Raw genomic sequence first — 49,421 nt, 5'->3', positions numbered from 1 at the left:
GTTGTAGTTCCCTAATAAACCTCGCTATGGTACAATACCACACCGAAATCCCCCTGAATCACTTAACGACTTAGGGGGATTTTTTTGTAAAAATCATAAATCAAAATGCCAACACCATCTGTTGAGCTGCATTTTTATCAAATTCCACATTTTTCTGCCCGCAAAGTATCTTCATGGATTCATACTGCTTTTCCGTAATCATGATTGCCCGCACTGAGCCAGCAAGCGGAATACTATTCTGAAGTCTTGCCAAGTGCTTATGCGCGGTCTCATTGCCATTACATATACGAATATAAACGGAATACTGCATCATATAGTAGCCATCATCAAGTAGAAATTTGCGAAACTTTGTTGCTGCCTTGCGCTCAGCTGGAGAAGTGACTGGCAAATCAAACATAACCAGCAAACGCATAAACCTACTCATAGTTATGCAGACTTAACGGGAGCAGTTGGGGCAGCACCAACTGCTCTGCCGCATCCTGATACCAACGCGCTAAGCCTTGCACCACACGTTCCACAGCATTACTCACGCTAACCCGCTCCTTTCCCATCAATACATTCACCGATAGTAACCCAACCAATTCTTGCCGAACGGACTGTGGTAGCTCACCTACTTCCATCCCTCCCTTTTGACTGGCATATAAATCCACCAATGGGCGAAAAGGTTCAATCAAATCATCAGCAAGGTTAAATGCATTAACCTCACTATGATGATGAATCCCCAAGCATGGTTCAAAACCATAAGCTGCTAAATAACGGGCGATAGCTGAACGTAAAATTGCATAGCCATAATCGAGCATACTGTTTACTATATCCATATCGTGACGAACAAATGATGAACCAAATAACGCCTTAAAATATCTGGCAGCCGCTATGGACTCTACATTTCCCTTATCCCCTGACTGAACTCGATCTACCATAGCCGATACACAATCTTGTTTACCAGCCAAGGTCAGGCAACGCCCTTGATTAGCAATCTTCCGCTGCACAATCATCTTCCATAATTGTTTAACCGCAGGTTTTCCCTGTCCAATTTGATACTTTATCATACGCAAACGCCGAGAATATGCCCCAAATGGCAATAAAATCCCCTCCGGCATATAATTTTTCCCACAAATCAACACCGAACTGCCATTTTCTACCAATGAATCAAGGCAGGCCACCGTTATACTGGATTCCCGATTGGCAATCACTATAGTATCTATATCTTCTATCGGAATATGATACACCTCACCAGTATTTACACATAACTGATGATTTCGTTGATATATTTTAGCCCGCGAATCAATTATAACCTGCTGATACATAATACTCACACCTTTGCATGAGGATCTTTCTTCATCCTTCTAAAATCTCTGCGTACCTCTTGGGGTGCCTCCGTTATATTCCCCAATACATCAATTTGCATTTTCTTTATTTCTGTAATATTTCTAATCCCCATAGAACCTTGACCGTATGTGTTATCATGATTAATCACCGTAACTGCACTCGTATTTCGATTCGTTGTTTGATAATACAATAAAGCTACCTGTTTCTTCACCTTTGGTAATACGCTATTTTTGTCAACCGGACTTAAGTCAACTCCTTTTTCTGAACGTACCAACAATAAATCATTTTGATAGAGCGAAAAAATAAATTCATCTGCTTTCATTTCCATCCAATCTGCATAAGGTTTATTTGCCACCACTGCTTTCAACGGTAAAACCGGTTTAACTACATCTGCCGCATAAATAGGGACAAGGTAATATCCTTTCCCCTTGCCTTCTGCACGATAAAACACATCTACACGCAACATCCGTCCATTATCAGCCATCCCCTTTCCTTGATTTATCATAACCTGAGCATCCGTTTTTTTCACTGTCTTTATTGTTCTTACCAAAGGCCCTTGTGAACCATCTGCCCGCGGTTTATAAAAAGGTGCTGCAAATGCTTTTTTCGCATCTCCTTGAAAAGCCTGCAATCTTTTTAAAATAGCCTGATACAATAATACATCTGATGATGGGTTATAATAATCTGCAACTGACATTCCATCATTAGTCAATCTTAATTTAGATAGTTTCGTCTTCTGAACAGAAAAACCTTCATTGACCAGCCTTGGGCTATGTATAGTGTCCTCATGAGCTGTCGCTCGAACTTTATGTTGCGGCATACGAGACACAAATATAGGTTTTACCGTCTGCAACTCATCATCTGTATAATTCGACACACACATAGCTCGCAATTTCTCAGCAGGCTTCACACCAACACGCGCTTCCAGCTCACGACGAAAGCCATGCCAAGGCTCAGGGAATTGTTCAGCCTTGGCATGTCCCCACATTTCTCCTGCTTTACTGTATTCCTGTACCTTATTGACCATCCCCTGTGTCACACAAGCAATCACTGCTGCATCTACGGCATGATGCAAATCTCCATTTTCTCGAATTTTAGAAATCCCTAACCGTTTACGTACATAAGCTGTTATTGCACCATTTACCGCCAACACATGACGTTTTCTCCCTGTCATAAAACTATTAAAAATCAAATGTTCTCGTAGCAAATTATACACAAAACGACTTATATACTTCGTATCATTCAAATGACGTTCTTTCCAATCTTGTTCCTCTGAAGAATAATTTTTCCGTAACAAGTTGCGACGTTTGCGAAAATCACGAATAGTAGATTCTACCCAAGTGGTAAAGGTCATCAATCGTTTATCATCATTTTCCATATACTCCATAGGTGTCCGATTTCCCTTGTGCTGGTTCTCGTCTGTCAAGACCAGCACTTTATTGACATAACTGTCATCAAACGAACGACTATATGGTAAGATATGGTCTACCTCTGCATACTTCCCTTCATGCAATAACCGACCTATATCAAACGGCTTTTGGCTATAAGCACAAACACCCTGCTGTTCCTTATATAGCTTCCATTTTACAATATCGAGCCCATTGGGCTGTAATAGACCATTTTCTATCAATTCCTGCTTTATTCTTTCGTTAGATTTGCTATTGTCATCTATTTGCTTTTGTATTTGCTTTCGCTCTTGAAAATTACGCGCCATTTCCCTTGCTAGTTCAACATGAATTTCCACAGGACTGCCATAACGCTTAATAATCGCATTCAACACCTTTATGGTCTGGGATATAGATCTGCGTACAACAGGATTAGGAATATCCCTTACTTCTTCCATATAACCGGACAGATATTTGCGTCTCTCCCCATCTTCACCTGACAATTTATAACCAGCCGCAATACAAGCATCATAATAGACCATACCCTGTTCTAAATAAGGCATAAGTTTCCGACAAGCTTTTACGGATATATGTCCAAATTTACGAAATGGCCTCAAATTCGCAAGCAAAATACGAATAACCTCTTCAGCTATTCCATGACTTTTCATATATGCCTGCAAATTTTCTTCGTGCTTGAATACCGAAAAGGCATAACCAATAATATCTAGTTCATCCGAAGATAAACGTTGTATGTACCCCTTTTCCACTTTATCCAAAGCCTTGCGTATTTCATGATATGCTACCGTATAATTAAAACTTGCTTTTTTCTCGGTACTTTCAATATCCTGTCCATAAAACAAATCATTAAACAGCTCAGTATCACGCAATTCAAGTTCCTTGCGCAAACGCGCATAATTCAGCGAAGGTGATTTCCAAGCTAATTTTTCCAAACACTGACGCTCCTCTGCGGTCAGACCTCGCCGTCCCCCATTTTCCTTTATTTTCATATGGTTAAGTTTTTGCAGTAAGCTAAACCGCATGAACGAATAGCTAGCCTTAGGTGCACGCTTCTCTTTCGCATCCCTTTCCAAAGTACAAAGCCCTATCATATTTTCAATCAGGTTGCCACCATAAGGACTTCCACCACCAGGCCCTTCATCAAAATTACGCTGTGCCGAAAATATTGCCAAATATCTTTTCTGAAATTCCAGCGTGGCATATGGATTTCCCTGTTTTCGTTGTATCTCAAAAAGTTTATCTATTTCATCCCTCAACATAGCACGGCTGACCGTCATTTGATAGTCAGAAGCCTTATTCCTCTTATGTGCCTGAAATTTTTCATCCTTATATAGCATTTCACCTACGGTACGATAGCGAACCAATAACTCAACATTATCCTTGAGAGCTTCTTTTACTTTACCTTCCTCATCTGTTCCTTCACCAGCTAAACGATTGGATTGGAAACCACGATGCTTAGCAAAAAACAACAGCACTCTTGCCCATTCCTCTGGTGTTAATCTGCGCTGTAATCCTTCATAACGTATTTCATAAACATCAGGCACCGGCTGGGAATACAACTCTAACATAGCCTCCCTTGTCAATACCCCCTCACTCACAAGAAATCCGCGCATACGTTCTAAGCGATGACGACGGCGTCGCAATCTGCGTCGCGCCCCCCGCGCAGTACGACGAGCAGAAGCTAAAGACGCGCCTGTTTTCGGAACTTCTGCTTTCGGAAATATCCGCGAATTCAAGTCCAAAATCCGATATGGCTCATCCTTATCATTTAATGCCAATGCCGCCCATCCCACTGAGGCAATTCCTATATCCAATCCCAATACATAACGTTGTTCCATGAATGCTCTCCCCTATCACTCTTTTTCATAAAAAGATAACGGCTTGCCAAAAGGCAAGCCGTTAGAGCTTTGCGGTGCTAGCTAACAGCTAGACCTTATTGTAATAACCTAATATACCTCGCTATGATACAATAAGCAATTACATACATATTATAAAACGGATGAAATATTCTGTCAATACTTATTATATCCTCTATCTGCTTTTCTTGCCAAACAATATTAATAGCAGTATACTGAAAAAAATCACAATTCAAGGAGCATTATCTTATGGAACGCAGAATACTCTTTACCATCATGCTCACGTCTTTCCTGACTCCCTTTGCCGGCAGTGCGCTCAATCTGGCCTTGCCCTCTCTTGGGGAAGCCTATGGGGCGAGTCCTGCTGCTTTGGGCTGGGTGCTCGGCAGTTTCCTGTTGGCGGCCATCGTGGTGCTTCTGCCCTTCGGCAAGCTGGCTGACCGCTACGGGAAGCGGCGGTTCTTCATCATGGGCAACGGGATCTTTGCGCTGACTTCGCTTTTAGCAGCGTTTGCACCGAATCTGCCGCTGCTCCTTGCGGCCCGGGCGGCACAGGGGATTGGCTCGGCCATGACCTTTGCGACCTCCATGTCCATCCTGACTTTGGTGATTCCCAAGGAGCGCCGCGGCTGGGCTATGGGCTGGAATGTCGCGGTGGTCTACACCGGACTCACGTTAGGGCCGGTTGCCGGCGGCTTCCTCAATTATTATTACGGCTGGCCAAGCATCTTCATCGTACTGGCTATGATTGGCGGCACTGCCTTTCTGGCCGCCCGCCGTTTCCTGCAGGAAGAATGGTATGAGGATACCAGCCCCCATTGGGACAAAAAAGGCGCCGTCCTCTACGGCGGCGCCATTCTCCTGATCATCTATGGCCTGTCCCAGCTCAACAGCCAGCCTCTGGCTCCCGGTCTGCTGTTGGGAGGCCTCGTGCTCTTTTTCCTGTTCTGCCGCTATGAACTCCGGCAGGAAAATCCCCTGCTTCCCATCACGCTCCTGCAGGGCAATCTGCCCTTTTCCCTGTCCTGCCTGGCGGCGCTGCTGAATTACTGCGGCACCTTTGCTGCCAGTTTCCTGCTCTCCCTCTATCTGCAATCCATCTTAGGCATGACTTCCCGCAGCGCAGGACTGATTCTCCTGTCCCAGCCCATCATCATGGCCTTGCTCTCACCACTGATGGGCAAGCTTTCCGATAAATACGCACCGACAAAACTGGCCGCTCTGGGCATGGCGGTCATCAGTGCTGGCCTGGCAGGTTTTGCCCTGACCATCCATAATCTCGCGCTCTGGCTGATGATTCCCATGCTCATCATCACCGGCACAGGCTTTGCACTGTTCGCCGCCCCCAACAACAACGCCATCATGAGTGCCGTGGAGAAGAAACATTACGGCCTGGCCGCCAGCCTGCTGAGCTCCACCCGCTTAGTGGGACAGGTGCTCAGTGTAGCCTTGATGAACCTGATCCTTTCTCTGAGCTGGGACGGGCTGTCCTTGCAGGAAACCCTGCTGCAAAACCTGCAGCTTGCCCTGCTGTTCTTCGCGCTGCTGTCCGGACTGGGCGTAATCCCGGCCAAAGTCCGCCAATGAACAGCCACGCAGCACAACCTCACATATACTTCATGGCCTCAGCCTTGGCCAGCTCATCACAGCGCTCATTCTGGGCCACACCGACATGCCCCTTCACCCAATGGAACCGCACCTGATGTTCTGCAAAGGCCTTGTCCAGCAGCTGCCATAGATCCTGATTCTTGACGGGCGTTCCCGCAGCAGTCATCCAGTTCTTCCGCTTCCAGCCTGCCAGCCAGTTCTTCGTAAAGGCATTTTTCAGATACTGACTGTCGGTATAGAGGTCAATCACCGCGTTTTGCCGGGCAAAGGACAGCGCCTTCAGGGCTGCCGTCAGTTCCATGCGGTTATTGGTTGTCGAAGCCTCGCCCCCATGCAGTTCCGTAAGCTGGCCCTGAATCTGGTCGGCAATCACAGCGGCCCAGCCGCCAGGGCCATCGGGATTGCGCAGGCAGGAACCATCCGTATAGATGATATAGTCCGGCGCATCATCATGATCCACCGCAGGCTCAGCCTGCGTATTTTTTTGCCCGGATGCCGCCTTCTTCCCGCCGCCATAAGGCGGCACATAATCCAGATTCAGCCATTTCGTAGCTTCATTCGCATCCAGGAATCCCTTGAAGCGGGCACCGGGGAAACCTTCCACCTGTGCCTTGCACTCTGCCCAGCTCGTGAATAACCCCGTTTTCCGTCCATTCCGCACGGCATACACTTTCTTGCCAGCCATCTCAGCCCTCCCATCTCGCAAACAGATCCGTCTCGACACCCAATTGGTCGCAGATTTTCCCGACCAGCATATCCACCAGGTCCGCCAGCGTCTGCGGGCGATGATAGAAGCCGGGTGCGGCGGGAACGATCCTTACCCCCAGCTGTGCCAGCTTGAGCAGATTCTCCAGATGGATGGCATGCAGGGGCGTTTCCCGGGGCACCAGCACCAGCTTGCGCCCTTCCTTCATCATGACATCAGCCGCCCGCGTCAGGAGATTATCCGACAGGCTATGGGCAATGCTGGCCACGGTCTTCATCGAGCAGGGCAGCACGACCATCGCATCCACCTTGAAAGAGCCACTGGCAATCGCCGCCCCCACATTGGCATTATCATAGAGCACATCCACCCGCGCAGCCAAATCTTCACGGCTCACACCGCACTCATAGTCCAGCACCTGCCAGCCACTATCCGTCACCACCGCATGCACCTCATGCCCGAGCTGCCGCAGGACCTCAATGAGCCGCAACGCATAAATGCTGCCGCTGGCCCCGGTTATTCCTACCACTATCTTCATAGGCTTTCATCTCACCTCTACATTATTCTTGTATACATTATAACGCAATTATCCCAGTTTTGCCAAAGGCCAAACTGAATTGCTTAGTGGGAAGTTGACAGCCCTAATGGGGAAGCGTATAATGCTTTATGCAGTGTTGAATCATTGAAAGGATTATGGTGATTGTAATGAAAAAGGAATTAATGAAAACCTTAACGCTATGCCTATTGTGTATAATGTGTTTGTGCACAACTTGTTTGGCAGCTGGGAAAAACGAAAATTGGGCAAAATGTTTTAGCCTTGATGACTATACTATTTTTTATGCTGATACCAATTCTATAAAGGCTATAGAATATGATGGACGAAAATATCTAGAAATCAGATTTAAACGTAAAGCGCCGGATATCCAATCTTTTACATGGAAATATATCGAGAGAACTACCGGTGATTGGCATTTGGTTTTCGATATAGAAAGGTGCGTTGGTGTCACTTTAGAAGGATACAATAAATTCTATAATCCCCAACGATGGACTGGTAATATTTCAAATATAAAAAACGGCTGGAATTGTGGGGAAGTTGAAGAACGTATATTAGAATGGGTTTCTAGTAATTATCCATCGCTAATTGATGAAATCATGCAATATAATCATGATAACAAAATCCTGTCACCGATGAGTTCACAAGCTACCATGACTATCTCCAGAAATACCAGCGGCGTTGGTGGTAAGTATAAAATGATTTCTGAAGATGGATTATTAGGCATTACTTTTGATTATAACCCTGATACCAATATTATTCTTTTATATAATAAAGATGAATCTACTCCATATTCAAGTCAAAAATATAAGTCTTGGACAGAAATGATACGTAATAGCCAAAATGATGATATATTTAATGGTACTTACAACCGAAATTCTAAAGGTCAATTTTTGAAAGTTAATGAAAAAAACGTAAATATTTATGATTGGACAACTTATGGACTCTTAACCTTTTTACGTACTAGAGCTTGGAAAAATTTATAATATGCTTCTCCTGTGACGTAAAAAATCGAGCTGCGACAAAATGCGAAAGCATTTTGCTCACAGCTCCTTTTTATACCGAATTATTCATAGCTCCCACCCATATCCCTTAAAATTGCAGCTCTATATAAATGAGATAAAACCAAAACCATTTACTAATTATAATCATCGTTTTTCTAAGGTTTTCTAATAATGATGTCTTATTTAAGGCAGATGCGAAATTTACATCATTGAGTCTTTATCAGACGTATGCTATACTTAATCTGCTGCTTTTCCTCTATGCTTCGGCAGCAGGGGAGGTGTGGACATATGTCGTTAGTTAGTTTCTTTGGGTCTGTAATGGCAAGTATAGTCGCATATTATATTTGCAAGTGGCTTGACAGACACCTGCTTTAAGCAGCCAGCCCCGACTGAGCACGGTCGCCAAACGTGCAAGACCCCCGGAGATGATTAGTTTTCCAGGCCATTCATCTACCGAGGGTCTTTTTGTGTTTCTATGTCGTTAGTTCCTTGAATCTACCTCAATTATAACGCGTCTAACTCATACTGTCAAAAAATTTATTTCTCAAATCATGCCAGCCATTCAGTGCAGCCCGCAAAATATGTACCTGCCGCCGACTTTGCTACTTAGCTGATGCCAGCTTTGCTATCTGCTGTTCCAGCTCAGCCAGTTTCGGTTTCTGCCGCAGCTTCGCCGCATCATAGGTTATGAGCAACGACCCGGTCAGCGTATTGATGACCGCCGTTTCCACGCCGGTAAAGGATCTTATATAGGCTTCCAAATCCTGCGCCCACTCAGGATAAGCCGCCAGCAGCGTGCTGCGCAGGCGTACCCGTCCCGGCACATAAGCATCCACCTGAAAGCTGTCCAGCAAAGCCTGCAACGGTTCCACCGTCTCAGCTTCTTTCGTCCGGCAGCAGTCCGTCAGCTTCCTGGCATCGGCCTGCATCTTCTTATGATGCTGCCAGCCATGCCAGAAAGACAGTGCCGCCCAGGCCACGCCGAAACCGGCATGGAGATTCTTCCCGGCAAAGAGCGTGGCCAGCGTTCCCACGGATGCCAATGTCATTGGCAGTCCCAGCGGTAAATTCTTCCAATCTGCCTGCATATCCATCCCTCTTTCCACATCAGGCTGCCCGACGGTTATTGCGGGCAAAGAAACCGGACTTATTGTTATTCAGAATGCGGCAGCTGTTGAGCACCACAGCCAGAGTCGCGGTATTATGGATGACCGCTGCCCAGAGAGGGCTGATCTTGCCTAAAGCGCCCAAAAGCATAGCCGAGGAATTAACCAAAATGGTAGCCATGAAGTTCTGATGCACCAGATCCATGGTACGTCGGCCCAGCTGCAAAGTTTCAATCAGGCGTTCCGGATCTTCGGAATGGATGGTCACCGCCGAAGATTCAGCGGCGATATCCGTCTGCCGTCCGCCTAAGGACACACCCACATCGGAGAAGGCCAGTGCCGGCGCATCATTGATGCCGTCGCCCACCATCATGACCGTGCCGCGCTGCTTGAGCTTGTTCACATAATGGCTCTTGTCCTCCGGCAGGATTTCCGCATGATAGGAATCGATGTCCATGCTATGGGCCACTTCGGCAGCCACAGCCTTGCTGTCACCCGTGAGCATGACAATCTCGTCCACACCGTGACGGCGCATCTGATTCAACGTCTTCTTCATCTTGGGGCGGATGGGGTCTTCGATGCCGATCACGCCGATGAGCTGCTTGTCGCGGGCCACATAGAGCAGGTTCTTGAAGGCCAGCCCATCGGCCATGCCTTCCGTATCCTCGATGCCATTTTCCCGCAGGAATTTCTGGCTGCCCACGCGGATCAAGCCGCCCTTATAGCCTTCAAAGGCCGGTACTTCTGCCTGCATGCCACGGGCCACGATGGTTTTCGAGGACTTATGCTGCGGGGAAGTCCATGCCTGCTCCTCCACATACTTCTGGATGGCCACCGCCAGCGGATGGACGGAATGCTGCTCAGCCGAAGAGGCCAGCAGGATCATTTCCTTTTCCTCCACGCCTTTGGCCGTCTTGATGAAGGCAATCTGCGGCACGCCAACCGTCAGCGTACCGGTCTTGTCGAGCACCACCGTATCCGTTTCAGCCAGGGCTTCGATATAGTTGCCGCCCTTGACCAGGATGCCGCGTTTGGCTGCAGCCCCGATTGCCGCCGACATGGCCGTAGCCGTGGACAGCTTGAGTCCGCAGGAGAAATCGATGAACAAGAGGTTCAGCACGCGCTGCCAATCACGGGTTGCCCCGTAGACAATGCCCGCACCGATAAAGGATACCGGCACGAGGAAGTTGGCCATCTTATCGGCAAAGTTCTGCACCGGTGCCTTGCGGTTCTGAGCTTCTTCCACCAGATGGACGATATGCGCCAAAGATGTATCCTTGCCGACTTTCTCCACCTTGATGATGAGTTCCCCGGCTTCCACCACGCTGCCGGCATAGACAGGAGAATCCGCATGCTTCATGGCCGGGTTGGACTCACCAGTGATGGAGGCCTGATTGACGGCGGCATCGCCGCTGACCACCCGGCCATCCACGACAATCTTTTCGCCAGTATGGGCGGCAATGGTGTCGCCTACTTTGACGTGTTCCACAGGCACCTTGCGTTCCGTGCCGCCTTCCACCAGCCATACATAGCGCTGGTCGAGGGACAGGAGGCCGGAGATATGGGTACGGGCCTTTTCTGCCGCATAGCTCGTGAGCATTTCAGCGCCATTGGACAGGGCCAGCAGCGTCAGGCTGGACTCAGGCTTGCCGGCCAGCACCGAAGCGATAACCGCCGTAGCGGTCAGGGTATCGGCATTGGGCTGATGGTCTTTGACCACACCGCTCACGCCGTTCTGGATGAACTTGCGGGCAATGCCCAGCACCAGCAGGCTGCGCATGATCTTCGTGCCCACGAACAGCTGCGGCGACGTGCGTTTCAGCACTTCCATGGCCGCAAAACCTGCCAGGGAGATCACCGCATCACGACGGTATTCAGCCAGTCTTTCGGCTGGCGTGATAGCTGCTTCCTGCAGACGCTTGACCGTCTCGATCAGCATCTTCTGGATTTCCTGCAGCTGGAACGGTGTCATCTGGCGTTTGTACCAGATATGGACCTTGCGTTCATCCACCGTCACCGCCACGATATTGCGGTTACGGCGAATCTTGGCGGCCAGTTTTGCCCGTTCTTCACGGTTAAGGGCCGCCTGTAAATGGAAATAACAATTTCCGTACATCATACGGTGCGCCATCCTCTCATAAGTGTCACTGCCCACCAGAGCATCTGGGAACCGGAAGGATACTGCCCGGTCAGGAACATCTTGCGGAAACCTCGCAGGAGAAACAGGAGCGAAGCCAAAGAACTCATATCAAAGAGACCACCCGTATGGTCTTTTATCCAGTTGCTGATTGCCCGCACGGTACCACGAATGCTGCGGGTAATGATACCTGCCTGCGCCTCCGGCATCTTGCTGACAGCGCCCCCCTGCTGAGCCGCCGTCGGAACCTGCGCCGTGAAAAGTTTTTCCGCCATCCATTTTGCCAGGGCATCAATCTTCCCAGCATCCTCAACGGCAAAAGTCAGCAGGATACTGCCACTTTCCGCATTGACTTTGATCGTTTCGATATAATCCAGCTTCGCCAGTTTCTCCTCCAGCAGTTTGGCCAACTCTGCCGAAACAGCAGCAGCCCGATAACGGCGACGGCCCGGCAGATCAGATTCCAGCTTGAAAGGTTCTACCGGCTTCAGGAATTTGCCCAGATTGATATCCGGCATTTCAAAGCCCTGAGAAGACATACTTCTGCCCCCCATAGCTCCCCCGCGGCTCCCCAGCATGCGGCTGCCAGAGCCCATCATACGGCCTGCGCCCATCATCTTGCTGGCACCCATCATGCCAGTAGCAGCGGCACCTACACCAGCGGCACCACCGCCCATCAACATACTGCCCAGCCCCTGTACCAGCGCTGTGCCCATCATAAATCCAGATGCATAAGACATTCGTTATTTCCTCCTTGCATGCGTCATAATATATTCTTCCACCTTGCGCAAATCCGCATTCTGGCGGAGTCTTTCCGGCGTATAAAGGATCAGTATGGAACCCGATGTTACATTGGTCTGTACGCTGTCAATCTCTGCAAAAGCCCCCAACTGGCTCTGAATCTGTGCTTCCAGTTCGGTATTGCCAATCAGGTTGTTGCTGTACAGCCGCACCCGTCCGGGCAGATAGGACGAAATATCCACGGAGCGGATGAATAAATCCAGGGTATTGGTGGGGATTTGGAAATTCCCGATGAAACTCAAATCTTTTCCTCCTCATACTACAAAAGACTGCCGCAATAAAAGAGCGGCAGTCTCTTTTCTCGTCAATAAACGATTATTTAGCCTTCTTAGCTTCCTGAGCAGCGATGAGGTCTTCCAATTCCTCTTTCTGACGCTGCAGTTCAGCTACCGGCAGTTCAGCAGCGGGAGCAACCTGCTGCATAGCAGCCAGCTGAGCTTCACGCTCCTGCATGAAACGATAACCAAAGATACCAGCAACGGCACCTACAGCCAGACCAATCCAAAAATCTGTCTTCTGAAACATCGAATCCATCCTCCTTAAACATAAAGCTTCATAAACGAGTGGGGCTCGCCTATAATTCATTCATAGGGTAACCTGCTTCCCCATTCTGCCATTGGAGAACGAAATGATAATGAAGAAAAATTATCAATTTCAGTCTTTATCATAGCAAAATTGAGAGTCTTTGTCAACGCACAGCACCCCTTCTTTCTTATTATATAAAGGGCATACATAAATTGTCAATCAATTTACAAAAAACAAGATTAATTATCATTTACTTACATACAAATGGATTAAATTGTCTCTCCATCGCGTATATTTTAAGCAATTGAACGCCTATCCATGAACTTTAGTCCGTGTGCACATCATTTTCGACCTTATAGGCCACCGCATACATGGTCGGCAGCACCAGCAAGGTCAGGATCGTAGCCACCAGCAGGCCGCTGGAAATCGCTACGGCCATCGGGCCCCAGAAGGTGCTGGCCATCAGGGGGATCATGCCCAGGATGGCTGCTGCCGCCGTCAGCATGATGGGACGGAAGCGCAGGATAGCCGAATCCACCACGGCATCATAAGGAGTTTCTCCCGCCGCGATATGTTTCTTGATCTGGTCGATGAGGATGACCGAGTTGCGGATGATCATGCCGAACAAAGCCAGGATGCCCAGTTCCGCCACGAAGCCCATGGCCGAATCCGTAAGCAACATGCCCCAGACCACACCAATCAGCCCCAGCGGCGCGGTCAGCAGGGTCAGCAGCATCTGTTTGGCGCTGTCCAGCTGGAACATCAGCAGCGTCATGATGACGAAGATCATGGCCGGCACCGGCGCCAGCAGGAAGCGGGAAGCGTTGTTGCTGTTCTCCAACGCTCCTGCCACTTGGATATCACAGCCGAAGGGCAGGTTTTCCCGCAGTTCCTTTGTCGCCTCATAAGCTTTTTTCGTGGCATCATTGGCCGTGCCTTCATGCACCTCAGCCTGTACCGTGATCGTGGGCAGCAGGTTGCGGCGCTTGATCAGGCCATCTTCGGCCCCATAGGAAATCTTGGCGATCTGCTCCAGCGGCACATAACCGGCACTGCCCAGATAGACCGGCAGGCTGCCAATCTTGCCCAAATCCTCGCGATCGGCAACCGACAGGCGCAGGGTGATATCCAGCGTACGGTCCCCCGTGTAGAACTGGGCCGCCTTGGCACCAGTAACCTCGGTGTAGATCATCTGCTTGACCGCCTGTGCGCTCAGCCCCAGGCTTTTGAGCTTATCCTGATCCAGCTCCAGCTTGACCACCTTGCTCTTCTCATTCCAGTCCAGATGCACATTGTAATTATTGCTGTCAGCGGCTACGATCTCTTCCACCTTATGAGCAAGTTCCTTGGTCTTTTCCGTATTGTAGCCCGTCACCCGCAGCATGACCGGATAATCCGTCGGCGGGCCGGTCTGCAGGTACTGCAGCTTCGCCCGTACATCCGAGAACTCCTCATTGAAAGAAGCCTTCAGCTCTTCGGCCAGCTTCTCCCGCGCCTTGACATCCTTGGTCACGATGACAAAGTTCGCGACATTGTCCGTGCTGGCCTTGGGATCGACAGTCAGGACAAAACGGGGCGCGTAGCGGCCCACATAATAGGAATAGTTATCCAGCAGATCTTCATGCTGCTGCAGGAAGTTGGACATCCGGTCTGCAACGGCCTGCGAAGCCTCCATCGAAGACCCCTCCGGCAATTTGAGCTCCATGAGCACTTCCGGACGCGTAGAGGACGGGAAGAATTCCTGCCGGATATGCGGCATCATCGCCAGCGACAGGACAAAGAGGGCCACCGTGCCCAACAGCACCGTCCGACGGTGTGTCAGGAACAGCTGCAGCACCTTGCGGAATTCCACATAAAAGCGGCTCTGATACGGATTGAGCTCGCCCTGTTCATCCACCTTGGGTTTCACCCGGATCATATAGGTGCCCAGCAGTGGCGCCACCATGACGGACACGACCCAGGACAGCACCAGCGCGATGCCGATGACCGGGAACAGCGCACTGCAGAACTCACTGGCCATCCCTTTGGAAAAAGCAACGGGGATAAAGCCCGCGCAGGTAATCAGGGTACCAGTCAGCATCGGTTTGGCCGTGGCCTTGAAGGCAAAGCAGGCCGCCTCGAAGCGACTAAGGCCCGCTTCGAGCTTCACGCTCATCATTTCCACGGCGATGATGGCATCATCCACCAAAAGCCCCAGCGCGATAATCAGCGAACCTAAAGACACCTTATGCAGGTCAATGCCCAGCACATACATGAAGATAAAGACGCCGCAGAGCACCAGCGGGATACAGCAGGCTACTACCATCCCCGTCCGCCAGCCCAGTGACATGAAGCTGACCGCCAGGACAATCACGATGGCTTCCATCAGGGTCTTGATGAACTCATTGATGGAGGAACGCACCACTTCCGACTGGTTGGCCACCTGCTGGATTTCCAGCCCGGCAGGCAATTCACCCTGAATGGCCGTTATCTGTTTCTTGAGGTTCTCACCCAAAGCGAGGATATTGCCGCCATCCTCCATGGACACGGCAATGCCGATTGCCGGCTCACCGTTGAAGAACATCTTGCTGTCAGCAGGACTGCCCGCCTTGCGGCTGACCTTGGCCACATCCCCCAAGCGGAAATTGCGGCCGCCCGCGCTGATGGGCGTCTCCTCAATGGCCTTCACATCTGCGAACTGACCGCTGAGGCGCAGGTAGACATTGGAGGAATCCGTATCCACCATGGCCGCTGCCGTCATTTCATTCTGTGTCTTGAGTGCATTAGAGATCGCCTGCGGACTGATGCCCAGCTCACTGAGCTTCATGGTATCGAGTTCCACATAGATCTTTTCCTTCTGCTCGCCGATCAGCTCGACCTTCTGCACGCTCGGAACGTTCAAGAGCATGCGCCGCGTCTTCTCAGCATACTGCCGCAATTCCTCGTAGCTGTAACCATCACCAGTGACAGCATAGACCGTGCCGAACACATCATCAAAGCGGTCATTATAGTAAGGGCCGTAGACGCCCTCCGGCAGATCCTTCTTGATATCCTCACAGAAATTGCGCACATCACGCCAGGTCGGACGGATATCGCCCTTGTGCATCTCATCCTGCAGTTCCACATAGATAACCGCCTGTCCGGCCCGGTTCTCACTCTTTATGGCCTTCAGATGTGGCGTATCCTGCAGGCGCTTTTCCAGCTTGTCCGTGACCTGCTCCTGCATCTCCTCTGCCGTAGCCCCCGGCCAGGCAGCCGATATCACCATCTGACGGATGGTGAACTGGGGATCTTCCATACGCCCGAGCTGAAAGTAGGACAGGATGCCGCCAATGGCGGTAATGACGATAAAATACCACACCAGCGTGCGGTTTTTCAGGGAAACTTCCGTAAGATTCCGCATCAGTCCGCCTCCGTCCGCACGCTCTGACCTTCATGGAGTTTATGCACCCCTGCGGTCACAACCAGATCACCAACCCCCAGGCCTGCGACCTGCACTTTATCATCACCCAGCTGTTCAACCGTCACAGCCTTGGCGGTAAGCCTGTTATCATCGCCTACCACCCAAACCTGGGCAGTATCCCCATCCTGGAAGATTGCGGCCAAAGGCAACGTGGTTATTCCATCTGCTTCCTCCGTCTCCGCACCCTTGATGGACACATTGGCGGTCATGCCCAGCTGCATCCCCTCCGGCGGTTCCGGTATCGATACACGCACCTTGTAGGTACGGGTCGCCGCATCAGCCATGGGCGCAATCTCGCGGATCGTTCCATCGACGCGCCCTTTCAAGGCCCAGAAGTCCACCGACACGGGCAGTCCCAGCGAAAGCTCACTCACCTTATTTTCCGGCACGGAGATCTCCACTTCCAGCTCATCAGTCTGCACCAGTGTCAGCACCGTCTGGCCAGCAGCTACGACCTGGCCTTCCTCGGCCGAAATGGCCGAGATCACGCCATTGGCACCAGAGGTCAGATTGGTGTACCCCAGAGAATTATGGCCCTGCTTCTGCTGCGCCAATGCGCTTCTATATGCCGCAAAAGCCGCATCATAATTGGTCTGATACTGATCCAGCGTGGCCTTGGATACCGCACTTTCCTGATACAGCTGCGTATAGCGCTCCAGATTCTTCTCAGCCAGCGAGAGCTGCGCCCGGGCCGAAGCCACCTGCGCATCCCCCTGGTTGGACTGTTGCAGCACATCCCGGGCATCGATGACCATCAGCACATCCCCCGCATGAACGCGGCTGCCCACCTGCACATTGCGCGCCAGGATCTGGCCGCCCACCTGAAAAGACATATTCGTTTCATGGCGCCCCTTCACGGTACCGGAATAGCTGCCACTCTGCGCATCCGCCCCCAGGCTGGCCTGCTGTGTCTTTACCAGCACGGGTTTCTCCTGGGCAGCTTCCTTGCTGCCGCAGCCACTGGCCAGCAAAGTCACAGCCACAAGCACCATGGCCAAAAACTTACAGTTTTTCACGGACTGCGCCCCCCGTCGGCAAATGCTTGGCCAACTCCACCAAATCTGCCTCACAGGCCCGATCTACCAATTTATGGAAGCCCGTAAAGAGCTCCTTGACCTCAGCCTTATCCATGTCCGTCACCAGATAATCCACCCAGCCCTGAATGACATTGCGCAGGTATTCATGCTGCTCACGGCCATAATCCGTAAGGTAGATATGACGGATACGCCGATCGACCGAATCGGCTTCCCGATAAATGAAGCCCTTATCCACCAGCAGATTGATGGTACGGGTGACCACCGCCTTATCCAGATAAAGCATGGCCGCCAGATCATCCTGCTTGGCTCCCTCATGATCGAAAATGCGGATCAGCATGATATATTCCGAAAACGTCAGTCCATATTTCTGGCAGGCCTCCACCACAAACAACTGCGAACGGCGATGCAGAATGGAGAACCAGCGCCCCCAATTTACATATTCATCCATCTCAAAATCCTCCCTGTCTTTTATAATAAGTTGTATTTCAGTAAGTTGATTACATCAAACAATTTTACTGCAAAACTGCATAAAAGTCAATATTCATCACTTTTTTCTGATAATTTACACGCCATTTTTTCTTTTCCTTATTCTGCCTTCCGTGTATAATGATAGAGAAGTCTTTTATAAAGGGGGAATAGCTATGACCTGCCCACGTGTCGGCCATATCGATTTTCTGAATGTCCTGCCTCTTTCCTACAGTTACAACCATGGCGCCGCCCAAGGGCTGTCCATCACCCGCGGCGTGCCCGCCATCCTCAATAACGACCTCATTAACGGGCGGCTGGATATGAGCAACTGCTCGTCCATCGTCTACGCCCGCCACAGCGAAAAACTCGTAATCTTGCCGGATGTCTGCGTCAGCACCGACGGTGCCGTCCAGAGCATCCTGCTGATTTCCAGGAAGCCCATCGAAAGGCTCAAGGATGACAAGATCATCCTCACGGCCAAAAGTGCTACCTCTCATTGCCTGCTGAAAATCATCCTGCGCAGCTACGGTGCCATCCCCAATTACTATGTGCGCCATGTGGCCCCCGAAAGCCCCATCCCCGAAGATGCCACAGCTTCCCTGCTGATTGGTGATGATGCCCTCTGGTGCTACCATCACCGCGAAGAAGGCCTCTATTATTATGATCTGGGGCAGGAATGGCAGGAACTCACCGGCAAGAAGATGGTCTATGCCCTCTGGGTGGTAAACAAGGACTTTGCCGAAAACAGCCCGGAAATGCTGCAGCTCATCTATGACCGGGTGCATCGGGCGTTCCAGAAATATCCGGAAAACCAGGAAACCATCATCCATTCCATCCTGAAGGAGAAGCCCTTCACCTACGAACAGCTCGACAGCTACCTCTACAACACCATAAAATGGGATCTGAGCGAAGAATACCTCGACGGCCTCCGGACTTTCTACCAGATGGCCCATAATATGAACCTGATCGAACATATCCCCGAACTCAACTTCGCCAAAGTACGGCGCAATTAAAAAGTCACGACTACACGCTGAAATGCTGTAGTCGTGACTTTTTTCAGCTAACACGCTGTCTCAGTTCACGCTCGCGGGCCTCTTTCTCCGCCTCTTGCTTCTTTTTGTTCAGCAGTTCCTTGGCCATTTCCTTTTTAGCCACGACAGTTCCATGATTCGGCACTAACACCAAGACCTTGTTATACCACTCAATGGCCTTTTCCAGGCTGCTTTCTTTCGTTGTATAGCCTACGTAGTAGTTATGGTAATAGACATCACCCATCCGCACCATTGCATCCAGATAATTCGGACATAGCTTTATTGCCTCTTCATAACTGCCCCAGCCATCCTTGCTTTCGAGCACACCGTTTTCCCATGTCTCAGCCCGCAGCAGGGCATTCTCTCCCCGATAAAACCAAAACGTGGGATTATCGGGCTCAAGCATCAAAGCTTCCTGAAAATCACGATCTGCTTCGTTAAACATTTCATAAAAGACACTGTTTTTCTGCTCTGCTGCCCGGTGGCCTTTGGCGATGCCACGCAGCAAATACGCCTCGGCATTTTTCGGATCAAGCTCAATCACTTTATCCAGTACAGCCACCGCCATTGGATAATCCTGCTCCTCATCAATGGCTGTTTTAGCACGTTTCAATTGTTCAGCAATATTGAAATCTACCGTGGTACTGCTCAAATAAAAGAGCCCGGAATGGGATTGCTGCAAATCTGCCAGCGCTTGTTCGGAAAGCGCTGCCTCTCCTGCCGGCATTGCCGTCAATAACCCCATAGCCAATGCTATAGCAAACAAATCCTTTTTCACACAGATCAGCCTCCTCTTGCAGTCATGATAATCTATAATTCGCAAAAAGGGACAAAAGTCCTGCCTACCAGTAAAAATAATTCTCAATTTTTAAGCAGGATTTAATCAGCCCTTGTTATAGTATATCATGTTTTCATTTTATTTTCATTTTTCGAGGAGGTCATTTATGAGTACATTAAAATCTTGCCTGGATTGGAAAAACGGCTTGGCCAGCGAGGAAGATCGCGGTCAAAAGTACATGCTGTTTCTGATGTTGCTGACCTTTGTCCAATTCTGCACCAACGCTGCCACCGTTGCCCCGGATAATGCCCTGAGTTTCCTGCTCCTGCCGGCGACCCTGCTGGAGATTGTGCTGTCCCTTGCCATGCTGGTGCTCAGCGTATACATCTTCTACCAAAACAAGGTCTGGCATTTCCTGTTCCGGCTGGTGCCCTGCACGCTTGTGAGCCTGATCCTGCTGGGCATTGTCCAGGCACTTCTCGGGCCTGCCGGCCTGGCGATCTGGGTGATTGCAGCCATCTACGTCAATCGTCATTACTTCAAGCCCATCGGCAAATATCAAGGATACATCTTCTATTACTTTGCCTGTATCGTCACGTCCATGATTGCCGGTGTGTTCATCACGTATACCGCCTTCAGCGCCACTTCCAGCAGTGCCATCGGCCTGTCCATGTTCATGGGAATGCTTGTGGGACTGGGCATGACGGCCCTGTTATGGCGCCTGATGGCCAAGGAGATCGCAAACGGCCGTACCTTCTATGAAGCCCTGCGGATTGCCACGCTGATTCCCGTAGCCTTCATGTTCCTGCTGATTGGACTGCTGACCTTCGTGCCGGTTAAATTCTTCTCCGGAAAACACCTCTTCGGCGAAAAAGGCCATGACTATCTGATGATGCCCAAGACAGAAGACTAAACACCATATCCCATGCAATTCTTTGCACAAAAACGGCCTCCAAACACGGAGGCCATTTTTGTCTGTTCATTTCACATAGCCCATCAAACCTGGCAGCCACAGGGAAAGTTCTGGTATATACGTCACCATCAACAAAGCGATGAACAAGGCTGCGAAGAACGGAAGCAGCCACTTGACAACGGACTCGAGTTCCACGCCGCCCACTTTCACGCCGACAAACAGTGTCGTGCCCACCGGCGGAGTAATGGTACCGATGCACAGATTGAAAATCATGAAAATGCCGAAATGGATGGGGTTGATTCCCAGCGCCATGCACACCGGCAGGAAAATCGGGGTAAAGATCAGGCAAGCCGGTGTCATATCCATAAAGGTTCCTACCACCAGCAGGATGATGTTAATGAAAAGCAGGATCAGGATACGGCTGTCGGTCAGTCCCAGCAATCCTGCCGAAACAGCCTCAGGAATATTCGTGAAGGCCATTACCCAGGACATGATGCTGGAAGTACCAATCAAAAAGATGATGATACCGGTCATCTCCGCACTTTCCTCAAAGATGCGGGGTAGATCCTGTACACGGATGGAATGATAGCAGAACATGGACAGGAGCAGGCTATACACCACAGCCACTACGGAACCTTCGGTGGCCGTAAAGACACCAGAAATGATGCCGCCAATAACCACCACCAACAACAGCAGACAGGGAACCGCATCGGCCATCACCTTCCAGGCTTCCTTGGAGGCAAACACATGCTCAGCCCGATAACCATGCTGACGAGCCAGGACATAAGCCACACTCATGCAGGCAAGCCCCCAGAGAAGCCCCGGAATATACCCGGCCATAAAGAGCGCTGCCACCGAGGTGCCACCGCTGACCAGGGAATAAGTAATCATCACATTACTAGGCGGAATCAACAACCCCGAAGGTGCCGACGAGATGTTGGTCGCCGCTGAAAAACTCGGCTCATAGCCCTCATCCTTCTCAATCGGAGCAATCATCGAGCCCATGGCCGAAGCAGCCGCCGTTCCCGAACCAGATATGGAACCGAACATCATATTGGCTACTACATTGGTCTGGGCCAGCGCCCCCGGAGTCTGCCCCGTAAACAATTTGGCCAGATTGATCAAACGAATCGCGATCCCGCCCCGATTCATGATATTGCCCGCCAATATGAAGAACGGGATGGCCAGCAGTGAAAAAATCGAAATCCCGGAAAATATCCGCTGTGCTCCGGTCAGCACCGCTGCATCAAAGTTCAAAACCGGCAGGATTGCCAGAATGGACGCAATGGCCAATGCCATCGCAATGGGCATTCCCACGATCAGCAGCACCACCAGCGCCACCAGGATAATCGTGCCGGAAAGAATTGCCACGCTCATACATACACCTCATTTCTACCCAAGTTCATCTGCTGCCCTGCATATTTTCTTTCCATAAGTCCATGATGTTGAATACCCCGTAAATACCAATCAGCAATCCTGTCAACGGCACCACCGCATATACCGCCCCCATGGGAATTCCCAACGATGCCGTCTTCTGCGACATAGTCAGCTCCATGATAGTCAGGCCGCCGTAGAGAAGCACTACCAGCGCCACAGCCACCACCATTGTCTCAATAAACAATTCCAGCCACGTCCGTTCCTTCCCTTGGAGCCGGTCCGCAAATACCGATACCCGCAAGTGTTCCCGCTTGCCAAAGACCAGGGCCGATACCAACAGAGCCATCCAGGCAAACGTATAAGTCAACAGCTCCTCCGATACCGTACTGGGACTGTTGAAGATGTACCGGGTGACGATCTGATAAGTGCCAATACAGACAATCGCGGCAAACATGACACTGCATGCCACAGACAGAGTCTTATCCAGTATATTGCGTATTCTCTTGATGCATTTCATACCTTATGCCCCCGTATCCTTTGCATTGATTTCCTGGATGTGCTCGTAAATATCCCGGATATTCGGATTTTTGGCCAACATCTCCTTATGCAGTTCCAGAACCTGAGCGCGGAACGGTGTCATATCCACATCGACAAAAGTCACGCCCATTTCTTCCTGCGCTATCTTTTTGGCATTTTCCACTTCTTTGTCCCAGGCTTCCAGCTCCACATCCGTGGACAACCTGGCCGCCTCCGCAAAAACTTCCTGTTCTTCCGGACTCAACGATTGCAGGAAGCGCAGATTAGCCATAAGTACATCGGGAATCATCTGATGGTTTGTATAGCTGTAATACTTTGCCACCTCACCATGCTTATTATTGGTAATGGCCAGTTCGTTGTTTTCCGCCCCATCGATAACCCCCTGCTGGATTGCAGTGTAGACTTCGCCAAAAGCCATTGGCGTTGCGGCCGCGCCAAAGGCATTCACCATCGCAATGCTGGCCGGAGATTGCTGCACACGTAATTTCATCCCCTGCATATCCTCAGGTTTTTCTATCTTCTCCTTGGCATAGAAACTGCGGATCCCCGCATTATACCAGGTCATGACACGAAAACCTGCCTCATCCGTGGAAGCATATATCTTCTTCATGTAATCCTCATCCCGCATCGTATCAAAATAAGCTTTTTGTGATGCAAACAGATAAGGCATACTGAACACTTCATAAACGCTGGCAATGGTTTCCACATTCGGACACCCCACCACGATAAAATCAATGGCACCAGTCTGCGTCAATTCAATGGCTTTTTTCTGTCCCCCCAACAATTCATTCGGGAAAATCTGCACCTCAAACTTATCCCCCAGCTTTTCCTCCACATGCTTCTTGAAGGCCAACAAGCCGATATGCTCCGGATGTTTCTCCGATTGTGAATGGGCAATCCTTACAATCCGCTTGCCATTCCCAATGGAATTCCCCAGCGGCAGCATAAGGAAGATAAGCAGGCCCACGACCAGCAAAACGGCTAAGTTTCCTTTCCACTTCATGCTTTGATCACACCTTTCCACACAACATATTCGCACATATTTATGCTTGTTATATATTATTTTAATTTGTTTATGCGTGTAAGTAAATGTGTTTATCAACCGCAGCCTTGTGTTTATCCCTTTTATTTTGCGCTAATTGGATAAAATACTTGTGTTTATGATATATAAGAAAGGTGAAACGACAAAAATAGGCTGTTGCACTAAGACATTCCACTACAATATCCAGTACAGGAAAACTTTTTTCCCTATAAATCGGATATTGTGGCAAAATGCTTATGTGCAACAGCCCTTTGTTATGGAATCTTCAGGGGAAAATGAATTTAGGAAACCTTAGGAGATTTTCATGTTTAAAGCACACCGCAGCAGGAAGCTACCAGATAAGCGATGAGGCCGCCGCAGAGCGGTGCCACAACGGGAATCCAGGCATACCCCCAGTCGGAGCTGCCCTTGCCGGCAATCGGCAGGATGGCATGGGCAATGCGCGGGCCCAGGTCACGGGCGGGATTCATGGCATAACCCGTGGGGCCACCCAGGGAAAGGCCAAGTGCCAGGATCAGGATACCGACGATATAGGGGCCGTAACCCGGAACCAGCGTGCCAACCGGTTTGGAGAAGATCATCCAGATGACAAACATCAGGAAGAACGTAGCGATGGTCTCGCAGATGAAATTGGCAGCCGGATTGCGGATAGCCGGGCCCGTAGCGAAGACGCCCAATTTCGTAGCCTGATCTTCCGTTTCAGCCCAATGCGGCAGATATGCCAGCCAGACGATAGCCGCACCGACGATACCGCCTAAGAGCTGCACAATAGAAGTCATGAGGAACTGATTGAAGGTGTAGATGCCGGCCATCATCTTAGCCAGCGTAACAGCCGGATTCAGGTCGCCCTGAGGAGCGCCCAGCGTCGTAGCCGTGAATACACCCAGCGTAACGGCAAATGCCCAGCCGAAGGCTACGCAGATCCACCCGCCGCCCTGGCCTTTTGATTTCGTCAGTGACATATTGGCACAAACGCCGCAACCAAAGACAAGCAGTACCATTGTGCCAAAGAACTCGCCCAGCAAGTTTTCAGAACCTGTTACCATGATAATCCCTCTCTCTAAAAAAAATGATAATAGCATTATATCAATAGTCAGCCTGCGGCTGCCACCTCCCCCCAAGGGGGGAGGCTGGACTATTGCAATCCAAGAATCTTATTCTTCTTCATCCAGCCAGTGCATGGAATGTTTGACGGCTTTGCGCCAGCCCTTATAGAGGCGGTCGGCTTCCGTCTTTTCCATCTGGGATTCGAAGCGGGAATCCAGCTTCCAGCTGCTCTTGAGTTCTTCCTTGTTCGTCCAGACGCCCACGGCCAGACCGGCAAGATAAGCAGCACCCAGAGCAGTGGTTTCCGTGATCTGCGGACGGTCAACAGGCACACCCAGCAGGTCAGACTGGAACTGCATGAGCAGGTTATTGGCTACCGCACCGCCGTCTACCTTGAGAGCAGAGAGCTTTTCACCGGAGTCAGCTTCCATGGCTTCCAGGACATCACGCGTCTGATAAGCCAGCGATTCCAACGTAGCACGTACGATATGTGCCTTGGTCGTGCCACGGGTGATGCCGATGATGGCACCGCGGGCATTCATATCCCAATACGGAGCGCCGAGACCGACGAAAGCCGGTACGACATAAACGCCGCCGTTGTCCTTGACTTTCTTGGCCACCCACTCAGAATCCGGTGCAGAATCCACCATGCGCACGCCATCGCGGAGCCACTGGATAGCGGAGCCGGCTACGAAGATGGAACCTTCGAGCGCGTATTCCACCTTGCCATCGAGGCCCCAGGCAATGGTCGTCACGAGGCCATTCTTGGATTTGTGGATTTCCGTACCCGTGTTCATGAGCATAAAGCAGCCCGTACCATAGGTGTTCTTCGCCATGCCCGGTTCGAAGCAGTTCTGGCCAAAGAGCGCAGCCTGCTGGTCACCAGCAGCGCCAGCAACGGGAATCGGTGCACCGAGGATGGGCGGAACGGTTTCGCCATAGACACAGGAAGACGGTTTTACTTCCGGCAGCATGGATTTCGGCACATCGAGATAGCCCAGCAGCGCGTCATCCCATTTGAGTTCATTGATGTTGTAGAGCATGGTACGGGAAGCATTGGAGTAATCCGTCACATGAGCCTTGCCGCCCGTGAGCTTCCAAATCAGCCAGGTATCGATGGTACCAAAGAGCAGCTCGCCCTTTTCTGCCTTTTCGCGGGCGCCTTCCACCTTGTCGAGGATCCATTTGATTTTCGTAGCGGAGAAATAAGCATCAATCAGAAGACCAGTCTTGTCCTTGACCTCATCCACAAGGCCTTTTTTCTTGAGGTCTTCCGCAATGGGAGCCGTCTGGCGGGACTGCCAGACAATGGCGTTGTACACAGGACGGCCCGTGTTCTTGTCCCAGACGACCGTGGTTTCGCGCTGGTTGGTGATACCGATTGCTGCGATATCGCTGGCTACGAGGCCGGACTGCTCGAGAGCTTCCTTCATGACCGTGGTCATGGAGCTCCAGATTTCATCCGCATCATGTTCCACCCAGCCCGGTTCCGGGAAATACTGGGTGAATTCCTTCTGGGAAACGCCGACAATCTTCGAGTTCTTGTCGAAAATGATCGCGCGATTGCTCGTCGTACCTGCATCCAAAGCCATTACATAATTCTTTGCCATTGTGAAACCCCTCTACTTTCTTGTGGAGTCAATCAAGACTCTGATTAAGATTAAGAAAAATTCATGCTGACCTTTAATAGTCTCCGACAATCTTCTGGGCCAGATCCAGGATCTTGACCGCATCAATGCCGGCATAGAGATCCTTGGGAATAACCGCTGACTTGACGTTAGGATACCTGACCTGCAGCTCCGGCAGTTCAAATGCAGACTGGGGAGCCAGCAGCATGACATCCGCAAACTGGGATGCCTCCTTGACTTCCTGAATGGGATAGAATGTCACCGAGCAGGGATACCCCAGCCTTGCTGCCTCATGTTCCATGCGGCGCACCAGCATATTGGTGGACACACCGGCTGAACAGATCAGTACAATTCTCCGAATCATTGAAAATCCTCCTTCCTACTTACCATAAGCCTTAGCTAATATCTCAACGGGATGACAGGTCTTAGCCTGCGTACCATGTTGGATCTGTAATCTGCAAGTGCCGCAGTCGCAGATGACTTCGTCACTTTGAGAGTCTTTGATGCGGCGGAAGAGCTTTTCGCCTATCTTCATGGAAATGGCGTATTTATCCCCCTTGAAGCCATAGTTGCCGCTCATGCCGCAACAGCCCGCATCGGCCTGTTCCACGGAAACACCGGGAATCTCCGCCAGTATCCTGGCTGCCGGTACACCGAACCCCTGACTCTTGAGGTGGCAGGGAACGTGATACATAAGCTTTTCCCCTACCTGTTTGAAGTCGGTATTGAGCTGCCCCTTATCGGCCAGCATCTCCAGGAATTCAAAGGCATCATAGACGTTTTCGCCGGCCTCGTGCATCTTCTCTTCATTGAAGAGTTCGTGATATTCCTGTTTGAGCATCAGGGAACAGGAAGTGCAGCAGGCGATTACGGGAATGCCCTTTTGCTTCCATTCCAGAATGCGGCTCACATTGTTATCGGCATGTTCATGGGCCTCATCCAGATAGCCTGTGACCACCATCGGCGAACCGCAGCAGTTGAACTTCTCATCCACGAGAACCTCATAGCCGTTGGCATTCATGACCTTGACAAAGGCCACGCCCACCTGCGGTTCATTCTGATTGATGAAGCATCCCGGGAAGAACACCACCTTCTTCTGACTGGCAGGCTGCCTGATGCCCTTGAACAGCTGCATGAAGCTCTCAGAGGCATATGCCGGCATATTGCGTTCTCCTGCCATCCCCATAGCGGCGAACATCCCCAAAGACTTGCCGACCTTCATGCCCAGATTGGCAAACGTCGCCCCAAAGGGCAGGGAACGGACGAGTCTGGCCATGCGCTCACCATGTGCCAGCATATCATCACGCTGGGAATGCTCGTGGGTTTCGTAGTATTTGGCCCGCTGCAGCATATTCAGCGTGGACACCGCCACCCCGGAAGGGCAGGCACGGTCACAGCTCTTGCAGTTGGAGCAGAAATCCAGACTGTCTTCGAAATCATCCTGGGAAAAATGCATGCGGCTGTGAGCAGGGCCTACAAGCTTCGGGCCGCGATAGCTCTTTTCTGCTTCCATCACGGGGCAGCTGGACATACAGGAAGTACAGGACAGGCAATGGTCGGCAGTCGCACGTGCCGTTTCCATCTCTTCAATTTTCTTACTGATATCACTCATCGCCAAAGTCTCTCCTTCCTCACATCAATGCGGCTTTGTAAGCCGAAGCTAACGCCACACCGTTGCCGGAATGTTCAAAGCAGAAATCATAACCGCCCAGGCTGTTGCCCACGACATAAACATTTTCATAAACCAGCTGATCCTTCTCATCCACCGGCCGCAGGTCATCATCCGTGCGCACACCGGTCTTGGCAAAGCCTTGCGGCTTATCGGAGAACAATTCCTCATTGCTCCATTTTTCCTCACTGGATTCACTGTAGACCGGCAGGTCAAAGACCATCTCCTGCGGCTTTTCAAATTCCCGCACCGTGATGCCGCCGCTATAGAGGCCACCGGTGGCTAGGATGAACTTATCCGCATAGTAGGTCTTTTCCCGGACAGAGGCCTTCGCCACCACGCCCGTGACCTTCCTGCCTTCGCTGACAGCGCGCAGGACCTTGGTATCTTCCACGATTTCCACCTTCAGGTCCCGGAGCGCCTGCTTGAGCATGGCCTGCAGGCGCAGGCCATTGACGGATGGCGGCAGGCAGGTGGTTTCAAGGATCTCTGCCCCCAGCTTCTCATGGAGGTAAGCAGCACACTCCTGTCCCTTCGTCCCCAGGACCTGCGGCAGCAGGAACACCGTGCTGTCTGCCTGGACATAGGGTTTCAGCTGTTTCACCAGGGACTCCCGGCCCTCGTTGGTATCCAGCCAGCGGGCCACATCAAGGGTGGTGATATCACGACCGCCGAGCAGCGGCGTATCCACTTCCACGATGGGGAACTTCGTCTCTCCCTTCAGGGACTGCTGCAGGTTGTCCTGCAGGATATTGCCATAGAAGTCCTTGAGTCCCTTGATGCCCACGATCACGATATGTTCCTCCCCGTGGAGGCTCGTGCCATCAAGGCAGTGCGGGGCCAGACAGGTGGGCTTCATCGTGCCCACAGCCGTAGGCACCAGCAGCTGATGGTCAAGAGACCCACGATAGGGGAAACCATAATCCCGCGTGAAATCGAGAAAGTAATCCACTGCTTTTTCCACCGTTTCCAGACCTATCTTGCTGTAAGGATGTTCTGCCGGCAGGCTCGCCAATGCCTGTCGCGGGCACTGCACATAATGGTGTTTTTCGTCATAGCCCAATACGTCAATGACACCGCTATTCAAAGAAAGGGAACCCGAACCACAGGTGAGCAGGGTCACTTTTTTTCGCTGGTTGGCACTGACCAGCGCCGCCATCAGGCCGGCAAAGCCGCTGCCAATTACCAGGGTATCCGCATGTTTCATTCCGTCTTGCCTCCATTCACATGAAAGGACAGTTCATATAGAGCCCGTGTCATTTCCGTTTCCCGCAAGGTTCTGCCGACAAGCACCGGACGGATGCCCTTCCAGCGGCCCTGCAGGAATTCCTTCATGCGAGTAAGTGTTTCCGCCGCTCTTTTCTGCTTGCCATATTGCGCAAACAGGCCAGCCGAGCGCAGGGCACAGAAGTTACCCTGACAAGTGCCCATCCCCACACGGGTACGGCGGCGTATATCATTGATCTGATAGCAGGAATCTTCCTGCGCGATTTCTTCAAATTCAGCCAGCGTGACATTCTCGCATTCACAGACCAGTTCCCGCTTCTCCGGGGATTCTTCCAGCCGCTTCACCACTCTGGCAAAGCGTTCCGGCCCCAGACGGGTGGCCGCCAGATTCGTGCCATAGGCAGGGAAATACTTGCGGGCGGCGATCTTTGCTTCCTCGCTGACTTCCGGCACCAGCGGTTCTTCCGCCGTCCGGCATCTTTCCGTATTGCCCAGCTTAGCACAGACCTTATCGGCCATCTTCTCGGCCATCAGGCGATAAGTCGTGAACTTGCCGCCCACGATGGTGAACAAGCCTTTGAGCCCGTCCTCTTCATGGTCGACGATGGCAAAGCCACGGGATGCGCCACGCCCTTTGACACCTCCGGGTGGGATATAGAGCGGCCGTGAGCCGGCAAATGCCCGGAGCATGCGGTAGTCCCGCAGATGCTCAAACGTCTTTTCCCCAATGGCCAGCAAGTTCTCCACTTCTTCACGGGAAGTGCTGGTATCCTCAGGATCCGGGATGCTCATGGACGAGGTTCCCAGAATCGTGATGGATCCATGCGGCACGAAGATATCACCATCCGAGGATTTATGCAGGCGGTTGACCACATGGCTGGTCAGCCGCTGATTGAAGGCCAAAAGCGTTCCCTTGTCCGGCTGCACGCCGACTTCCACACCAGCCAGTGCCGCCACTTTGCCGGCCCAGCCGCCAGCAGCGTTGATGGCGATCTCACACTCGATGAGTTTCTCTTCCCCCGTTATGGTATTCCGTACTTTGACGCCTTTTAGTTCACCATTGGCCTGCTCAATCCCGATGACTTCGCGGTAAGTCAGGCTGCGTCCGCCATAGCGTTTGGCGGACTCCACATTCTGCCAGCTCATGCGGAAACCATCGATAGCAGCATCCGGCACCAGATACGCCGACTCCACATTCCTGGAGAGCAGCGGCTCTAACCGGAAAGCCTCCTCCCGGGTGATCGGCGTGGCCTCGATTCCACTCTCCGCACAGCCTTTCACCCAGGCTTCTTCATAGGCAGGATCGTCAATATTGAGCCTTACGAACATGCCCCCGGTCGTCTCCACACAGGACTTGCCGATCTTGCGCAAGATCTGGTTCTCGATGATGCACTCCCGGGCCGCCTCCTGATCTTTTACCGCATAACGGCCACCGCTGTGCAGCAGCCCATGATAGCGGGAACTGGCTCCGTTCACCAGGTCGCATTTCTCAACCAGCAGCGTATCCACGCCGCGCATGGAAAGGTCGCGCAGGATGCCCACACCTGTGGCCCCGCCGCCTATCACAACGACCGTTGCTTTTTCCATCGTACTCTCATCCTCTCCGGCATAATGCACTTTGCGAGCCTTCAGCTCTTTATCATCACGATTGTGAATTAATTGATTATTTTGTCAATAGAAAATTTTCAATCGTTGACATGCATGATTATAACGAGCAAAACCTGATATCAACCAAAAACTTCATTTCGTGCGTCATTTCGTTATTTTCACATAACATTATTATTTCGTTTTTATGCTCGTTTCAAACACTATATTTCGTTTACATGCCTATACTACAACAGAATTTCATATTAGTCAATACGAAATATGATTTTTATTTATTATTTTTTGTCGTTTTTTATATTGATAATATGTTTTTGCGCGTTTCTTTCCGCCAAGGTCTTTTCTTTTCCGGCACAAAATTGTAGAATAGAACACAGAGGTTTCCACGACAAGGAAAGGATTCACGCTTATGAGCAGAGAAGACTATATCAAAGCCCTCATCAAGTCCCATGGCTATACCATGAAGAACTTCGCCAAGATAATCAACATGCCCTATACGACGCTGCTGTCCATCCTGAACGGCTCCATCGGCGGCGCAGCGATGGACAACGTGCTGAAGATCTGCGGAGCTCTCAACATCCGCATTGAGGACCTGAACAATCTGGCCGCGAATGTTGAAACCGAGAATCCCCGGGCAGCCGTCGCGGCCAACATCGATCCACAGCTTCTGAGACTGCTGCAGGACATGCCCGCAGAGAAACAGATTGCCCTGAAATTATTGCTGGCCAACAAATAATACATAATATGAATACAGGCCATAAAAATAGACCGTACATAAGCCGAGCTTATGTACGGTCTATTTTTATTATGGAATAAATCCTGTCCTCAATCGATCACAACACCCTTGTCCGTTGGCGTTTTCCCCAGCAGGCCGCCACCACAATGCCGGACTACCAGTACGGCCAAGGTCATCAAGGCGATGGCCAGGACAAGCTGCAGACCATCCACCATCAGCGTGAAGTCGCCGCTGCCGATCTTCCCGACGATACCAGCCACACTCATGACCAGCGCGCTCATGGTCACGAGGAACATGAACGACATGGGCACATAGAGCATCCAGCCCTTGCGTCCTGTAGATTTCAGGAACAGTGCCAACGAGATCAGCACCAGTGCGGACAGGAGCTGGTTGGCAGCCCCGAACAACGGCCAGATATTCATATAGCCGGCCAGGCACAAAGCAAAGGCCAGAACCAGAGTCAAGGCTGTAGACACATATTTGTCCATCAATATCCTGGTCAATGCGCCTGCCTGTCCGCCCTCACTGGGTGCGACCAATTCCTGCAGGGACATGCGGCCAATGCGGGCCACCGAATCAATGGTCGTCATAGCCAGAGCAGACACACACATGGTGATGATGCAGGCAGAAACCGCAGCCGGCAGACCGAACATCTGGAAGAAACCGCCGATAGCCCCGGCAAAGATCTGGAAGGGCGTACCAGACGGCAGCGTGCCATCAGAGGCGGCAGCACAGGCGATGACCAGTGCCACCACCCCCAGCAGGGATTCCACCAGCATCGCGCCGTACCCTACCGGCAACATATCCCTTTCGTTCGCGATTGCCTTGGAGGAAGTGCCGGAAGATACCAGACTATGGAAGCCGGATACGGCACCACAGGCAATGGTGATAAAGAGAATCGGGAACAGCGACTGCCCCTTGACCGTGAAGCCTACAAAAGCCGGCATATTGATGACCGGATTGGCCACCAGTACACCAACCACACCTCCAAAGACCATGCCCAGCAGCAGGAAAGACGAGAGATAATCACGGGGTTCCATCAACAGCCACATGGGCAGGACAGAAGCAATGAAACAATAACCAAAGGTCACATAACGCCAGCTATGCGCATCCAGATACAGCGGATACTGCATGCCCACAGCAAACATGGCCACCACCAGCACCACAGCTACCGCTAATTTCACCAGACCGGAAGGCTGTACCTTGCTGATGAATAAACCGAACCCCATTGCCACGACAATATACAGAAGGGAAATGGTTGCAGCCTGTGCGCCCGGCACGTTCAACGAGCCATCCTTCGAAAAGCCATTGAAGGTGTTCGCCAGGATATCCGCAAAGGCAGCCAGTACCAGCAGCGTAAAGAGCCAGCAGAACAGAAGGAACAAGCGGCGTCCCGTAGCCCCTACATAATGCTCAATAAGCATGCCCATGCTTTTTCCTTGATTCTTTACGGAAGCATAGAGTGCGGTGAAGTCCTGAACCGCACCGAAGAAAATGCCGCCCACCAGCAGCCAGAGCATTGCCGGCGCCCAGCCGAACATGGCCGCGATGATCGGGCCAGTCACAGGCCCTGCCCCCGTTATGGAAGAAAACTGATGGGCAAAGACCGTGAAACGGGAAGCCGGAGCAAAATCCCCGCCATCTTCCAGCGCTACAGCCGGGGTCTTCGCCTTGGGGTCAATCCCCCATGTCTTCACCAGCCATCGTCCATACAAAAAATAGGCCGCCACGAATGCACACATGGCAAAGCCTACAAGTGTCAAACCATTCATCCTAAAACCCTCTTTCAACGATACCTTTACAAAATAAGTGCTATTGCAATGGACTTTTGTATAGCCATCATAATAACACTTTGCATTTCATGTGTCAACCTGTAAACACAGATAAATCGCCAAAGCCGCCCCGAATCAGCAGGATATTTCCCGCCCGTGGCGAAATGGGTAAGTAAGTAGTATGCGAATAAACAGAGGGACTAAGATAGGAAGGATCGGGGGACATGAAAAAGAATATTTTGCTGGTTCACAGAGGAAAGTCCTTTATGCTCAATACCATCGCCAAGAACCTCCAGAACGGAGGCTATGAGGTAATATTCGTTGACCCTGCCGTAGAAGATATCGAAAAAAAACAAAGATGAGGCGGAACTTTTCGTCATGTATCTCGGAGACTTTGTGGACGAGATCACGGGCACACTGGTCTACATCAAGGATATCTGTACCGAGGAGGACAAACTGCTGATTCTGGTCGGTACAGCCAATGAAATCGAGACGGTTACCCATACCATCCCCAAAGCTTTGATTGCCGCCGCCTTCGAACGCCCCTTTGATATGCAAAAACTCGTAGCACAGGTGGATTGGCTGCTGGAAGCCAGCAATGACCTGGCCAGGCGCAAGAACATCCTGCTCGTGGATGATGACGGCACCTTCCTCAAAATGATAAAGGATTGGCTCTCCACCAAATATAGGATCACGATTGTGACGTCCGGTGCACAAGCCCTGATGTATATCGCCGACAATAAGCCGGATCTCATCCTGCTGGATTACGAGATGCCGGTGACCTCCGGGCCGCAAGTGCTGGAAATGATCCGCAGCGAGACCCGCCTGGATTCCATCCCGGTGATTTTCCTGACCGGCAAGGGTGACCGCGAAAGCGTTATGAAGGTGTTAGCCCTGAAACCGGATGGCTACCTGTTGAAATCCATGGAACGCAGCAAACTTGTGGCCGCTATTGATGAATTCTTTGAGAAACGCAAATATCAAAAACTGCACGATCCAAGCGGAACAACCGGAGGGCGCATACCATGATACAGGAAGGTTTCACCATTCGCTGGGAAACGGACCGGCCTGCGTTTGTCGCCAAGGTCAAAGAAATCCTTTGGCAGAAGAAGGCTGAATCCGCGGACCGGCAGGATAATGCCGTCTATATCCATCTATTGTTCCGGCTGCTCTGCCGAGTGACCGCGACCCAGGTGCGCACCGCCATCCGGGAGGTCTTTCCTCAGGCCGTGGTGACAGGCATTAGCGAAGCTCTTTATGGCAGTGAGAAACGTGACTCCGTGCTCCAGATGAATATGACCTTTCTGGAAAGCAGCCGGGTAGACCTTTTAGAATACACGGGCTCTCCTGACGGCTATGCCGTTGCCGGCCAGGAATTAAGCGCACAGATCCAGGCCATTGCAGACAGCAAGGCTGCCGCCATATACTGTGCGGGACTGTCCATCAACTTTTACCAGTTCATCAATAGTCTCACCAAGGATACGCCGGATATTTCCTATTTCGGCTGCACAGCAGGGATGTTCGAATTCAGTGCCGACGGCCAAAAATTCAACAATCTCTTTTCCTTCAATGAAATGAATGATGTCGAACAGCAGTATGTCATCGGGAAGGACATGTATCGGCAAGGCATCGTACTGGCTGTGTTCAGCGGCAAAGATCTCCATGTGAAGACCGATTATCTCTTCGGCTGGAAGGAACTGGGCAAAGAAATGACCATCACCGCCACGAAGGGAAACAACTGCATCTCCCTCATCGACAATATGCGGCCTACAGAAGTCTATCACCGCTATCTCAATGTACTGCCGGATGAAAATTTCGTCTACAATATATCCGAATTCCCACTGGCAATCGAACGCAATGGCTGTACCATCGCGCGGGTCCCGCCCCGCTATGATGACGCTGGACGGCTGTATTTCAGCAGCGATGTCTACACCGGCGAAAAGATCCGCCTGACTTACGCCGTACATGAGGACCTGCTGCAGGAAACCGTCATAAACAGCGAATATATGTGGGGCTTCGCCCCTCAAGCCCTGTTTTTGACGGTTTGCGGCAACCGCACCCTGTTCCTCAAGGAAAAAGCGCCATTCGAGATCGACAGCTACCGCCGCTTCGCCCCCCACCTGATCTGCAACTATGGCACGTCGGAAATCTACCGCTATCAGAACCAGGGCGGCATCCTGAACAGCGCCCTGGTTGCAGCAGGCCTCCGTGAGGGAGAGCCCCATCTGAAACTCAGCGACATGGATATCACCACCCAGCGAAAGGAACACCGCATCATCCCCCTGTCCGAACGCATGGCCACCTTCCTGGCCGCCGTCACCCGGGAATTAGACGAGAGCAATAAGGAATTGCGGGCTATGGCCCATACCGCCGAGGCTGCCAATCTGGCGAAAAGCCAGTTCCTTTCCAATATAAGCCATGAGATCCGCACCCCCATCAATGCCGTCTTAGGGATGGATGAAATGATCCTGCGGGAAACCCATGAACCACATACCCGGGAATACGCGGAAAATATCCGCAATGCTGGTAATACCTTGTTGGGCCTGATCAACGATATCCTGGACTTTTCCAAGATCGAAGCCGGGAAAATGGAAATCATCCCTGTAGAATATGCGGTGAGCTCCTGCTTGAATGACCTGGCCAATATGATGCGTCAGCGGGCAGAGAAAAAAGGCCTCGCGTTCTACGTCGAGGCTGCTGAAGATCTGCCCAGCGTGCTCAAAGGCGATGAGATCCGCCTGCGGCAGGTGGTGACCAACATCCTGACCAATGCGGTCAAGTATACGGAAACAGGTTCTGTCACCCTGCGCCTGTCCTGGACCCCCACGGACACGCCCAATGAGATCCGCCTGCGGATTGAAGTCGAAGATACCGGCATCGGCATCAAGGAGGAAGATATCAGCAAACTCTTCCATGCCTTTGAGCGCATCGAGGAAGAACGTAACCGCACCATCGAGGGGACAGGACTGGGCATGAATATCACCCAGCGCCTGCTGGAACTGATGGACAGCCATCTGGAAGTCGAAAGCCGCTATGGTGAGGGTTCCTGTTTTGCCTTTGCCATCTGCCAACAGGTATTGAACTGGACTCCCATGGGCAATTACGAAGCGGCTTATCGCCAGCAGATCAGCCAGCAGAGCACCTATCGGGAAAGCTTTATTGCCCCGGAGGCAAGGATCCTCATCGTAGACGATACTGCGATGAATCTGACTGTGGCCAAAAGCCTGCTGAAGCAGACACGCGTACAGACAGATACTGCCCTGAGCGGCTACGAATGTCTGGAACGGCTGCAGACCACAGCCTATGACCTGATTCTTCTGGATCACCGCATGCCCGGCATGGACGGAATTGAAACCCTGACGAAAATCAAAGAACTCCGTCTGGAAGAAAACTTCCCGAATCGCCATACCACGGTCATCGCCCTGACTGCCAATGCCATCAGCGGTGCCCGGGAGGAGTACATCACCGCAGGCTTCGACGACTACCTGACCAAACCCATTGACAGCCACCTGCTGGAAAATATGCTGTGCAAATACCTGCCTGCCGAAAAAGTACGTCCAGCGGGAATGCCAGAGCCTACCGAACAGGAAGCCGCATTGCCGGCCTGGCTGAGTGATGTACCGGGTCTTGACCTGAACGCCGGCATAGAACACTGCGGCTCAGTCAGCGACTATCTGGACGCACTGACCGTATTTGTCCAGTCCATTGAAAGCGGGTCCACAGAGATCGAACGCTTCTATCAGCTGCAGGATTGGAATAACTACACCACCAAAGTCCATGCCTTAAAGAGCACAGCCCGGATAATCGGTGCCGGTGAGTTATCCGAAAAGGCCCGGCGCCTTGAAGATGCAGGCAACAACGGCTACTATGAGGAAATCCTCGCCAACAACAATGCCCTCATGGCGCTCTATCGCAGCTTTTTGCGCAACCTTGCCCCCCTGCGGCCTCAAGAGAAAGCCAACGACGAAAAAGCCCCCATCAGTGCTTCGGAAGTTGCCGAAGCCTGGGAGGCTTTACAAGAAATTGCTGCCAGCTTTGATTATGACAGCCTGACCTATATGCTGACGGAATTATCCGGCTATCAGCTTGCCGAAGCCGATGCAGAGCGCCTGGCAGCGGTCAAAAAAGCCGCCGCCGTCCCGGATTGAGATGCCCTGCAAAAGCTCCTGCACGGAGCAGTTACATCTGCTTGACCGGCACCGGCCCGCGGGACAAGGCAATCGCGCCGGTACGGGCAATCTCGATGATCTCGTAATCCGAAAGCACCTCAATGATGCCGTCAATCTTGCTTTCCTGACCAGTAAGCTCAATAACGACATTTTCCTGGCTTACATCCACGATATTGGCGCGGAAGATATTGACAATATCAATGAGTTCGGCACGATTGCTCTTGTCGGCCCGCACCTTGATCATCACGAGTTCCCGTTCGATGGAATCCACTTCCGACAGATTTACGATCTTGATGACATCAATGAGCTTGCCCAGCTGGGTCACCACCTGGTCGAGCTCATTTTTGGATTCCACGGATACCACAATATTGATGCGGGTCACATCCGGTTCTTCTGTATACCCGGCAGAAATACTTTCGATATTGAAAGCCCGGCGGCTGATCAGCCCCGAAACATGCGTGAGCACACCAGGTTTGTTGTCCACCAGCACTGCTAATAAATATTTTTTCATCATTTCTTGCTACCTCCCAGCACCATCTGGTCAAGCCGTTTGCCGCCCGGTACCATAGGCAGGACGTCCTCTTCTTCCGGAATCAGCACATCAATGAGTGCAGGGCCCTTCTCTGCCATGATCTGGGGCAGTACCGTATCGAGCTCTTCCTTCTTCGTCAGGCGGTAGCCCTTGAGCCCCATCGCTTCGGCCAACTTCACGAAATCCGTCTTGCCCTTGAGCTCCGACTGGGAATAATGATGGTTGTAGAACAGGCGCTGCCACTGTCCCACCATGCCCAGGATGCAGTTGTGGACAATCACGACCTTCACATCGATATCGTTGTCCGCGATGGTCGCAAATTCCTGGCAGTTCATCATGATACTGCCATCGCCGGTGAAGAGCACGACCTTGCTGTCCGGTGCGCCGACCTTGGCCCCCATAGCAGCCGGCAGGCCATAGCCCATCGTGCCCTGACCGCCGGAGGTCAGGAAGTGGCGCGGCTTGTATACGTCAAAGAACTGCGCGGCCCACATCTGATGCTGGCCCACGTCCGTCACGGCGATGGTGTCCTTATCGGACAGCTCGCTAACCTTGCGGATAAGTGCCCCCGGTTTGATGGCCTCACCGTTTTCCACATAGCTGAAAGGATGTTCCGCGTGCATCTTGAGGACATCCGCTTTCCAGCCCTTGAACTTCTCAGCAAACTTCTCCTTGGTGGCCGACAACTTCTTGTTGAAGCGGGGCAGCGTCCAGCGCAAATCCCCCAACACCTTGAGGTCTGCCGTGACATTCTTGTTGATTTCTGCCCGATCCAGCTCGAAATGGATGATTTTCGCCTTAGGCGCAAAACCGTCCACACGGCCTGTCACGCGGTCACTGAAGCGCATGCCGATACAGAGCAGCAAATCGCATTTCTGGATAGCCATGTTGGCCGCATACGAACCATGCATCCCGGCAAAGCCCAAAAAGCCGTCCGTATCCGCCGGCACAGCGCCTAAGCCCAGCAAGGTGGAAGTCACCGGCACACCGAGTTTCTTCGCCAGTTTCTGCACTTCTGCCGCCGTATCGGAGCTGATGATACCACCGCCCGCAAAGATCAGCGGACGTTCTGCCTTCTGCACCGCCTCTACCGCTGCCGCGATTTCCGTTTCATTGCCATCATAGACACCGCTGTAGCCGCGCAGATTGACCTTTTCCGGGTATTCATAGTCGATTTTCGCATCAAAGACATCCTTGGCCACATCAATGACCACCGGACCTTTGCGGCCCGTATTAGCGATGAAGAAGGCCTCCTTGAGCACCCGCGGCAGCTCCCGGACGTCCTTGACCAGATAGTTATGCTTGGTGATCGGCGTCGTGATGCCGAAGATATCGGCCTCCTGGAAGGAATCTTTGCCGATATAGGGATTGGCCACCTGTCCCGTGATGCACACCAGCGGCACGGAATCCGTGCAGGCCGTGGCGATACCCGTAATGAGGTTCGTGGCACCGGGGCCGGAGGTCGCAAACACCACGCCCACCTTGCCCGTAGCCCGAGCATAGCCATCAGCCGCATGGATAGCTCCCTGCTCATGCCGGGTCAGGATATGGGGAAATTTCATCTTGTAAACCGCGTCGTAAAGTGTCAGCACCGCTCCCCCCGGATAGCCGAACACCACATCCACGCCTTCTTTCTTCAGGCTCTCCAATACCGCCTGAGCGCCATTCATCATCAAAGCAAGCCCTCCCATTCTCACTAAGTATGTTTGGTAATTGTTTACATTTTAACACAATTCATAAGTAATATTATACACCATTTGTATACATAGTTACAATATAAGAGTACAAATAAAAAATTCCGCCCCCTTGCAGGAGCGGAATTGATTATCCTTGCGGTATAAGATTAGATGTTGTACACGCGTACGGAGCTGGAGTTGCCCTTGCCAGCCTTCACACCGGAAGTGATGATGGTGAGGTCGCCACGTTCTACGAGACCTTCCTTGACAGCAGCAGCCGTAGCGTTGCTGATCATCTCATCCACATCGTTCCACATGGTGCCGAGAACCGGATATACGCCCCAACGGAGGTTCAGCTGACGCAGAGCCTTCTCGCTCGGAGTGTAGGCAACGATAGCAGCCTTCGGACGATACTTGGAAACGACTTTCGTCGTGTAACCCGTTTCGGTCGGCGTGATGATAGCCGGAGCATCGAGCTCGTAAGCCATCTGAACCGTAGCATGAGCGATGGCACGCGTACGGGATTCCATGTGCTGGAAGCCGCGTTCCACGAAGAGTTCCTTGTATTCGAGGGAGCTTTCGATGCGCTGTGCGATGCGGTTCATCGTGGAAACAGCCTCTACCGGATAGTCGCCGGAAGCCGTTTCACCGGACAGCATGATAGCATCCGTACCATCGAGGATGGCGTTACCAACGTCAGATACTTCTGCGCGGGTCGGACGCGGGTTGCGTTCCATGGAGTCGAGCATCTGCGTAGCAACGATAACCGGCTTGCCAGCAGCGTTGCACTTGCGGATGATTTCCTTCTGGATCAGAGGAACGTCTTCAGCCGGAACTTCTACGCCCAGGTCACCACGGGCAACCATGATGCCGTCGGAAACTTCGAGGATAGCATCGAAGTTCTTGACACCTTCGAGGTTTTCGATCTTCGGGATGATTTCCATACGGCCATTGTGCTCTTCGATGAGCTTGCGGATAGCCAGTACGTCATCCGGACGCTGGATGAAGGAAGCAGCTACGAAGTCCATATCCTGTTCGCAGCCGAAGATGATGTCCTTAGCATCCTGTTCGGAGATAGGAGGCAGGCCAAGGGATACGCCCGGAGCAGCTACGCGTTTGCGGGTGCTCATCTTGCCGCTGTTCTGAATCGTCGTCACGATGTCCTTGCCCTTGATTTCGTCTACCTTGAGAGCTACGAGACCATCGGAGAGAAGCAGGGTGTCGCCCGGCTTGACTTCCGTATAGAGACCTTTGTGGTTTACGGAAACATGAGTTTCGTCACCCGGTACGTCATCATAAGTCAGAGTGAACTGGTTGCCTTTTTCCAGCATAACCTTGCCATCTTTGAACTCGCCCAGACGCATTTCCGGACCTTTGGTATCGAGGATTAAAGAGATAACCTTGCCAGCTTTCTTGGCTGCTTCACGAACCATATTGATACGGCCAAGATGTTCTTCGTGGTCACCATGGGAGAAGTTGAAGCGTGCGCAGTTCATGCCATTGGCAATCAGTGCATCGATTACGCCCGGTTTCTCTGTGGACGGACCCTGCGTGCAAACGATTTTCGTCTTTTTTAACATGTTGTAAACCCCACCTATTCTTTTACTACATATTATATTTTAGACGGACACCTCCGTAGGAACTATCGTCCCTTTCCGGAGTCGCTGTATGGCGTCCTGTCTACGGCCTGTTTCATCGGGGAAAAAATCCCCATCTGCTACTATTCTACACTCTTTGTCCCCATAAGTAAAACATTTTTGGCGAAAATCAATGGAAAAATATATTTTCTGAAAAGCGGCTCATTGCTTGAAATTTATTGCTTTTATTCCTTTACATAACCTGCAACTATTCCTATTAATTATAATTGTTCCCAATACGAAAAGTTCTTATGCTTTGCCCCGTTTCTGTCGATAAACTTAATAAGGAAAGTGTTGTGCTTTCCAGATTCAGTGGGAAAGGAGGATGTATCATGTCTACCATTTCGGCAATGACCAAGGATACGTACACGATGTACAAGATGGCCCAGGGAGACACCCAGAAGACTACGGCAGCACAAAAAGCCAGCGCCGCTGAAGAAAGCAGCAGTCAAAGCTCCAGCTCTGCCCAAAGCAAGAGTTATACGGCAGCGGCTTCTAATATCAGCTCTCTCAGCACGCTGGTGGACTCTTTCAATTCTGCCTATAGCAGCAAAAAGAGCAACGCTTCCCAGGATTCCATCGCCAGCCTTTGGTCCGGTTACACGAATTCAACGGCCTCCAGCCTGGCCAGCATGAGCGCCATTTCCGGCGTATCCAGCAGCGCGGCAGGACTTGTGAACTCCTACAATGAGGCCAAGTCCAACTTTGACACGCAGTTCAAAGCGTATATGGGCGATCTGCATGAATCTGCCCAGACCGCCAAGAACATGAGCTACGAATTCAGTGCGGATGATATCAAAGAAGCCGAAGACGGCACCAAGACCTATAGCGATGGACTCAAAAAAGCCATCAGCAATGTCAAGCAGCTGGTCTCCGACTACAATGATTCCTTAGACCTCACCAGCGATTACAGCAGTGTAGGGAAGAGAATGGAATCACTCCATAAGTCGTTCGCCGACACCACATACCGCGCTGACACCTACAAGCAGCTCGGCATCACGGTGGACAGCAAGACGGGCAAGATGTCTGTGGATGAGGACAAACTCGCCAAAGCCCTTACGGAAAACGGCGACCGCGTGAAAAACGCCCTCGGCAGCAATGGACTTGCCGGCAAGGCAGAACAGCATCTCACCGAGGCCAACAACCAGAGTGACAAACTGTTCCCCTCCTTGCAGAGCATGTTCGGTGACAGCATCAAAACGGCCTCAGCCTACACCAACCCACGGGTACTGAGCGCCTCTGTTCAGTACGGCATGATTGGCAATCTCTTTAGCTCCCTGTTCTAAAGAGCCCTCCAACAGCCAAAAGGGGCATTGCAGATTCCTGCAATGCCCCTTTGTCATGCTTATGGTCAACGGTTACAGCTGCTTGCGCTTTCTGGCCCGTTCAATCAGGGCCGCTGCCTGATCAAAGGCCCCTGGCAGGTAGTCTTCCTCCCATTCCCGGCCGGCTTTTTCAGCCTTCTTGATGGCTTCCCAGTCCACGGATTCCACCGGTGCGCCGGCGAACACATGCGGATGGCGGCGTTCCATCTTGTCACTGGCGGCTTTGGCCACATCATCCAGATTGAAGAGTCCGGCTTCTTCTGCCAGCTGGGCATGAAAGACCACCTGCAAGAGCAGATCACCCAGTTCCTCTTTGAGATTTTCGGCCTTGCCCGTGGCTGTGAGGATATCAATCCCCGCCAGCACTTCGGCGGCTTCCTCGATGCAGGCAGGCTTCAGGCTTTCATGCGTCTGCTCCCTGTCCCAGGGGCAGCCGCCTTCCCCGCGCAGCTCTTTGACGATATGTTGCAGCCGCCGCAATCCATCCAGGCTCATTTCAGCGTCACCAGTTCATATTCGCGGGTACCCATGCCGATCTTTTCAGCGTGTTCCAGCGTTTCCTTCCAATGTACGTTGGGATTGTTGTCCATGAACACATCATGGTGATGGTGCCAATCCTCCTTGGCCAGATTATCACCTAACTGGCTGTCCCGCACCGGCGTAGCCTTCTGGCAAGCATCGGCGCTGGCCTGATCGATAGCCACGGGGTCAAAGGAAGCAAACATGCCGATATCCGGCAGGATGGGTGCATCGTTCTCGCCATGGCAGTCGCAGTTCGGCGAGATATCCATGGCCAGATTGATATGGAAGCAAGGACGGTCCTGCACCACGGCCTGCGTGTATTCGGCCATCTTCTTGTCCAGCAGGTCACCGGCATCCCATTGCTCATTGCGGATGGCAGAGAAACCGCAAGCACCGATGCAGCGGCCACAGCCCTTGCATTTTTCCGGATCGATATAGGCCTTGCCCGTATCGAAACGGATGGCATCGGAACCACATTCCTTCGCGCATTTATGACAGCTGCGGCACTTATCCTGATTGACCACGCACTTGCCGGAAGAATGCTGCTCCATCTTGCCGGCACGGCTGCCGCAGCCCATGCCCAGGTTCTTGATGGCACCGCCGAAGCCCGTCATCTCATGTCCCTTGAAATGCGCCAGGCTGATGACGATATCGGCGTCCATCACAGCGCGCCCGATCTTGGCAGCCTTGACATATTCACCATTCTTGACCGGAACTTCCACATCATCCGTGCCCTTGAGACCGTCACCGATGATGATCTGGCACCCTGTGGTCATGGGATTGAAACCATGCAGATTGGCAATATCCATATGCTCCAAAGCATGCTTGCGGCTGCCGGGATAAAGGGTATTGCAGTCCGTCAGGAACGGCAGGCCGCCCTGTTCCTTGACGAGATCCGCCACGACCTTGGCATACTGAGGACGCAGGAAGGCCAGATTGCCCATCTCACCAAAGTGCATCTTGATGGCCACGAATTTGCCTTCCATGTCGATGTTCTTGATGCCCGCCGCAATACACAAACGACGCAGTTTCTCCAGCCAGCTCGTACCTACCTGCGTGCGAAAACTAGTAAAATAAACCTTAGACTTTTCCATTGCAAACCTCCCTGCCTTACGGCAATATACACACAATATCTTATTCGGCAGCCAACCTAAAAAACCTGCTTTTTAGGTTGTCCCTTTTAATTTTGCACTACGTTCCGGCTCAGCCTGCATGACCAGATACCCGACTGCCTCAATGGGTGTCAGCGTACGGGCTGTGGTACTGTAAGACTGGAAGCTCAGGACATTGCCATCGATATCGTACAATTCCTCTTCCATAGCCAGACGAAAGTTGTTCTCTTCCTTCTTGATCCGCTGACCACGGAAATGCTCATAAAGGATATATTTTGCCCCCAGCTTGCGGGCTTCCTGATAGATATCGCCATTTGTTGTGCCGAAAACGATTGGCGTATAGGCAGAGTTCAGGATTCCTCTGGCTACCCGCTCCATATAACGCTTGTCTGCACTCAGCAGATCCGACACCTGGAAGTCAAACGGAGCCACATAGATGAGTCCCTGTACCTGCCGCCGCTGGCCTGTAACCAGATAAGGATGATCCTGCTCGCTATGGGCATCCTGATAATGCCGCAAAGCCTCATCCAAATACAAGGTCATATCATGCGGGAAACGTCCCAGATGACTTTCCCAGACCACTTTCTCACCAAACTGCACATAATTGGACAACGACTGCAGGGCAGCCTTGACCGGATCCCCATCGATTGTGATCCGGGTCAGCTGCATCCGCTTTTCATAAGTTCTGGCAAAAGCCGTATTGCCCACAGCCGGAGCACCAAACGTGATAACCCGCAGCTGAGAGGGACGAACCCCCAGATCCGCCAACCTTGCCGCCGCCAGTGTGGCAGCTGCTCCGCCCAGGCTGTGACCAGTAAGGTATAGCTGATAAGAGGGATGATTGCGCAGATCCCGGGCAATAGCCTCCCCTAAGGTCAGATTGGCGAAATCCGGGATTTTCTCACTGAACAAAGCCGCCTGGGTATAGTCATGAAATCCCTTGTGTACCAGCGGCATACTGGCCTCTTTATCCGTTCGCTCCGCCGCTGCTTCAAATTCTGCCGGCGACTGTCCAGCAAAGACCACCCGTTTCATCCGCAGATCCACCAGAGCATCCTGTTTGCGTTCCGTCCCCGGAAAAGCCAACACATAGATCTGCTCATCATCGGGCAGCTTCTTGGCCAGGATATGGACCCGCGCCTCTGCCAGCGCCGTTGCATACTCATGAGAATCCACTACCCAGCCCAGATCCTGCAGCCATTGCCGGGCTAGTAGATTGAGTTCAGCCCCATAAGTAGACATGGAAATCAAGGCGGCAGCAAAGTTCAGTTCCGCGCGGTCCAGCTCTTTCGCCTGCACAGGCGAAACGGCAAAAAGCAAGCACAGAACGCATAATATAAGCTTGTGCCGCATAGCAACCCCTCCTTTATTGTCATATATATATGCAATAAAAGCCCAGACAACCGTCTGGGCCTAAAGATCAAATGGTGCGGTCGATGGGACTTGAACCCATACGTCTTGTGAACACTACCCCCTCAAAGTAGCGCGTCTGCCAATTCCGCCACGACCGCGAATATGGTGCGGACGAGAGGACTTGAACCTCCACGATGTCACCACCACTAGTACCTGAAACTAGCGCGTCTGCCGATTCCGCCACGTCCGCTTATTCACTTGTGTCCGATGCAAGCACCGAACCAACGAAAATTATTATAAGGCACTTTGACCTATATGTCAATAGCTTTTTTGCGAAAATCTCAATCTTCCACAAATCTTATCTGCTCATTCTCCAGAGAAGCGATTCTGGCCAGCGATTCCACCCGGTAACCAGCCTTCCGGACACGCTCGGCCCCCTGCTGGAAAGATTTTTCGATGGCAATGCCGATCCCGACGACGTTGCCGCCAGCCTGCTCGACAATATTGGCCAGACCTAAAGCCGCATTGCCATCAGCCATGAAATCGTCAATGATCAGGATATTTTCCCCGGCCTCCAGGAATTTCTTGAGCACATAGACCAGTTTGGCCTCTTTTTTGGTATAAGACGTGATGGGACAGGTATACATATCCTCCTGCATCAGCAGCGAAGGATTCTTGCGGGCAAAGACCAGCTTCTTCTTGAGCTCATAAGCCACGGCCATCCCAATGGCAATGCCCGAAGCTTCGATGGTCAGCACCTTGTCTATCTTCACATCAGCGAAACGACGCACGAATTCCCTGCCCATCTCCATCGTGAACTCGGGATCGATCTGATGATTGATGAAGGAATCCACTTTCAGGATATTGCCCGATAAACAGTAGCCCTCGGTTAAAATACGCTCTTTCAATAATTCCACAATCTTATCTCCTTTTCTTAATGATGATCAATAGCTGGCTCCAGCACTTCTTCCTCGTCTTTTTCTTGCTCCACTTCCATATTGGCCGGCAGGAAGGTATCCAGCAAAATCGCCACGACATAGACTACTGCCACACAATTGCCGCTGAATACATCCTGCACGACCTGCGGGAAAACATGCCAGATTGCATTCTCTGATGCCGTAGTCGTACCGATCCCAAGGGAAAAAGACAGCGCCGCAATCGTCACATTGCGCTGCGTCATCTGCAATCGGCTCATCATCTGAATGCCGCTGACCATGATAGAACCAAACATCATGATCGTACAGCCACCTAATACCGCATCCGGCAAGGAAGCAAAGAATGCACCGATAGGCGGGAACATCCCTGCAATGATCATAGCCACCGCCCCGGTCATGATGGCAAAGCGATTCACGACCTTCGTCATCGCAATCAGACCGACATTCTGGCTGAACGAAGTGATCGGCGAGCAGCCAAAAAGCGATGCCACCGAGCTGCAAAAACCATCACAAGCCAAAGAGCCGGAAATCTCCCGCTCCTTTATGTCACGCTTGAGGCCTACGACAGCCATTGCTGTCGTATCTCCTATCGTTTCCGCTGCCGATACCAAAAAGATGATCCCTACGGAAATGATTGCTCCTAAATTAAATTCCGGTGCCACTGGTAAAAAGGCCGGCAGGGCAAATACATTGCCAGCAAAAGCCGCAGACAGATCTACCTTTCCCAGCGCACAAGCCACGATATAGCCTACAATCAAACCAACCAATACAGCCATTTGCTTATAATGGCCTTTGGCAAACGAAGAAAAAAGCAAGCAGGTAACAAGGGTGACTGTTCCCAGGAACAAATTCTCCCAAGAACCATAACCATCATTATAACCCCCGCCGAAAGAACGGATGCCGATCCCCAGCAGCGAAAAACCAATGGTGGTAACGACAATCGACGAAACGATTGGGGATATAAAGCGGCGCCAGTATTTTGCCAACAGTCCCAAGGTACCCTCAAAAACACCGCCAACCAGAACAGCCCCTACTACGGCGCCATAGCCGAAATTAGCCGCCACAAAACAGATTGCTGTCACAAAGGTAAAGCTTACGCCCATGACAATAGGCAGGCGCGCTCCCACTCTCCACAGTGGATACAACTGCACCAATGTCGCAATACCAGCCACAAACATGGCATTCTGCACCAGCATGGCCGTCATCGGCTTGTCAAAACCTGCCGCTCCGGCAATGATGACGATTGGCGTCAGGTTGGCTACGAACATGGCCAATACGTGCTGCAAGCCAAAAGGTATGGCTGCTCCCAGAGGCACGCGGCCATCAAGTCGGTAAATGTTCGCGATACTCGCTTCTTTCATGTTTCTTCATCACTCCTGCAAAATGATATGAAATAAAAAAATATATAAAAAAAACTTGTTCCACGAATCTATATCATAGAACAAGTTCTCATTGCAGAAATAAAAATGGTGCGGTCGATGGGACTTGAACCCATACGTCTTGTGAACACTACCCCCTCAAAGTAGCGCGTCTGCCAATTCCGCCACGACCGCGAAAAAAATATGCCCTCTGAAGGACACCACCAGCACAAAGGCCTGAATATAAAAATGGTGCGGACGAGAGGACTTGAACCTCCACGATGTCACCACCACTAGTACCTGAAACTAGCGCGTCTGCCGATTCCGCCACGTCCGCATGATAAACTATGTAATTTTAAGTGGTGCCGAGGACCGGAATCGAACCGGTACGGTTGTTTCCAACCGACGGATTTTAAGTCCGTTGCGTCTGCCAGTTCCGCCACCCCGGCAGTTAAACAATCTGCATATGGAGCGGGTGATGGGAATCGAACCCACGTGACCAGCTTGGAAGGCTGGGGCTCTACCATTGAGCTACACCCGCATAGTATCAAAAAGTGGAGCTGGCGAGAGGAATTGAACCCCCAACCTGCTGATTACAAGTCAGCTGCTCTACCAATTGAGCTACACCAGCCTGAAAAAAATGGTGCCTTCGAGCGGAATCGAACCACTGACACGGGGATTTTCAGTCCCCTGCTCTACCAACTGAGCTACAAAGGCACATATATATATTTAACGCCCGTAGGCGTTAATATCAAGTGGCGACCCGAAGGGGACTTGAACCCCTGACCTCCGCCGTGACAGGGCGGCATTCTAACCAACTAAACTACCGGGCCATAAAATGGTGGGCGATAACAGGATCGAACTGCTGACATCCTGCTTGTAAGGCAGGCGCTCTCCCAGCTGAGCTAATCGCCCATATAATGGTGACCCACCACGGAATCGAACCGTGAACCTACTGATTAAGAGTCAGTTGCTCTGCCAGTTGAGCTAGTGAGTCATGATATGGTGACGCGTATGGGATTCGAACCCATGAAGCCGCCGTGAAAGGGCGGTGTCTTAACCACTTGACCAACGCGCCATATTTATTGGTGGCTCACCCGGGATTCGAACCCGGGACACCCTGATTAAAAGTCAGGTGCTCTGCCAACTGAGCTAGTGAACCATTATCTGGCTGGGGTAGCTGGACTCGAACCAGCGGATGCGGGAGTCAAAGTCCCGTGCCTTAACCGACTTGGCTATACCCCAATCACCCCAGAGGTATATCATAATTGGCTCCCCGAGCAGGATTCGAACCTGCGACATATGGATTAACAGTCCACCGTTCTACCGGCTGAACTATCGGGGAAGCATAACTCCTAAAAAGGAGTTCTTAACTGGCAACGCCCTATCCTCCCAGTCCGTCTCCAGACAAGTACTTTCGGCGTACGAGTGCTTAACTACTGTGTTCGGTATGGGAACAGGTGGAACCACT

41 protein-coding genes, 15 tRNA genes and 1 rRNA gene are annotated in these 49,421 nt (G+C 51.6%); 9 read left to right on the top strand and 48 right to left on the bottom strand.

All coding sequences use genetic code 11. From position 1 onward, the window contains the following. Window positions 1–100: 100 nt before the first annotated feature. From cas2 to cas9, 3 genes are read right to left on the bottom strand one after another with little or no spacing between them, the layout of a single operon-like run. Window positions 101–412 (bottom strand): CRISPR-associated endonuclease Cas2, encoded by a 312-nt coding sequence (gene cas2, locus BUB68_RS03895; protein WP_073088476.1) that lies wholly within the window; start codon window positions 410–412, stop codon window positions 101–103. Window positions 413–416: 4 nt separating this feature from the next. After that, window positions 417–1,307: a type II CRISPR-associated endonuclease Cas1 gene (gene cas1 / locus BUB68_RS03890; protein WP_081371845.1), complete on the bottom strand. Its 891-nt coding sequence runs from the start codon at window positions 1,305–1,307 to the stop codon at window positions 417–419. 5 nt (window positions 1,308–1,312) lie between these two features. Then, window positions 1,313–4,570, bottom strand: coding sequence for a type II CRISPR RNA-guided endonuclease Cas9 (cas9, locus tag BUB68_RS03885; RefSeq protein WP_073088475.1), 3,258 nt, complete (start codon window positions 4,568–4,570; stop codon window positions 1,313–1,315). 267 nt (window positions 4,571–4,837) lie between these two features. Here cas9 and BUB68_RS03880 point away from each other — a divergent pair, with 267 nt between their 5' ends. Beyond that, a complete protein-coding gene (locus tag BUB68_RS03880) occupies window positions 4,838–6,175 on the top strand; it encodes an MFS transporter (RefSeq protein WP_073088474.1) in 1,338 nt (445 codons plus the stop codon). Window positions 6,176–6,194: 19 nt separating this feature from the next. On the opposite strand, the gene rnhA is transcribed toward BUB68_RS03880, so the two are convergent. Together rnhA and BUB68_RS03870 are read right to left on the bottom strand one after the other, a co-directional pair. Continuing rightward, on the bottom strand, window positions 6,195–6,881 hold the full coding sequence (rnhA, locus tag BUB68_RS03875) for a ribonuclease HI (RefSeq protein ID WP_073088473.1): 687 nt from the start codon (window positions 6,879–6,881) through the stop codon (window positions 6,195–6,197). 1 nt (window position 6,882) lies between these two features. Next, window positions 6,883–7,437 carry a UbiX family flavin prenyltransferase gene (locus BUB68_RS03870; protein WP_073088472.1) on the bottom strand — a complete coding sequence of 185 codons (555 nt, stop codon included), beginning with the start codon at window positions 7,435–7,437 and terminating at the stop codon, window positions 6,883–6,885. A 167-nt stretch (window positions 7,438–7,604) separates the two neighbouring features. On the opposite strand from BUB68_RS03870, the gene BUB68_RS03865 reads away from it, so the two are divergent. Continuing rightward, window positions 7,605–8,438, top strand: coding sequence for a hypothetical protein (locus BUB68_RS03865; RefSeq protein ID WP_073088471.1), 834 nt, complete (start codon window positions 7,605–7,607; stop codon window positions 8,436–8,438). Window positions 8,439–9,058: 620 nt separating this feature from the next. Here the strand turns inward: BUB68_RS03865 and BUB68_RS03860 are convergent. The 8 genes from BUB68_RS03860 to BUB68_RS03825 form a co-directional block, all read right to left on the bottom strand. Beyond that, window positions 9,059–9,544 carry an HMA2 domain-containing protein gene (locus BUB68_RS03860; RefSeq protein WP_073088470.1) on the bottom strand — a complete coding sequence of 162 codons (486 nt, stop codon included), beginning with the start codon at window positions 9,542–9,544 and terminating at the stop codon, window positions 9,059–9,061. A gap of 19 nt (window positions 9,545–9,563) precedes the next feature. Further along, on the bottom strand, window positions 9,564–11,681 hold the full coding sequence (locus BUB68_RS03855) for a heavy metal translocating P-type ATPase (protein ID WP_073088469.1): 2,118 nt from the start codon (window positions 11,679–11,681) through the stop codon (window positions 9,564–9,566). Further along, complete coding sequence (locus tag BUB68_RS03850) at window positions 11,678–12,439, bottom strand: HMA2 domain-containing protein (RefSeq protein ID WP_143188076.1); 762 nt, start codon at window positions 12,437–12,439, stop codon at window positions 11,678–11,680. The genes BUB68_RS03855 and BUB68_RS03850 overlap by 4 nt, the downstream gene beginning before the upstream one ends. A 3-nt stretch (window positions 12,440–12,442) precedes the next feature. Further along, complete coding sequence (locus BUB68_RS03845) at window positions 12,443–12,742, bottom strand: HMA2 domain-containing protein (RefSeq protein WP_073088468.1); 300 nt, start codon at window positions 12,740–12,742, stop codon at window positions 12,443–12,445. A gap of 73 nt (window positions 12,743–12,815) precedes the next feature. Then, window positions 12,816–13,025: a 50S ribosomal protein L9 gene (locus tag BUB68_RS03840; protein ID WP_073088467.1), complete on the bottom strand. Its 210-nt coding sequence runs from the start codon at window positions 13,023–13,025 to the stop codon at window positions 12,816–12,818. A 325-nt stretch (window positions 13,026–13,350) separates the two neighbouring features. Further along, complete coding sequence (locus BUB68_RS03835; RefSeq protein ID WP_073088466.1) at window positions 13,351–16,407, bottom strand: efflux RND transporter permease subunit; 3,057 nt, start codon at window positions 16,405–16,407, stop codon at window positions 13,351–13,353. Then, a complete protein-coding gene (locus BUB68_RS03830; protein WP_073088542.1) occupies window positions 16,407–17,459 on the bottom strand; it encodes an efflux RND transporter periplasmic adaptor subunit in 1,053 nt (350 codons plus the stop codon). Before BUB68_RS03830 ends, BUB68_RS03835 begins: the two co-directional genes overlap by 1 nt. A 10-nt stretch (window positions 17,460–17,469) precedes the next feature. Continuing rightward, on the bottom strand, window positions 17,470–17,952 hold the full coding sequence (locus BUB68_RS03825) for a MarR family winged helix-turn-helix transcriptional regulator (protein ID WP_073088465.1): 483 nt from the start codon (window positions 17,950–17,952) through the stop codon (window positions 17,470–17,472). Window positions 17,953–18,145: 193 nt separating this feature from the next. On the opposite strand from BUB68_RS03825, the gene BUB68_RS03820 reads away from it, so the two are divergent. Further along, complete coding sequence (locus tag BUB68_RS03820) at window positions 18,146–18,985, top strand: menaquinone biosynthetic enzyme MqnA/MqnD family protein (protein ID WP_073088464.1); 840 nt, start codon at window positions 18,146–18,148, stop codon at window positions 18,983–18,985. A gap of 43 nt (window positions 18,986–19,028) precedes the next feature. On the opposite strand, the gene BUB68_RS03815 is transcribed toward BUB68_RS03820, so the two are convergent. Then, entirely contained in the window at window positions 19,029–19,781 is a 753-nt protein-coding gene (locus BUB68_RS03815) for a tetratricopeptide repeat protein (protein ID WP_073088463.1), read from the bottom strand. Window positions 19,782–19,947: 166 nt separating this feature from the next. Here BUB68_RS03815 and BUB68_RS03810 point away from each other — a divergent pair, with 166 nt between their 5' ends. Continuing rightward, window positions 19,948–20,694, top strand: coding sequence for a hypothetical protein (locus tag BUB68_RS03810; RefSeq protein ID WP_073088462.1), 747 nt, complete (start codon window positions 19,948–19,950; stop codon window positions 20,692–20,694). A 66-nt stretch (window positions 20,695–20,760) separates the two neighbouring features. On the opposite strand, the gene BUB68_RS03805 is transcribed toward BUB68_RS03810, so the two are convergent. The 9 genes from BUB68_RS03805 to glpA all read right to left on the bottom strand — a co-directional run bounded on the left by BUB68_RS03805 (window position 20,761) and on the right by glpA (window position 30,808). Further along, a complete protein-coding gene (locus tag BUB68_RS03805; RefSeq protein ID WP_073088461.1) occupies window positions 20,761–22,071 on the bottom strand; it encodes a TRAP transporter large permease in 1,311 nt (436 codons plus the stop codon). A gap of 25 nt (window positions 22,072–22,096) precedes the next feature. Then, window positions 22,097–22,588 (bottom strand): TRAP transporter small permease, encoded by a 492-nt coding sequence (locus tag BUB68_RS03800; RefSeq protein ID WP_073088460.1) that lies wholly within the window; start codon window positions 22,586–22,588, stop codon window positions 22,097–22,099. A gap of 3 nt (window positions 22,589–22,591) precedes the next feature. After that, entirely contained in the window at window positions 22,592–23,611 is a 1,020-nt protein-coding gene (locus BUB68_RS03795; RefSeq protein WP_073088459.1) for a TRAP transporter substrate-binding protein, read from the bottom strand. Between the two features lie 347 nt (window positions 23,612–23,958). Beyond that, entirely contained in the window at window positions 23,959–24,696 is a 738-nt protein-coding gene (locus BUB68_RS03790; RefSeq protein WP_073088458.1) for an MIP/aquaporin family protein, read from the bottom strand. Between the two features lie 108 nt (window positions 24,697–24,804). Further along, window positions 24,805–26,307, bottom strand: coding sequence for a glycerol kinase GlpK (gene glpK, locus BUB68_RS03785; RefSeq protein ID WP_073088457.1), 1,503 nt, complete (start codon window positions 26,305–26,307; stop codon window positions 24,805–24,807). A 73-nt stretch (window positions 26,308–26,380) separates the two neighbouring features. Next, a complete protein-coding gene (locus BUB68_RS03780) occupies window positions 26,381–26,689 on the bottom strand; it encodes a PTS sugar transporter subunit IIB (protein ID WP_073088456.1) in 309 nt (102 codons plus the stop codon). A gap of 15 nt (window positions 26,690–26,704) precedes the next feature. Next, window positions 26,705–27,937: an anaerobic glycerol-3-phosphate dehydrogenase subunit C gene (locus BUB68_RS03775; RefSeq protein WP_143188075.1), complete on the bottom strand. Its 1,233-nt coding sequence runs from the start codon at window positions 27,935–27,937 to the stop codon at window positions 26,705–26,707. A gap of 19 nt (window positions 27,938–27,956) precedes the next feature. Further along, entirely contained in the window at window positions 27,957–29,201 is a 1,245-nt protein-coding gene (gene glpB, locus BUB68_RS03770; protein WP_073088455.1) for an anaerobic glycerol-3-phosphate dehydrogenase subunit GlpB, read from the bottom strand. After that, window positions 29,198–30,808, bottom strand: a complete 1,611-nt coding sequence (gene glpA / locus BUB68_RS03765) for an anaerobic glycerol-3-phosphate dehydrogenase subunit GlpA (RefSeq protein ID WP_073088454.1) — start codon at window positions 30,806–30,808, stop codon at window positions 29,198–29,200. The genes glpB and glpA overlap by 4 nt, the downstream gene beginning before the upstream one ends. A 424-nt stretch (window positions 30,809–31,232) precedes the next feature. On the opposite strand from glpA, the gene BUB68_RS03760 reads away from it, so the two are divergent. Continuing rightward, on the top strand, window positions 31,233–31,559 hold the full coding sequence (locus BUB68_RS03760) for a helix-turn-helix domain-containing protein (RefSeq protein WP_073088453.1): 327 nt from the start codon (window positions 31,233–31,235) through the stop codon (window positions 31,557–31,559). Between the two features lie 89 nt (window positions 31,560–31,648). Here BUB68_RS03760 and BUB68_RS03755 read toward each other — a convergent pair whose 3' ends face one another. Beyond that, a complete protein-coding gene (locus BUB68_RS03755; protein WP_073088452.1) occupies window positions 31,649–33,331 on the bottom strand; it encodes a carbon starvation CstA family protein in 1,683 nt (560 codons plus the stop codon). A 224-nt stretch (window positions 33,332–33,555) separates the two neighbouring features. Between BUB68_RS03755 and BUB68_RS15205 the strand changes: the two genes are divergently transcribed. From BUB68_RS15205 to BUB68_RS03745, 3 genes are read left to right on the top strand one after another with little or no spacing between them, the layout of a single operon-like run. Next, window positions 33,556–33,693 carry a hypothetical protein gene (locus BUB68_RS15205; RefSeq protein WP_178139459.1) on the top strand — a complete coding sequence of 46 codons (138 nt, stop codon included), beginning with the start codon at window positions 33,556–33,558 and terminating at the stop codon, window positions 33,691–33,693. A gap of 16 nt (window positions 33,694–33,709) precedes the next feature. Beyond that, on the top strand, window positions 33,710–34,360 hold the full coding sequence (locus BUB68_RS03750; protein ID WP_081371844.1) for a response regulator: 651 nt from the start codon (window positions 33,710–33,712) through the stop codon (window positions 34,358–34,360). Further along, a complete protein-coding gene (locus tag BUB68_RS03745; RefSeq protein ID WP_073088451.1) occupies window positions 34,357–37,479 on the top strand; it encodes an ATP-binding protein in 3,123 nt (1,040 codons plus the stop codon). The genes BUB68_RS03750 and BUB68_RS03745 overlap by 4 nt, the downstream gene beginning before the upstream one ends. Window positions 37,480–37,510: 31 nt before the next feature. Here the strand turns inward: BUB68_RS03745 and ilvN are convergent, their stop codons facing one another. The 3 genes from ilvN to pyk all read right to left on the bottom strand — a co-directional run bounded on the left by ilvN (window position 37,511) and on the right by pyk (window position 41,288). Further along, the gene (gene ilvN / locus BUB68_RS03740) at window positions 37,511–38,011 is read right to left on the bottom strand and encodes an acetolactate synthase small subunit (protein WP_073088539.1); all 501 of its coding nucleotides are present in this window, start codon (window positions 38,009–38,011) and stop codon (window positions 37,511–37,513) included. Further along, window positions 38,011–39,705 (bottom strand): biosynthetic-type acetolactate synthase large subunit, encoded by a 1,695-nt coding sequence (gene ilvB / locus BUB68_RS03735; protein ID WP_178139461.1) that lies wholly within the window; start codon window positions 39,703–39,705, stop codon window positions 38,011–38,013. The genes ilvN and ilvB overlap by 1 nt, the downstream gene beginning before the upstream one ends. Window positions 39,706–39,875: 170 nt before the next feature. Continuing rightward, complete coding sequence (gene pyk / locus BUB68_RS03730; protein ID WP_073088450.1) at window positions 39,876–41,288, bottom strand: pyruvate kinase; 1,413 nt, start codon at window positions 41,286–41,288, stop codon at window positions 39,876–39,878. A gap of 389 nt (window positions 41,289–41,677) precedes the next feature. On the opposite strand from pyk, the gene fliD reads away from it, so the two are divergent. Further along, window positions 41,678–42,631, top strand: coding sequence for a flagellar filament capping protein FliD (gene fliD, locus BUB68_RS03725; RefSeq protein WP_073088449.1), 954 nt, complete (start codon window positions 41,678–41,680; stop codon window positions 42,629–42,631). A gap of 72 nt (window positions 42,632–42,703) precedes the next feature. Here fliD and BUB68_RS03720 read toward each other — a convergent pair whose 3' ends face one another. The 21 genes from BUB68_RS03720 to rrf form a co-directional block, all read right to left on the bottom strand. Continuing rightward, window positions 42,704–43,165 carry a MazG nucleotide pyrophosphohydrolase domain-containing protein gene (locus BUB68_RS03720; protein ID WP_073088448.1) on the bottom strand — a complete coding sequence of 154 codons (462 nt, stop codon included), beginning with the start codon at window positions 43,163–43,165 and terminating at the stop codon, window positions 42,704–42,706. Further along, entirely contained in the window at window positions 43,162–44,286 is a 1,125-nt protein-coding gene (locus BUB68_RS03715; protein ID WP_073088447.1) for a DUF362 domain-containing protein, read from the bottom strand. Before BUB68_RS03715 ends, BUB68_RS03720 begins: the two co-directional genes overlap by 4 nt. Window positions 44,287–44,358: 72 nt before the next feature. Next, the gene (locus BUB68_RS03710) at window positions 44,359–45,657 is read right to left on the bottom strand and encodes a lipase family protein (RefSeq protein ID WP_073088446.1); all 1,299 of its coding nucleotides are present in this window, start codon (window positions 45,655–45,657) and stop codon (window positions 44,359–44,361) included. Window positions 45,658–45,729: 72 nt separating this feature from the next. After that, a tRNA-Leu gene (locus BUB68_RS03705) sits at window positions 45,730–45,815 on the bottom strand. Between the two features lie 5 nt (window positions 45,816–45,820). Continuing rightward, window positions 45,821–45,907, bottom strand: a tRNA-Leu gene (locus tag BUB68_RS03700). Between the two features lie 91 nt (window positions 45,908–45,998). Next, window positions 45,999–46,574 carry a xanthine phosphoribosyltransferase gene (locus BUB68_RS03695; protein WP_073088445.1) on the bottom strand — a complete coding sequence of 192 codons (576 nt, stop codon included), beginning with the start codon at window positions 46,572–46,574 and terminating at the stop codon, window positions 45,999–46,001. A 17-nt stretch (window positions 46,575–46,591) separates the two neighbouring features. Then, window positions 46,592–47,953, bottom strand: coding sequence for a uracil-xanthine permease family protein (locus tag BUB68_RS03690; RefSeq protein ID WP_073088444.1), 1,362 nt, complete (start codon window positions 47,951–47,953; stop codon window positions 46,592–46,594). Window positions 47,954–48,059: 106 nt separating this feature from the next. Next, a tRNA-Leu gene (locus BUB68_RS03685) sits at window positions 48,060–48,145 on the bottom strand. A gap of 55 nt (window positions 48,146–48,200) precedes the next feature. Further along, window positions 48,201–48,287: transfer RNA gene (locus BUB68_RS03680), tRNA-Leu, on the bottom strand. Window positions 48,288–48,310: 23 nt separating this feature from the next. Continuing rightward, window positions 48,311–48,399, bottom strand: a tRNA-Leu gene (locus BUB68_RS03675). An 18-nt stretch (window positions 48,400–48,417) separates the two neighbouring features. Further along, window positions 48,418–48,491 (bottom strand) — tRNA-Gly (locus BUB68_RS03670). A gap of 14 nt (window positions 48,492–48,505) precedes the next feature. After that, window positions 48,506–48,581: transfer RNA gene (locus tag BUB68_RS03665), tRNA-Thr, on the bottom strand. A gap of 10 nt (window positions 48,582–48,591) precedes the next feature. Next, a tRNA-Phe gene (locus BUB68_RS03660) sits at window positions 48,592–48,667 on the bottom strand. 39 nt (window positions 48,668–48,706) lie between these two features. After that, window positions 48,707–48,783: transfer RNA gene (locus BUB68_RS03655), tRNA-Asp, on the bottom strand. 6 nt (window positions 48,784–48,789) lie between these two features. Beyond that, a tRNA-Val gene (locus BUB68_RS03650) sits at window positions 48,790–48,865 on the bottom strand. Between the two features lie 6 nt (window positions 48,866–48,871). Then, window positions 48,872–48,947: transfer RNA gene (locus BUB68_RS03645), tRNA-Lys, on the bottom strand. A gap of 6 nt (window positions 48,948–48,953) precedes the next feature. Then, window positions 48,954–49,028, bottom strand: a tRNA-Glu gene (locus BUB68_RS03640). Window positions 49,029–49,036: 8 nt separating this feature from the next. Beyond that, window positions 49,037–49,112: transfer RNA gene (locus BUB68_RS03635), tRNA-Lys, on the bottom strand. A gap of 6 nt (window positions 49,113–49,118) precedes the next feature. Beyond that, window positions 49,119–49,195, bottom strand: a tRNA-Gln gene (locus BUB68_RS03630). Window positions 49,196–49,219: 24 nt separating this feature from the next. Beyond that, window positions 49,220–49,295, bottom strand: a tRNA-Asn gene (locus BUB68_RS03625). Between the two features lie 26 nt (window positions 49,296–49,321). Continuing rightward, window positions 49,322–49,421: ribosomal RNA gene (gene rrf / locus BUB68_RS03620) — 5S ribosomal RNA — on the bottom strand; the annotation flags it as partial.

The sequence above is a fragment of the Pseudoselenomonas ruminantium genome, from assembly GCF_900142515.1.
In the GTDB taxonomy this organism is placed as follows: domain Bacteria; phylum Bacillota; class Negativicutes; order Selenomonadales; family Selenomonadaceae; genus Selenomonas_A; species Selenomonas_A ruminantium_D.
Note: the sequence above shows the minus strand (reverse complement) of the source record. Positions and strands in the feature narration are given on the sequence as shown.

Bases quoted from the DNA above. Each gene is read 5' to 3' on its own strand.
- glpB (WP_073088455.1), bottom strand. From the start codon at position 29,201: ATGAAACATGCGGATACCCTGGTAATTGGCAGCGGCTTTGCCGGCCTG.
- BUB68_RS03825 (WP_073088465.1), bottom strand. From the start codon at position 17,952: ATGGATGAATATGTAAATTGGGGGCGCTGGTTCTCCATTCTGCATCGC.
- BUB68_RS15205 (WP_178139459.1), top strand. From the start codon at position 33,556: ATGAAAAAGAATATTTTGCTGGTTCACAGAGGAAAGTCCTTTATGCTC.
- glpK (WP_073088457.1), bottom strand. From the start codon at position 26,307: ATGGCAAAGAATTATGTAATGGCTTTGGATGCAGGTACGACGAGCAAT.
- BUB68_RS03865 (WP_073088471.1), top strand. From the start codon at position 7,605: ATGAAAAAGGAATTAATGAAAACCTTAACGCTATGCCTATTGTGTATA.
- pyk (WP_073088450.1), bottom strand. From the start codon at position 41,288: ATGTTAAAAAAGACGAAAATCGTTTGCACGCAGGGTCCGTCCACAGAG.
- BUB68_RS03800 (WP_073088460.1), bottom strand. From the start codon at position 22,588: ATGAAATGCATCAAGAGAATACGCAATATACTGGATAAGACTCTGTCT.
- BUB68_RS03710 (WP_073088446.1), bottom strand. From the start codon at position 45,657: ATGCGGCACAAGCTTATATTATGCGTTCTGTGCTTGCTTTTTGCCGTT.
- BUB68_RS03830 (WP_073088542.1), bottom strand. From the start codon at position 17,459: ATGGTGCTTGTGGCTGTGACTTTGCTGGCCAGTGGCTGCGGCAGCAAG.
- BUB68_RS03775 (WP_143188075.1), bottom strand. From the start codon at position 27,937: ATGAGTGATATCAGTAAGAAAATTGAAGAGATGGAAACGGCACGTGCG.
- BUB68_RS03760 (WP_073088453.1), top strand. From the start codon at position 31,233: ATGAGCAGAGAAGACTATATCAAAGCCCTCATCAAGTCCCATGGCTAT.
- BUB68_RS03715 (WP_073088447.1), bottom strand. From the start codon at position 44,286: ATGGAAAAGTCTAAGGTTTATTTTACTAGTTTTCGCACGCAGGTAGGT.
- rnhA (WP_073088473.1), bottom strand. From the start codon at position 6,881: ATGGCTGGCAAGAAAGTGTATGCCGTGCGGAATGGACGGAAAACGGGG.
- BUB68_RS03780 (WP_073088456.1), bottom strand. From the start codon at position 26,689: ATGATTCGGAGAATTGTACTGATCTGTTCAGCCGGTGTGTCCACCAAT.
- BUB68_RS03820 (WP_073088464.1), top strand. From the start codon at position 18,146: ATGACCTGCCCACGTGTCGGCCATATCGATTTTCTGAATGTCCTGCCT.
- BUB68_RS03750 (WP_081371844.1), top strand. From the start codon at position 33,710: ATGTATCTCGGAGACTTTGTGGACGAGATCACGGGCACACTGGTCTAC.
- BUB68_RS03870 (WP_073088472.1), bottom strand. From the start codon at position 7,437: ATGAAGATAGTGGTAGGAATAACCGGGGCCAGCGGCAGCATTTATGCG.
- BUB68_RS03720 (WP_073088448.1), bottom strand. From the start codon at position 43,165: ATGAGCCTGGATGGATTGCGGCGGCTGCAACATATCGTCAAAGAGCTG.
- BUB68_RS03810 (WP_073088462.1), top strand. From the start codon at position 19,948: ATGAGTACATTAAAATCTTGCCTGGATTGGAAAAACGGCTTGGCCAGC.
- BUB68_RS03855 (WP_073088469.1), bottom strand. From the start codon at position 11,681: ATGATGTACGGAAATTGTTATTTCCATTTACAGGCGGCCCTTAACCGT.
- BUB68_RS03835 (WP_073088466.1), bottom strand. From the start codon at position 16,407: ATGCGGAATCTTACGGAAGTTTCCCTGAAAAACCGCACGCTGGTGTGG.
- glpA (WP_073088454.1), bottom strand. From the start codon at position 30,808: ATGGAAAAAGCAACGGTCGTTGTGATAGGCGGCGGGGCCACAGGTGTG.
- BUB68_RS03840 (WP_073088467.1), bottom strand. From the start codon at position 13,025: ATGTTTCAGAAGACAGATTTTTGGATTGGTCTGGCTGTAGGTGCCGTT.
- ilvB (WP_178139461.1), bottom strand. From the start codon at position 39,705: ATGATGAATGGCGCTCAGGCGGTATTGGAGAGCCTGAAGAAAGAAGGC.
- BUB68_RS03755 (WP_073088452.1), bottom strand. From the start codon at position 33,331: ATGAATGGTTTGACACTTGTAGGCTTTGCCATGTGTGCATTCGTGGCG.
- BUB68_RS03860 (WP_073088470.1), bottom strand. From the start codon at position 9,544: ATGCAGGCAGATTGGAAGAATTTACCGCTGGGACTGCCAATGACATTG.
- BUB68_RS03790 (WP_073088458.1), bottom strand. From the start codon at position 24,696: ATGGTAACAGGTTCTGAAAACTTGCTGGGCGAGTTCTTTGGCACAATG.
- BUB68_RS03880 (WP_073088474.1), top strand. From the start codon at position 4,838: ATGGAACGCAGAATACTCTTTACCATCATGCTCACGTCTTTCCTGACT.
- BUB68_RS03805 (WP_073088461.1), bottom strand. From the start codon at position 22,071: ATGAGCGTGGCAATTCTTTCCGGCACGATTATCCTGGTGGCGCTGGTG.
- BUB68_RS03850 (WP_143188076.1), bottom strand. From the start codon at position 12,439: ATGTCTTATGCATCTGGATTTATGATGGGCACAGCGCTGGTACAGGGG.
- BUB68_RS03795 (WP_073088459.1), bottom strand. From the start codon at position 23,611: ATGAAGTGGAAAGGAAACTTAGCCGTTTTGCTGGTCGTGGGCCTGCTT.
- fliD (WP_073088449.1), top strand. From the start codon at position 41,678: ATGTCTACCATTTCGGCAATGACCAAGGATACGTACACGATGTACAAG.
- ilvN (WP_073088539.1), bottom strand. From the start codon at position 38,011: ATGAAAAAATATTTATTAGCAGTGCTGGTGGACAACAAACCTGGTGTG.
- BUB68_RS03745 (WP_073088451.1), top strand. From the start codon at position 34,357: ATGATACAGGAAGGTTTCACCATTCGCTGGGAAACGGACCGGCCTGCG.
- cas9 (WP_073088475.1), bottom strand. From the start codon at position 4,570: ATGGAACAACGTTATGTATTGGGATTGGATATAGGAATTGCCTCAGTG.
- cas2 (WP_073088476.1), bottom strand. From the start codon at position 412: ATGCGTTTGCTGGTTATGTTTGATTTGCCAGTCACTTCTCCAGCTGAG.
- BUB68_RS03690 (WP_073088444.1), bottom strand. From the start codon at position 47,953: ATGAAAGAAGCGAGTATCGCGAACATTTACCGACTTGATGGCCGCGTG.
- cas1 (WP_081371845.1), bottom strand. From the start codon at position 1,307: ATGTATCAGCAGGTTATAATTGATTCGCGGGCTAAAATATATCAACGA.